The following is a 54,887-nucleotide window of genomic DNA, read 5'->3' on the forward strand; positions in this document are numbered from 1 at the left end:
GCCCGGCGCCGCGATCAAGCACCCGGCCGGGCGCCTCCACCACTACTCCAACCCCGGCTACGCGCTGCTCGGCGCGCTGGTCGAGCGGCTGCGCGGCGAGCCCTGGGGCGAGGTGCTGCGGCGCGAGGTGCTGGCACCGCTCGGCATGGACCGCACCACCCTGCTGCCCGAGCACCCGCACGCCGGGGGCTTCGCCGTCCACCCGTGGGCCGACGTCATGCTGCCGGAGCCGCTCACCGACACCGGGCTGATGGGCCCGGCCGGCCAACTCTGGTCCACCGTCGCCGACCTGGCCCGCTGGGCGGCCTTCCTCGCCGCCGGGGACGACAAGGTGCTGGCCGCCGACTCGCTCGCCGAGATGCGCCGGCCCGCCACCGGCCCCGACGACACGGCCTGGACCTCCGGATACGGCCTCGGCCTGCAACTGCGCCGCCACGAAGGCCGGGTGCTGTGCGGCCACACCGGCTCGATGCCCGGATTCACCGCCGCACTGTGGGTCAGCGATGAGGACGGCCTGGCCGCGATCGCCCTGTCCAACGCCACCACCGGCGCCGGCACCACCCTGGTGGCCACCCAGTTGATCACGCTGACCGCCGAGCACGAGCCCCGGCTGCCCGAGCCCTGGCGTCCGCTGCCCGAGGTCGACGAGGAGCTGCTGGCCCTCACCGGCCCCTGGTACTGGGGCACTTCGGCGCAGGCCCTGCGGCTGCGGGCCGACCGCGGCCTCGAACTGACCTCGCTCGCCGGCGGAGCCCGCAGCTCCCGCTTCCGCGCCGAGCCGGACGGCACCTGGACGGGGCTGGACAACTACTACACGGGCGAGACCCTGCGGGTGGTCCGGGCCGCCGACGGCACCGTCAGCCACCTGGACCTCGGCTCCTTCGTCCTCACCCGCGAACCCTACGGCCCCGCGCCCGTCATCCCGGGCGACGTCGACCCGCAGGGCTGGCAGGCCTTCTAGGTCCCGCCGGGGCGCGCGCTTCTCGGAGCACGCCGGTCGCGCGCAACATCACACCCGTCCACGGGAGTTCCGGGGGAATCCCGGGGGAGGGTGGCAGGCCCGGGCGCACAGGCGCCCGGGCTGTCCACCCCCGGCGGGCGAGCGCCCGGTGCCCGGCAGATGACCGGGAGGCGACGGGTGGTCCCATTCAGCAGTTGCACATCTGCGCTCCGCCGCACCGCAACATGGATGCCAACCGGCTCGGAGAGATATACGGGGACCGGTTCGCGTGCAGGCCCAACGCCTGCGGGCCGGGCCGGTGCCCTGGCGATCCAGGGCGCCGCCGATCGTGCTGCCCTGGAGGGTCCGCCATGACCACCGTCCCCACGTACGCTCCGACCGCAGTAGCCCCCACCCAGGACGCCCCCGCCGTCCCCGCCCCCCGCCGGCCGCAGGCCCCGGCCGCCTACACCGTCTCCCTCGCCCGCGACGCCGACGACGTGCGCGCCGCCCAGCGGCTGCGCCACCAGGTGTTCGCCGCCGAGCTCGGTGCCGTCCTGCACAGCCCGGTCGCCGGCCTCGACGTCGACCCCTTCGACGAGTTCTGCGACCACCTCCTGGTCCGCGAGGGCGAGCACGGCGCCGTCGTCGGCACCTACCGGCTGCTGCGCCCCGAGGCCGCCCGGCGGGCCGGACGGCTCTACTCCGACGGCGAGTTCGAGCTCTCCGCCCTGGCCCCGGTCCGCCCGGGCCTGGTGGAACTCGGCCGCTCCTGCATCCACCCCGACCACCGGGGCAACGGCGCCGTCATCAACCTGATGTGGGGCGGCATCGCCCGCTACCTCTCCGACACCGGCAACACCTGGGTCGGCGGCTGCTGCTCGATCCCGCTGGACGACGGCGGCGCCACCGCGGCCCGGGTCTGGGACACCGTCAGCGCCAAGTACCTGGCGCCCGAGCAGTACCGGGTCAGCCCGCGCCGCCGCTGGGACGCCACCGGCGTGCCGCGCGCCGAGCGCGGCGCGCTGCCCGCCCTGCTCCGCGGCTACCTGCGGCTCGGCGCCTGGGTCTGCGGCGAGCCCGCGTACGACCCGGACTTCGACTGCGTCGACCTGTACGTGCTGCTGTCGCTGGAGCGCACCGACCCGCGCTACCTGCGGCACTTCCTGTCCGGACTGCCCGCCCGGCCCCTCGGCGCCTCATCATGAGCGTCTGGCTGCCGACGGCCCCCTGCCGGCCCGAGACCTGCCTGGCCGAGACGGCGCCCGCCGTCTCGCACCCCCGGCGGGCGCTGCGGCTGGCGGCCTGCCTGGCGGCGGTGCTGGCGGGCGTGCTGCTCAGCTTGCCGCTGCGCCTCCTCCCGCACGGCACCCGGGAGCGGCTGATCCGGCTCTGGGCGCGCGTCCTGTTGCACACCCTCGGGGTCACCGTCCACCTCGGGACGCCGGGCGGCGCGCTCGGCGGCGGGACGCTCGTGGTGGCCAACCACGTGTCCTGGCTGGACATCCCGCTGATCGCGGCGGGCCGCCCGGGCCGTTCACTGGCCAAGACCGAGGTCCGCCGGTGGCCGGTGCTCGGGCCGCTGATCGCCTGGGGCGGCACCGTGTTCCTGGACCGCGACCGGCTGCGCGCGCTGCCCGACACCGTGGCGACGGTGGCCGAGGTGCTGCGCGCCGGCCAGCCGGTGATCGTCTTCCCGGAGGGGTCCACCTGGTGCGGGCGGGAGAGCGGCCGCTTCCGGCCCGCGCTGTTCCAGGCGGCGGTGGAGGCGGGCGCCTTCGTCCAGCCGGTGACGATCCGCTACCGGCTGGCGGACGGACGGCCGACCAGCGTGCCCGCCTTCATCGGCGACGACGGACTGCTCACCTCGCTCGCCCGGGTGGTCGCGGTGCGCGGTCTGGTCGCCGACGTGACGTTCCTGCCGCCGATTCCGCCGCCCGCGCCGCAGGCCACCCGGGCGGGGGCGCGCCGGGAACTGGCCCGCACGGCGCAGGCGGCGGTCGAGGGCATCCGCTGACGTGGCGTCGGCACGCGGATCGGTCAGACCGGTCAGGTCGGCCGGACCCGTCAGGTCGGTCGGACCGTCCGGGCCTCGGCCAGCGGCTCCGGACCGGAGTTCGGGCCGAGGTCGGACGGGCCGGGGCCGGGGTCCGACACGGAGTCGGGGGCTGATTCCGGGAGGCCGGTGCCGCTCTGGGCGAGCGGGCGGGCCCGGCCCAGCAGGACGGCGACCAGGACGGCGGTGACGACGAGCGCGGCCGCACCGCAGCGCGCCGCGAGGTGGAGGCCCTCGATGAAGGCGCCGTTCACCGCGTCCTGGACCGGGCCGGGCAGCACGGCGGCCGCGCCGCCACCGCCGTGCCCCGCCCCGGCGGGCGCGTCCGCGATCGGGCCGACGGCGTCCGGCGGCACGCCGAGCCGGTGCAGGGCCGCGGTCAGGCTGTCGGTCATCCGGTTGGTCAGCACGGCGCCGAGCACCGCGATCCCGAGGACGCCGCCCAGCTCGCGCAGGGTGTTGATGCTCGCCGAGGCCATCCCGGTCTGCGCCGGGGCGACCCGTTGGAGCACCGCGATCGACACCGGGGTGAAGGTCATCCCCATCCCGAGGCCCATCGCGAACAAGGTCCACAGGTACTCGACGTAGTGGGCGTGCTCGCCGTAGAGGGACAGCCCGCCGAGGCCCGCCGCACACAGCACGAGACCGAGCACCAACGGCAGCCGGGGCCCGTACCGTGAGGTCAGCCGGCCGGAGAGCGGGGCGGCGACGACGATCATCCCGGTCATCGGCAGCCCGGCGTAGCCGGCGTCGGACGGGGACCAGCCGAGCGGGCCCTGCATCAGCAGCGGCAGGAAGAAGAGCGCGCCGAAGATCCCGAAGCTGACCATGAAGCCGCTGAGCAGCGCGCCGCCGAGGGCGCCGTCGCGGAACAGCCGCAGCTCCAGCATCGGTTCGGCGAGCCGCAGTTCGAGCACCAGGAAGGCGGCCAGCAGCACGAGCGCCGCGGCGCCGCAGAGGAGCACCCGGGTGTCCGTCCAGCCACGGGTCGGCCCCTCGATCAGCGCGTAGACCAGCAGGCCGAGGCCCGCGGCGGAGAGGACGAGGCCGCCGAGGTCGATCCGCCGGGCACGCGGGGGGATGTCCGGGAGCACGCGGGCGGCGAGCACCAGTCCGGCCACGCCGATCGGCACGTTGATCCAGAAAACGCTGGCCCACCCGAGGTGCTCGACCATCGGCCCGCCGACCACCGGGCCGATCGACAGACCCAACGCGGAGACCCCGGACCAGAGGCCGATCGCCCTGGCGCGCTCGCGCTCGTCGGTGAAGACGTGGCGCAGCAGGGCGAGGCTGCCCGGGGTGAGCAGCGCGGCCCCGACGCCTTGCAGCATCCGGGCGCCGACCAGCAGGCCGATCGTTCCGGCGAGCGCGGCGAGCGCGGAGCCGACCGTGAACAGCGCGAGGCCGAACCGGAACATCCGGGTGCGGCCGTGCCGGTCGCCGAGCGCGCCGCCGGTCAGCACGAACCCTGCGTAGACGAGGCTGTATCCCTCGACGACCCATTGCAGGCCGCTGATCCCGGCCTCCAGGTCCTGGCCGATGCGGGGCAGGGCGTTGTTGACGATGACGTTGTCCAGCATGGACATGAACATGGTGACGCAGAGCGTCAGTAGCGCGAGCCGTTTGCGCCGGGCGCTCGACTCCTGCATGGGAACCCTCCCGATTCCTGGCCCCTAACAGCGTTAGGGAGTGGTGCGGCACGCACAGAGTGCCCCTAACGGTGTTAGATTGCAAGCGGGATCTCGCGACGGGCACTCGCCACGGACAGTCGCCACGAGACTCGCGACCGGATGAGACCGTTGGAGGCGTCCGCACAGCCATGCCGGAGAACGACGACACGACACCGCCGCTGACCAGGGACGCGCTGACCCAGGCCGCGCTGCGGGTACTGGAACGGGACGGCCTCGACGGGCTGTCGATGCGCAAGGTCGCCGCCGAGGTCGGCGTCAAGGCGGCCTCGCTGTACTGGCACGTCCGCAACAAGCAGGAACTGCTCGACCTGCTCACCGACGCGGTGATGGCCTCGGCCGAACCCCCGCCGCGCGAGGGCGGGTGGCGCGAGCAGTTCCACGCCTACTGCTGGCGCTACCGCCGACTGCTGCTCGACAAGCGCGACGCCGCCAAGGTCGTCTCGGGCCGCCTCTCCCCCGGTCCCCACCTGCTCGGCCTGATGGAGGACCAGCTCGACCGGCTCCGCGCGGCCGGTTTCTCCGACGCCGACGCCGCCATGGCCACCTACCTGCTGGGCGCCTTCGTCCAGGGGTTCGTCCTCCAGGAACAGTCCCCGATCTCGGCCGCCGAAGTCCTCGGCACCAGTCGCCGGGACATCGCCGACGCCACCGGAGACCGCTTCCGCGCCCTGCCCGCCGACACCTTCCCCAACCTCGTCGCCCTGGCCGACGACCTCACCGAACCCGACATGGACACCCGCTTCGAGTTCTGCGTGCAACGCGTCCTCGACGGGCTCGCGGCCCTGCTGCCCTCCGAACGGCGCTGACCCCACCACGGCGGGCCCGGCCGGCCGGGCCCCCGCCCCGGGCCCGCCGAAAATCCGCGGCCCGGCCTGCGAGCGCCCGCTAGGGTCTGTCCGGCCGCACGTCCACGGAGGAGTTCCGCGATGCCCGAGTTGCACCCCCACTACGAGCCCTACGCACACGGCCTGCTGGACGTCGGAGACGGTCAGCGGATGCACTGGAACGCCTCCGGCAACCCGGCTGGCAAACCCGCCGCGATCGTGCACGGCGGGCCCGGATCCGGCCACCGGCCGGGCACCCGACGGTACTTCGACCCCGAGCGGTACCACGTGGTCCAGTTCGACCAGCGCGGCTGCGGACAGAGCCTGCCGCACGCCGCCGACCCGATGACCGGGCTGGAGCACAACACCACCGAGCGGCTGATCGCGGACATGGAGCGGCTGCGCGAACACCTCGGCATCGAGAAGTGGCTGCTGTACGGCGGCTCCTGGGGCTCGACGCTGATCCTCGCCTATGCCCAGGCCCACCCCGAGCGGGTCTCCGAGATCGTGCTCTGCGGCGTCACCACGACCCGCCCCGAGGAGACCGACTGGCTCTACCGGGGCGTCGCCCGCTTCCTGCCCGGCCCGTGGGAGGAGTTCCGGAACTTCCTGCCGGCCGCCGACCGCGACGGTGACCTGGTGGCCGCCTACAGCCGGCTGCTCAACAGCCAGGACGAGACCGTCCGGCGGGCCGCCGCGAACGCCTGGGCCACCTGGGAGGACGCCGTCATCGCGCACGAGGCGCTGGGCAAGCCGAACGCCTACAGCGACCGCCCCACCGACGCGCTGATGGCGTTCACCCGGATCACCGCGCACTACTTCGCGCACCACGCGTTCCTGGCCGACGGCCAACTGCTGCGCGACGCCGGACGGCTGACCGGCATCCCGGGCGAACTGATCCACGGCCGCCTCGACCTCGGCTCGCCGCTCGACACCGCGTGGCGGCTGGTCCGGGCATGGCCGGAGGCCCGACTGACCGTCATCGACGAGTCCGGGCACACCGGGAGTCCGGCGATGACCGAGGCGGTCCTCACAGCGATCGAGCGGTTCGCCTGACCGGTCCGCCCGGCCAGTCCCGCCCGGCCGGTTCGGGCGGACGATTCGGGCAGACGGCCGGTTCGCGCTAACGGCCTCCGCCTACGATACGAAGCATGATCGCCTATGTCCCAGCCGCCCTGTTCTTCCTGTTGTTCGGAGTCGGGGTACTACGCGACCGCCGCCAGTTCAGCAATGCCGTCCTGCTCGGCATCGCCGTCTCCCTGCTCGCCCTCGCCCTGCTCGCCGAGCTGCGCAAGGCGCCCACGCTGGTGATGGGACTGGCAGCGGTGGCGATCATCCTGCTGCCGGCCCTCGGCACGGCGGCCCTGGTCTGGTTCCTGATCGCCAACGGCCTGACCATGATCCGCAAGGAGGGCAGACGGCCCGCCAACCTGCTGTCCCTCCTCGCCGGGCTGGGCATCCTCGCCGTCATCGCGCTGCTGCTCGCGGCCCTGGCCACCCGCTCGCACCAGCTGGGCGTCCTGGCGGGCACCGCCGTCCTGGTGGTCGGCTACATCTCCTTCCTGTTCGTCTGCTTCGTCGGCTACGCGTTCCTCTACGGCCGCCACCGGCCGCGCCGGAACGTGGACTTCGTGGTCGTCCTCGGCTCCGGCCTGATCGGCGGCGAGCGCGTCCCGCCGCTGCTGGCCAGCCGGCTCGACCGGGGCCGGGAGGTGTACGACAAGCAGGCCGCGCGCGGCAACCCGCCGGTGCTGATCACCTCCGGCGGCCAGGGCCCGGACGAGAAGCTGCCGGAGTCCCACGCGATGGCCGACTACCTGACCGGGCGCGGCTTCCCGGCCGAACACATCGAGCGCGAGGACCGCTCCCGCACCACCGAGGAGAACCTGCTCTTCAGCAAGGCCATCATGGAACAGGCCAAGCCCGACTACCGCTGTGTCGTGGTCACCAACAACTTCCACGCCTTCCGGGCGGCGCTCACCGCTCGCAAGACCGGCGTCAACGGGCAGGTGTTCGGCTCGCCGACCGCCGCGTACTACTGGCCGAGCGCGACGATCCGCGAGTTCGCCGCCGTGTTCCTCTCCCACAAGCTGGTCAACTTCGGGATCTGCGGCCTCCTCGCGCTCTGCGGGCTGCTCGCGGCCCTCTGAACCGCAGCCGACCCCGGGCCCCGGCCGCCGCAGCGACCGGGGCCCGGCCGCACCTTCAGCCGAACCTCAGCCCAGGCCTCCGATCAGGCCACCGGTCAGGCCATCAAGTCAGGCCACCGGGCGGGGCGCCAGGATCGCGCAGGTGGTGGTGGCGTGCGCGTAGAGCTTGCCGTTCTCCACCCCGACCACCCTGGCCTCGGCCGTCGCCATCGTCCGGCCCAGATGCAGCACCAGCCCCTCGCAGCGCAGCGGCCCCGAGTCGGCGAACAGCGGGCGCAGCATGTGGACGTTCAACTGCGTGGTGGTGTAACCGATCCCGGCGGGCAGCCGGCTCAGCACGGCGCAACCGAGCGCCGAGTCGAGCAGGGTGGCGAGGTAGCCGCCGTGCACGGTGTTCATCGGGTTGTAGAGGTGGTCGCCGAGTTCGCCCTCGAACACTGCCGTACCCGGCTTCACCTCGGTCAGGTGGAACCCCAGGGTGCTGCAGATCGCGGGCTCCTGAATCCGGCCCGCGAGGATCTCGTGCAGAATCTCCTCTCCGCTCAGGTGTGGGAAGGCGGAGATCGGCGGGCCTGCCGTCCAGGTGTGCGTCCGGGTCCGGGGCGCCTGGCCCTCCAGGGACTGCTGGCCTTCAAGGAGCTCCTGGCCCTCCGGGGACGTCGCGCCGCCGGGGTCTGCCTCGTTCGTCGTCATGGGATCAACCTGCCCTGTTCGCGCACGCCCCTCAAGTGCCTTCCGGGGTACGGCCGGCGCGCGTCCCCCTGGCATCGGACCATGGCGGTCCACGCCATGGCGGCGCGGTGGACCTCGGGTGGCCGTCACATGGCACCGGGGCGCGGGGCGCGCCACGCTGCACGGCATCCGCCCCCACTCCTCCCCCACCCAGGAGCCCTCATGTCTCTCCGTCCTGCCGCCGCCGCGTTGCTGACGGCCGCCGCACTCGCGATCGGCACCACCGCACCCGCCCCGGCTGCGGCCGACACCGTGAGCGGGACCTTCCAGCAGGTCACCGGATTCGGCGCCAATCCGGGAAACCTGGCGATGTACTCCTACACCCCCGCCGGACTGCCGAGTGGCGCGCCGCTGGTGGTCGCGCTGCACGGCTGCCTGCAGACCGCCAACGACTACTACCGCAACTCCGGTTGGACGACCTTCGCCGACCGGTACGGCTTCGCGGTCGTCTTCCCGCAGACCAGCAGTGCCAACAACAGCCTCTCCTGCTTCAGCTGGTTCGACGCGACCAAGGACGCCCGGGGCGCCGGCGAGGCCGAGTCGGTGATCGAGATGGTCGCCAAGGCCAAGGCCCTGTACGGCTCGGACGACCGGCGGGTGTTCGTCACCGGACTGTCGGCCGGCGGCGGGATGGCCTCCGACCTGCTGGCCGACTACCCGGACGTGTTCGCCGGCGGGGCGATCGACTCCGGCCTCCCGGCCCAGTGCGCGACCACCCAGGGCGCCGCCTCCGGCTGCCAGAACTCCGACCAGGGGCTCACCCCGGCCCAGTGGGGCGACAAGGTCCGGGCCGCGTACCCGGGCTACGCCGGGCCCTGGCCCCGGGTGGCGATCTGGCAGGGCGGCGCGGACACCGTGGTCAGGCCGGTGAACGCGACGGAACTGCGCGACCAGTGGACCAACGTCCAGGGTGTCGGCCAGAGCCCGACCAGCACCCGGAGCCTGCCGGGCGGCACCACCGAGGAGGTCTACGCCGACGCGGGCGGGCGGCCCGCCGTGGCGCTGTTCACCATCGCCGGGATGGGCCACGGGCTGGCCGTCAACCCCGGCTCCGCAGCCGACCAGTGCGGGGCCACCGGCAGCTACTTCCTCAACACGATCTGCTCCAGCTACTACACCGCGCAGTTCTGGGGCCTCGACGGCGGCACGGGGCCCACCAACCCCGGCCTGCCCGCCCCGACCGGGCTGACCGCCACCCCGGCGGGCCAGGGCTCGATCGCCCTCGCCTGGCAGGCCGTCAGCGGGGCCGCCTCCTACCAGGTCTACCGGGACGGCGCGATGGCGGGCAGTGCCACCGGCCCGTCCTTCACCGACACCGGGCTCGCCCCCGGCACGTCGTACGGCTACACCGTGGCGACGGTCGACCCGTCGGGGGCCGTGGGCACCCGATCGGCGGCGGTGACGGCGACCACCGGCGGCGGCGCCGAGCAGTGCTTCACCGACAGCAACTACAACCAGGTCCGGGCCGGGCGAGCCACCCAGAGCGGCGGCTTGACCTACGCACTCGGCTCGGGCCAGAGCATGGGCCTCTGGAACACCTTCGTGACGCACACCCTGAAGCAGACCGGCCCGGGCTACTTCGTGCTCGCCGACGGCCAGTGCTGACCGGGCGAAACCCGACCTCCGGCTCATCCGTCCCCCTCTCCTTGGCGCAGCCCCGCCCCTTCTGAGCGCAGCCCGGCGAACAGGTCGGTCTCGGGCCCCTCGCCCTCGCCCGGCACCAGGCTCCGGGCGAGGTGGTAGTCCTCCGTCGGCCAGACCTCGCGCTCGATGTCCCGCGGGTGGGCCATGAACGCGACCCCGGGCTCGATCTGGGTGGCGTGCGCCAGCAGTGCCGCGTCCCGTACGGCGAACTGCTCGGCGCACGCGATCCGGGTGGTGGTGGCGAGGGCGGGCGGGGTGTCCGGCCAGTCCGCGAGCAGTGCGCCCATGCCCGAGGGGACACCCCGCTCCGTCATCGCGTCGTGCAGGGTCTGGAACCAGGCTCTGGAGAGCGCCAGGTGGTAGTAGAGCTTCGCCGCCTGCCAGGGTTCCCCCGCCTCGGGGTGGCGGCCCGGGTCGGCGGCGGCCTCGAAGGCCTCGACCGTGACCTGGTGGGTCATCACGTGGTCGGGGTGCGGATACCCCCCGGTCTCGTCGTAGGTGACCACCACATGCGGACGGAACTCCCGGATCAGGGCGACCAGCGGCGCCGCGGCGCCCGCCACGGGCTGGTCGGCGAAGCAGCCCGCTGGCAGCGGTTCGCCCGGGCCCGGCATGCCCGAGTCCACGAAGCCGAGGAACTGCTGGCGCACGCCGAGGATGCCCCGGGCGACCGCCATCTCCTCGCTCCGGATCCGGGCGAGGTCCGCCCGGACCTCGGGGCGGTCCATAGCCGGGTTGAGCACCGAGCCGCGCTCACCGCCGGTACAGGTGGCGACCAGGACGTCCACTCCCTCGGCCGCGTACCGCGCGAGGGTGGCAGCGCCCTTGCTGGACTCGTCGTCGGGGTGGGCGTGGACGCTGAGCAGGCGGAGCCGCCCGGCGTGCTGGGTGAACATGGCGCCTCCGTACGTGGCCGATGTGGTCATGTGCCCTCCCCGGGTCGTCCGTCCGGCGGCCACTCCGACCGCCCGGAAGGAACTTAGGACGAACCCAGCAATTAGGTCAAGCCTAATTCCTGGGTCCGACCCAGCGAACTGCGCTACGCTGCCCCCATGACGGAACCAACGACGGAAACCACGACGGAAACCGTGACGGAACCCACGATGGGCACGACGGGGCCCACGACGGGGCCCGGGGCCACCCCGACCCTGCGCGAGCTCAACAAGCGCCGCACCCGCGAGGCGATCTCGCACGCCGCGACCAGGCTCTTCATCGACCAGGGCTTCGACCGCACCACCATCGCCGAGGTCGCGACGGCCGCCGGCGTCGCCAAGATGACCGTCACCAACCACTTCCCGCGCAAGGAGGACCTCCTCCTCGACCTGCACGAGGAGATCGTCGGCCGGCTCGCCCGGGCGGTCGCCGAGCGTGCGCCCGGCGAGTCCGCCCTCGCCGCGCTGCGCCGCGACTGCCTGGCCGGCCTCGACCGGCACGACCCGCGGCTCGGCTTCTCCGGCCCGGCGTTCGCCCGCACCGTTTCCGACAGCCCAGCCCTGGTCGCCCGGCTGCGCGAACTACACGAGCAGAGCGAGGCCGCCCTGGCCGAGGCCCTGGCCGGGGCCATCCGCCCCACGACGACAACCGGCACTCCGTCCGGCACTCCGTCCGGCACATCGCCCGACACACCGGTCAGCACACCGGCCGGCCCACCGGTCGACTTCGAGAGCCGGGTGGCCGCCGGGCTCCTCGCCGCCGTCGACCGCACGGTGTTCACCGAAGTGTTCCGCCGGCTGCTGGCCGGCGACGAGGCCGCCGCCATCACGGCGGCGGTGCGCCCCTCGGCCGTCCGGGCCTTCGACCGATTGGAGGGCGCCCTGGGCACCTTCGCCGTCCGGCCGGGCTCCTGACCTGCGGCGCGAGGCGCCCGCCCATGGACAGCCCTTGACGAAAGGTTGACCTGCTCACGGCAGAAGGTTGACGACCGCCGCCCCTATCGTCGGCCCATGCCCTCACAGCCCATCAGGCCCACCACCCTGCCGGTCCTGCCCTACCGCAAGCCCACCCGAGGCCGGGACTACTGGGTCCTGGACAACGTCCTCACCGACCCGGACGCCGTCCGCGAGCGCTGTCTGGCCCGTGGCGACTGGACCGAAGGCTACCCGTACCGCCCCGAGACCTGGCCCGGCCTGCGCACCATGCCCGGCCTGGAGCCCGACGAGCTGGCCCGGGTGGAGGCCCTGGTCCGCAAGGCCACCGGCGCTTCCCGGCTCTGGGTGCAGAGCACCCCGGGCGGCGGCACGCTCAACCACAACTGCGTCCAGGTCGTCGGCGCCGGGGAGTCGGAGTCCCGCCCGCACACCGACTCCCGCGCGCTCTGCCGCTACGCCGCCGTGCTCTACCTCAGCCCGGGCGCGCCGAAGGACGCCGGCACCAGCTTCTTCCGCCAGCAGTTCCCCGGCGGACGCCTCGGCGGGAACCTCGTCAACGCGCCGCACAACAATCTGGTCGAGGCGCTCGGCACCCGCCACGTGCCCGCCGACCACTTCACCGAGGACGTCCGCGTCCCCAACCGCTACAACCAACTGCTCCTCTACCACGCCAACCTCATGCACAGCGCGACCTCCTACTACGGCACCGAGCTGCCGGAGCGTCGGATGACGGCCGTCTTCTTCTGGATGGCCTGACGGGCCCGCAGCACGCCCTGCCGCCGACGCGGACGCCGAACGCGCTCGCCGGAACCTCCGAGGACTCACCGCCCCCTTGACCCGGCCCCGCCCGCACCCCTGAGAGTGGCATGGGCGGGCCGCGCCACGGCGGCCGCAGCGGAGAGGGGACCACCCGTGAACGCACCCTGCCTCATCCTCGACATCGGCGGCGTCCTGGAGTACACGCCGAGGACGGGCTGGCCGGAGCGCTGGGAGCGCCGGCTGGAGCTGCCGCCGCACGCGATCGACGAGCGGCTGCGGGACGTCTGGCGGGCCGGCGCGATCGGCGGCATCACCGAGCCGGAGGTGCGCGAGCAGGTGGCCGCCCGGTTGCACCTGGGCCCGGCCCAGGTCGAGGCCTTCATGGCCGACCTCTGGGAGGAGTACCTGGGCACGCCGAACGAGGAGCTCATCGCCCACGTGCGCGGACTGCGCGGGCGGGCCCGGCTCGGCATCCTCAGCAACAGTTTCGTCGGCGCCCGCGAACGCGAGGTCCCGCTCTACCGGTTCGACGAGCTGGTGGAGCACATCGTCTACTCGCACGAGATCGGGACCGGCAAGCCCGACCCGCGTGCCTACGAGATCACCTGCGCCGCCCTGGGCGTCAGCCCGGTCGACTGCCTCTTCGTCGACGACCACGCGCCCAACGTCGAAGCCGCCCGGGCGCTGGGCATGCAGGCCCATCTGTTCGAGGACAACGCACCCGCCATCGCCCGCATCGCCCGTCACCTCGGCGACGGCGACGCCCGTTGACGGGCTGGGCACTCCGCACGAGGAAGGCATCACGGGCACACCGGTCGCTCCCACCGCGCCTTTCCCGGCGTCCGCCATGGCGCCGCCACGACCGAGGACCCGGAGACCACCGCCACGCGCGGCCCCGCGCCGATTGGCGACCGCCATGTCCGGGGACGCTGGCCGCATGGACCAGGACGCCCTACCGCCGACCGAGACGATCCGCCCCGACTGGGCCGGGATCGACCAGCTGCCGACCACAGACCTGCTCCGCCTGATGAACGCCGAGGACCGCACCGTCCCCGCCGCGGTGGCCGGGGAGCTGGTCCGGATCGCCGCCGCGGTGGACGCCACGGCGGCACGGATGGCGGCCGGTGGGCGACTGGTCTACGCCGGGGCGGGGTCCGCCGGGCGGCTCGGAGTGCTGGACGCCGCCGAGTGCCCGCCGACGTTCGGCACCGGTCCGGGCCTGGTGGTGGGCCTGATCGCGGGGGGCGGGACTGCCGTGACCGGGGCCGTCGAGGGCGCCGAGGACCGCCCGGAGCTGGCGGCGGCCGAGCTGGCCGCGCTCCGGCTCACCCCGGCCGACACCGTGGTGGGCGTCTCCGCCTCCGGCCGCACGCCGTACACGGTGGCGGCCGTCCGGACCGCACGGGCGGCCGGGGCGCTGACGGTCGCACTGGCGTGCAACCGGGGCTCGGCACTGGTGGCGGCGGCCGAGCTGGGGATCGAGGTGGAGGTCGGCCCGGAGGTGCTGGCGGGCTCGACCAGACTGAAGGCGGGCACGGCACAGAAGCTGGTGCTCAACATGCTGTCGACGGCCGTCATGGTCCGGCTCGGCCGGACGTACGGCAATCTGATGGTCGACGTCCGGGCCACCAACGCCAAGCTCCGCGCACGGGCCCACCGGATCGTCACGGAGGCCACCGGCGCCGACGAGGCTGCGGTCCGCCACGCGCTCGCCGCCACCGGAGGCCGGGCCAAGGACGCGATCCTGGTCCTGCTCGCGGACGTGGACGCGCCGACCGCCGCCCGGCAGCTCGCCGCCTCCGGCGGGCGGCTGCGCGAGGCACTGCACCCCCACCGTTAGGCGCTGTCCGGCCGATCACGGCCGGTCACGCGGGGCCATCCGTCCCGAGCGCCTCGCGCGCGATCTCGGCCCGGAAGCCCTCGATCAGGACGCGCAGCCCGTACTCGAAGTCGGCGTCGTGGTCGGTCATGCGCAGCACGTCGGCCGCCTCGCGCAGCAGCGGGAGGTCGCGCAGGGCCTCGTCCGGGAAGGGCGGCCGGGCGCGGTCGGCGGCGTCCTGTCGCCAGGCCTGCTCCTCGGTGACCCAGCCCATGATGTAGCGGTCGATGGTGAGCAGCAGCCGCAGCGCGGTGCGGGGCCGCAGGCCGGCCTGCCGGAGAGCGTCCAACTGGGCTTCGACGGCGGGCAGTTCGTCTTCGGTGGGCAGCGTTCCGGCGTGCACCCGGGCGCCGTCGCGGTAGGCGAGCAGGGCGTGGCGCTTGGCGCGGGCGTCGGCGGCGAGCCAGTCCGGCCAGTGCCCCGGATCCGGGCTGCGGTCGGCCGGGAGGGCCTCGGCGAGCATCGCCTCGGCCATCAGGTCGAGCAGTTCCCGCTTGTTCTTGAAGTGCCAGTACAGCGCGGGTGACTGGACGCCGAGTTCGCGGGCGAGCCGCCGGGTGGTCAGGCCGTCGATGCCTTCCTCGTCGAGTACGCGCAGCGCGGTGCGCACCACCTCGTCGCGTTGCAGTGCCACCGCCGACCACCTCTCCGTTATCCGCTTGCCCACTCCACCTTATCGCCGATAAGTTCCGAGCTGGAATTTATCGGCGGTAAGGAGAGCCGTCGTGATCGACGGCCCGAAGGGACCACCACCCCATGACCCCAGGAACGGACCGTCCCAGGTCCCGACTGCTGCCGAACACCGCGCCCTGGCGGTCCTCCCGCGACTTCCGCCTCACCTGGACGGCCGGCACCGTCACCCTGCTCGGCTCCGTCCTCACCATGACGGCGATCCCGCTCCAGATCGCCGACCTCACCGGTTCACCACTGGCCGTGGGCGCGGTCGGCGCCGTCGAACTCCTGCCGACCATCGTGTTCGGCCTCTACGGCGGCGTCCTCGCCGACCGTGCCGACCGCCGCACCGTCGCCCTGGTCACCGAACTCGCCCTCGCCGCACTGAGCGCCCTGCTGCTCGCCAACGCGCTGCTCGGCACGCCCGCGCTCTGGCCGCTGTACGCAGCCGCCGGACTGGCAGCGGCACTGCAGGGCCTTCAGCAGCCCTCGGCGGAGGCGATGATCCCCCGGCTGGTGCCGCCCGACCAGCTGGTGGCGGCGGGCAACCTGCTCTCGCTGCGCTGGAGCATCGCCGGCCTGGCCGGCCCGGCCACCGCCGGGCTGCTGATCGCCGCGGCCGGCGTCCCGGCCGCCTACCTGGTCGACCTCGGCACCTTCCTGGTCTCGATCGCCCTGCTGGCCCGGGTCCGGCCCGTCCCCTCGCAGCGGGACGCCGAGGCACCGCGACTACGGGAGTTCGTCGACGGCGCCCGGTACGCGGCCCGCCGCCCCGACCTGCTGGGCACCTACCTCGCGGATCTCGCGGCCACCGTCTGCGCCCTGCCGACCGCACTGTTCCCCTTCCTCGCCCAGGAGTTGGACGCGGTGTGGGCGCTCGGCCTGCTCTACTCGGCCGCTGCGGCGGGCGGCCTGCTCGCGGCCGCCACCGGCGGCTGGACCGAGCGGGTGCACCGGCACGGCCGGCTGGTGCTGCTCTGCGCCGCCCTCGTCGGCGCGGCGACGGCCGCGGCCTCGATCGCCCCCGGCCTGTGGGCCGTCCTGCTCTGCCTGCTCGTCGCGGGCGGCGCCAACCAGATCGGCGACACGTTCCGCAGCGCGATCTGGAACCAGTCCATTCCGGACGAACTTCGGGGCCGCGCCGCCGGCCTGGAGATGCTGATCGGCTCCGCCGGGCCCGCCCTCGGGGACCTGCGGGCCGGCGGCCTCGCCGCCCGGCAGGGCATCCGCGTCGCGCTGCGCACCGGCGGCCTGCTCTGCATGGCCGGCACCGCCGCCCTGTCGGCCGCGCTGCCCGCGCTCTGGCGCTACGACCAGCGCGACCAGCGCGACCAGCGCGACCACCTCGACCAGCCCCACCAACCCGACCAACAACCCGCGCCATGACCGCCCATCTCGACAGCGGCGTACCGGGGCGCCGCCCCTCAGTCCCGGGCGGGCACCGTGGCGTGCCGGGCGATCAACGCGCCGAGCCGGCCCGGGTCGCCGGTGCCGCGCTTGGGCAGCAGGGTCAGCACGTGCGTCTGCTCGTCCCCGCCCAGCAGGACGAAGAGTCCGGGCGTCTCCAGGTAGTACGGAAGCTCCCGCCAGGCAAGTTCGGCGCTGGACACCGCGTTGGTGACGGTCACCCCGGCCTCGCCGAGGACGATCCGGAACTCACCCTTGTCCGCCGCCATCCGCCGCACCTGACGCAGTTGCAGCCAGGGCAGTCCGACCACCAGCAGCAGCGCGGCCGCGAGCATCACCAGCGCCGGTGGGCCCACCGTCCGGTCGGCGACCGAGAGCACCACCGCACCGGCCCCGGTGCAGGAGGCGGTCAGGTACCTCGACCGCCGGGACCGTCGACCCGCCGCCGTACCCCGGGCCCGGGCCGCGAAGGCCGCCCGGAAGTCCGCGGTCGTCGGCGTGTAGCGGACCTCGACCGACTCCTCCACCCGCTTGCCACCGTCCACCCGAACCCCCTCCGACGCATCTGCCGCCGGATGCTAGCAAAAGCCGTGTGCACCCGATCCATCACCCTCTCCGTCTCCTCCCGGTGACGCGATTCCGCCGCTCCCGGGCGGGCATCGTTGACCTCCCGCCGCACTCGGCGGTTGGCTCGCCACGAGCCGGCCGCCGGGGAATTCGACGCGGCCGGCCGCACCCAGGGGAGGAACCGGATGACTCGCACACGTTCCGCACCACACCTGCTGCGCGCGGCCGGCGCGCTGGCGGCGGCCGCGCTGGCCGCCGTCACGGTGGCGACGCCCGCCCAGGCGGACGCGCCGCGCGGCCGCACCGAACGGGTGTCCGTCGGGCTCGGCCAGAGGCAGCCCGACGGCGCCTCGGACGCCGCCGGTCTGAGCGCCGACGGCCGCTTCGCCGTCTTCACCTCGAAGGCCGCCAATCTGGTTCCCGGCGACACCAACGGCAAGTCGGACGTCTTCGTCCGGGATCTGTGGACCGGCCGGACCGAACGGGTCAGCACCGGCGCGAACGGCGCCCAGGCGGCCGACGACTCCTTCAACGCCACGATCAGCGGCGACGGCCGCTACGTGGCGTTCAGCTCCTACGCCACCAACCTCGCCCCCGGCGGGAACCTCGGCTTCGAGGACGTCTACGTCCACGACCGCTGGACGGGGACCACCGAGCTGGTGTCCACCGGACACGACCCGGCCAAGCCGCAGGCCGGCCGGCAGTCCAGCCACCCGTCGATCAGCTGGGACGGCCGGTACGTCGCCTACCAGTCCAACCGCTCCGACCTGGCCCCCGGCACGGTCACCTGGACGGGCGGCAACATCTACGTCACCGACCGCTCGACGGGCGGGACCCGCCCGGTCAGCGTCGGCGCGGACGGAACCGAGGCGAACGCCTCCTCCGCCGAGCCGGTGATCAGCGGGGACGGCGGCTCGGTCGGCTTCATCTCGAAGGCCACCAACATCATCGGCCAGGACAAGCCCGGCGCCCTCGCCGCGAAGGCCGCCGCCGAGCTCGACGGCGTCTCCGACGAGGAGTTCGTCCGCGACTCCTTCCGGCACGACGACCAGCCGACGATCCTCAAGCCCCGCTTCTACCCGCTCTACGTCCGCGACCTCCGCGACGAGCAGAGCGTCCTGGTGAGCACCGACGGGGCGGGCGGCTACCGCGGGGCGGCCTCCCCGGCGCTCAGCCGGGACGGCCGCTACGCCGTCTACTCGGCGCTGCTCCAGGACGGCAACGGCCCCCGGGGGCACCACTTCGAGGTGTACGTCCGCGACCTGGAGGAGGACACCGAGACCCTGGTCAGCGCCGGGCTCCCGGGGACGAAGACCTCCGGCGACTCCTACCACGCGCAGATCACCGCCGACGCCCGCTGGGTCTACTTCGACTCCGACGCGGCGAACCTGGTGCCAGGGGACACCAACAACGCCGGGGACGTCTTCCGGCGCGACCTGCGGACCGGCCGCACCGAGCGGGTCAGCGTGGCGACGGACGGCTCGCAGACCGCCGGCGCCTCGGAGCGGCCGTTCATCGACGCCCTCGGCACCACGGTGCTGTTCACCTCCGAGGACGGCACGCTCGTCCCGGGCGACACCAACCAGGCCCCTGACGTCTTCCTCCGCCGGCTGCCGCTGCTCTGACCCGAAACCGACCGGGCCCGGCCCCGCTCACCGCACCGGCAGCAGATACCCCACACCGCAATGGGTTGCGCGGAGGTGCGGCCGGGCCGCCGGGCCCGCCCGCACGCCCCTCAGAGCAATGAACGCCCGCACGCCCCTCAGCGCGTGTGCGCCCGCACGCCCCTCAGCGCGTGTGCGCCCGCACGCCCCTCAGCACGTGACCGCCCGCACGCCCCTCAGAGCGTGAGCGCCCGTGCCGACGCCCGGATCGGCGCCGGGAGTTCGGTGCCGCCGCGCAGATGGCGGTCCACCGCCGCGGCCACCGCCCGCCCCTCGGCGATCGCCCACACGATCAGTGACTGCCCGCGCCCGGCGTCCCCGGCGACGAAGACGCCCGGCGCGCCGGTGGCGAAGTCGTCGTCCCGGGCCAGGGCGCCGTCCGGGCCGGTGGTGAGGCCGAGTTGGGCGATCAGCCCCTGGTCCGGCTCCGGGCCGCTGAAGCCCAGTGCGAGCAGCACCAGCTCCGCCGGGATGCGCCGCTCGGTGCCGGTCCGGGGGCTGCGGTCGGCCGGTTCGGCCTCGGCGAAGCGGACGGCGGCCAGCCGGCCGTCCGGTCCGGCCTCGAAGCCGACCGTGGTCGCCGCGAACACCCGGGGACCGGCCGCCGCGGCCCCCGACTCCTCGTGCGAGGTGGTCTCCCGGTACACCTTCGGGTGGACGGGCCAGGGCTGCTCCGGCGCCCGGCACACCGGCGGACACGGGTTGATGTCGAGCTGGGTGACGGAGGCCGCGCCCTGGCGCAGCGCCGTCCCCAGGCAGTCGGCCGCGGTGTCCCCGCCGCCGACGATCACCACGTGCCGACCCTCGGCGGACACCGGCGGGGCCGCGCGGTCGCCCTCGTCGACCCGGTTCGCCCAGGTCAGGTAGTCGATCGCCTGGTGCACGCCGGGCAGGGCGCACCCCGGCACCGCCAGCTCCCGGCAGGCGGTCGCACCGACCGCCACCACCAGCGCGTCGCACCCGGCCCGCAGCTCCCCGGCCGCGAGGTCCCGGCCGACGAACACCCCGGTGCGGAAGTCCGTGCCCTCGGCCCGCATCTGGTCGAGCCGCCGGTCCAGCCGGTGCTTCTCCAGCCGGAACGGCGGGATCCCGTAGCGCAGCAGCCCGCCAGGACGGTCGGCCCGCTCGTACACCGTGGTGGCGTACCCGGCCCGGGTCAGCTGTTGCGCGGCGGCCAGGCCCGCCGGGCCCGAGCCGACCACGGCCACCCGCCACCCGGCGCCCCGATCGGGCGGCTGCGGCAGGTCCCAGCCCTCTTCCCAGGCCCGGTCGGTGATCGCCAGCTCGACGTTCTTGATCGCCACCGCCGCGCCGTCGATCGCCAGCACGCACGCGCTCTCGCAGGGTGCCGGGCAGAGCCTTCCGGTGAACTCGGGGAAGTTGTTGGTCGCCAGCAGCCGGGCGGCGGCGGCCCGCCAGTCCGCGTCCGCCACCAGCCGGTTCCACTCCGGCACCAGGTTTCCCAGCGGGCAGGCGTGGTGGCAGAACGGCAGCCCGCAGTCCATGCACCGGCCCGCCTGCCCGCCCACCACCGGCAGCGGCGTCCGCGGCCGGTACACCTCCCGGGAGTCCCCCAGTCGCTGCTGTGCGTCCCGCCGCTCGCGCTCGGCGCGCGGGGTGGTGAGGAAGGCCATCCGGTCTGCCATCGCGGCCTCCGGCGGGGTGTGCCGACAAGGACCCGGCGGCGCCCCCGGCGGACACGCCACCGTGTGGCCACCGTACGCCCCTCCCCGGCGCTGCGAAAGCCGCGGCCGGCACGGCCACCGGCCGGGCCCCGACCCGCCGGACGCCGCCCTCGCCCAGGCCCTTCCCCCAGACCCGTCACGCGCCGCCGCCCGGACCCGCCGGACGCCGCCGTGGGCGCGCCGGGGAGAATCGGGGCCATGACCCACACCGTGCTGATCGCCGAGGACGACCGGGCCATCCGCGACTCCCTCACCCGCGCCCTCCAGCTGGAGGGCTACCGGGTGAGCACCGCCGCGGACGGCGCGCAGACCCTGGCCGCCCTCACGGAGCAGCGCCCGGACCTGCTGGTGCTGGACGTGATGATGCCCGGCCCGGACGGCCTGGAGGTCTGCCGCCGCCTGCGCGCCGACGGCGACCGCACCCCGGTCCTGATGCTCACCGCCCGGGTCGAGGTCCCGGACCGGATCGCCGGGCTCGACGCCGGGGCCGACGACTACCTGGTCAAGCCCTTCGACGTGGACGAGCTGTTCGCCCGCCTGCGCGCCCTGCTGCGCCGCAACCCGCCCGAACCCGCCGGGGGCGTCCTCACGGTGGCCGACCTGCGGGTCGAGCCGCACGCCCGGCGCGCCTGGCGGGCCGGGCAGGAGCTGGAGCTCTCCCGGACCGAGTTCGACCTGCTGGAGCTGCTGACCCGGCACGCGGGTTCGGTGCTCGACCAGGCCACGGTGTACGAGCGGATCTGGGGCTACGACTTCGGCCCCGGCTCGAAGAACCTCGCGGTGTTCATCGGCTACCTGCGCCGCAAGCTGGACCGGCCCGGCCTGACACCGCTGATCCACACCGTCCGCGGCGTCGGCTACACGCTGCGCGAGTCGTGACCGGCCGGGGCCGGTCGCGGCCGCGGCCGCTGTGGCCGCGCCCGGGGCTGCGCACCACCGTCTCGCTCGCCTTCGCCGCGATGGCCGCCCTGGTCGCGGTGCTGATCGGCGCGCTCGGCTACCACTCCGCCGCCCGGCTGATCCGGGACGACGAGGGCGCCGACTTCACCGCGGCCGTCCAGGCGGTGCACCAGCAGGTCGGCCGGGAGATGCTGTTCCCCGGCGACTTCAACGGCACGGGCGGCCTGAGCGAGGATCTGCTGCGCCCGATCCGGGTCACCTCGCAATCCCTCGGCCCCGACGGGGAGGTGCTGCCCGGCACCGCCCGGATCGACCTCCGGCCGACCCCGGAGGACCGCTCCCTCGCCCGCTCCGACGACCCCGGCCAGACCTCGTCCGGGCTCCGGCGCGTGCACGGCGACACCTACCGGGTGGCCGTGGTCTCGCTCGGCGGCAGCCGCGGCGCGGTCCAGATCGCCCAGCAACTGGGCCCCACCGAGCACCTGCTGGCGACGCTGCGGATCCGTACCGGGGTGTCGGTGGCGGTGGTCGCGGTGCTCGCGGGCGGGGCCGGCTGGCTGCTCGCCCGGCGGATCACCGGCCGGCTGGTCCGGCTCACCGACGCGGCCGAACTGGTCGCCGCCAGCGGACGGTTGGACGTTCCGGTACCGGCCGCCGGAACGGACGAGGTCGGCCGGCTCGGCCGGGCCTTCGACCGGATGCTGGGCCGGCTCGCCACGGCCAAGGAGAACCAGCGCCGGCTCGTCCAGGACGCCGGGCACGAGCTGCGCACCCCGCTGACCAGCCTGCGCACCAACCTCTCGGTCCTGCCCGGCCTGGACCGCCTGCCGCCCGCCGAACAGGCCGCACTGATGGCCGATCTGGCCGAGGAGGCGAGGGAGTTGACGCTGCTGGTGGAGGAGCTGGTGGCGCTCGCCGCGGACCGGAAGGCCGACGAGGAGCCGACCGAGCTGGTGCTGGCCGAGCTGGTGCGCGAGGCCGCCGCACAGGCCCGGCGGCGCAGCGGCCGGGAGATCACCGTGGACGCCGACGACACGGTGGTCACGGCCCGCCCGGACGCGCTGGCCCGGGCGGTGGGCAACCTGCTGGACAACGCCGCCAAGTTCGACCCGGCCGGGACGGCCCCGATCGAGGTGGTGGTGCGCGGCCGCCGGGTCGAGGTGCGCGACGGCGGGCCGGGGATCGACGAGGCCGACCTCTCCCGGGTCTTCGACCGCTTCTACCGGGCCACCGCCGCGCGCAGCCTGCCCGGTTCGGGGCTGGGCCTGGCCATCGTGCACGAGGTGGCCGGCTCGCACGGCGGCGAGGCCTTCGCCGCCAACCGGGACGGCGGCGGCGCGGTGATCGGCTTCACCCTCGGCCCGTAGGGCGTGTCCTCGACCTCCCGTCCGCGTGGCGGCTCCGGGGCACGCGCAACGCCGCCGGGCCCCGGGCACGCGGCAGCGCCCGGGGCCCGGCGGCGTCACGTCGGCCGCCGTGGGACCGCCGTCAGACCGCCGCGAGCAGCCCGCGCCCGAGCCAGTCGGCGTTGTCCTTCACGCCCGGCAGGACGAAGAAGTACCCGCCGCCGGTCGGCGAGATGTAGTCGACCAGCGGCTCGTCGATGAGCCGGGTCTGGGTGGCCTCGAACTGCCGCACCACGTCCTGCTGGTAGCAGCAGAACACCAGGCCCATGTCCAGGTTGCCGGCCTGGTCGACGCCCCGGTCGTAGTTGAAGCCGCGGCGCAGGATGCGCGAGGTGTCGGTGTCGGCGGTGCGCGGGTTGGCGAGCCGGATGTGCGCCTTGAGCGGGATCGCCTTGCCCTCCGGGTCCTTGCCGTAGTCCGGCGCGTCGGTCTCCTGGCGGCCGTCCAGCGGCGCGCCGGTGTCGCGGCGGCGGCCGAACATCTTCTCCTGCTCGGCGAGGGTGACGCGGTCCCAGAACTCGATCAGCATCCGGATGATCCGGATCACCTGGTAGCTGCCGCCGGTCGCCCAGGCGGGCTCGCCCAGCCCGTCGGTGATCCAGATCAGCCGGTCCATCTCGCGGGCGGAGGTGGTGTCGGGGTTGACGATGCCGTCCTTGAAGCCGAGCAGGTTGCGCTGGGCGCCGTCCGGGCGGGACTCGCTCTGGAAGCCGTCGATCCGCCAGAGGATCTGCATCGCGCCGCGGGTGTGCCGGGTGATGTCGCGCAGCGCGTGCAGCACGGTGTCCTGGCGGTCGGCGCAGATCTGCAGCGAGAGGTCGCCGTGGAGTTCGGCGGCCTGCAGATTGTCGTTGGGGAAGGTCTTCATCGGGGCCAGCTTGGTCGGCTTGGCCTTGGCCAGCCCGTACCGGTCGTCGAACAGCGAGGCGCCGACGCCGACCGTGACGGTCAGGTTGTCGGTGGGCACGGTGGGGCCGAGGATGCCGCTGTCGGCGGGCGGCGCGCCGACGCCGAGGTCGGGCGGGGTGCCGCCGGCGGTGAGGAAGCGGATCCGCTCGGTCAGGGTCTTGAGGAGGTCCTCCAGGCCCTTGCGGTCCTGGGCTATCACCTGGCAGGACACGAAGGCGGCGTAGCCGGGGGCCGGGGTGGTGACGCCGGCCTGGTGGTCGCCGTGGAACGGGACGACTCCGCTCTTCGCCTGGCGGCTGTCCCCGGCGGAGGCCGGGCCGGCCGCCAGGGTGAACGCCCCGCCCGCCATGACGGCCGCTCCGGCGCCGGCGCCGAGGGCGGTCCGGACGAAGCTGCGGCGGGCCGGACCGGCCGGGCAGCCGCCCTCGGCGACGGCCGGGGCGGACGCGGCGGCGTGCGGGAACGGGCAGGAGCCTCCGGTGGCAGCGGTGTGGTCGGTCATCAGGCGGCCTTCCGGATCTCGAGCAGGGCGGGGATGGGGGCGAGGTCTTCGAGCAGTTGGCCGGTGGCGCCGTTGAGCTGGCGGCGGGCGTCGGCGGGGAGCTGCTCCAGTGCGGTCCAGCCCTCGGGCTTGTGGGCGGCGGCGACCAGATCGCCGACCCGCTTCATCCCGGCGTCGACGCGGGGGAGCAGCTGGGGGTCGCGCTCGTCGAGCAGCGGCTGCAGGACGGTCAGCAGTTCCCGGGTGCCGGCCAGGTTGGCCTGGGCGGTGGCCAGGTTGGTGCCGCTGCCCTGGTCGGTGTCGCCGGTGAGCTCGAACTGGAGGGTGTTCTCCAGGATCTCGTGGGCGCGCAGCGGGAGGTCTCCGGGGTCGAAGTCCTGGCCGGGGAAGTCCTGCCCGAGCTTGGCGACGTCGGCGGCCAGCTGGTCGGCGACGGGCGTCAGGTCGGCGGCGGACTGGCCGTGCCACAGGCCGTACTCCAGGCGTAGGAAACCGGTGAAGTCCTTGTCCTGGGCCTTGTCGGCGAGCCCGTCGGGCCGGCCGTCGATCTTGCCGTCGAGTTCGGCGAAGGTGCCGTAGGCGGCGCCGAGCGAGGCGTACTGGAGGTGGGCGGTGAGCCAGTCGGCCTTGGCGGTGGCGAGGTCGCCGCCGTGGACGTCGGCCTGGAGCTTCTGGGTCTGCGTCAGCAGGGTCGCGAGGCCCTTGCCGACGTAGTCCTTGTAGGCGTCGAGCGGGCCATTGAGGTCGTCCTCGGCGACCGGCTTGACGGCCTTGACCTGGCCGCCGCCGGTGACGTGCACGGCGGCCGAGGTGACGGACGTGCCGCCGGTGGGCACGCAGCGCCAGGCGTAGTCGCCGGAGCCGATGGTCGCGGTCAGCGCGCGGGTGGTGCCGGGGGCCAGGCCCTCGATCTCGCCGTAGACGGCGCCGCTGGCCGGGTTGACCAGGTAGACCTCGGAGACCTTGTCCCCGGTGTTGTGCATCTGGAAGACCTGCTGGCCGGGCAGCGGGGTGCTGAAGCCCTTGCCGCACTCCTGCTCGGAGACGGACACGGTGGCGGAGCTGCCCTGCTTGCCGTCGCTGACCGCGATCACGGCCCCGGCGACCACCACCGGCACCGCGACCAGCGCGGTCGGCACGGCCCAGCGCGGCCGTCCGGACCGCACCGGCCCGGCGGCCTCGGGCGCGGCCGCCCCGGCCTTCTCGCCCTGCGCCGCCTCGCCCTGCGCCGCCTTCCCGGCGGCCGGAGCGGTCTTGCCGCCGCGGACGCCCTCGACGAACAGCGTCATCACGATGCACAGGTAGGCGAGGTAGCCGACGACCTGGAGGACCGTCATGGTGACGGTCAGGTTGAGGGTGCCCTGCACCAGCGTGGCGTACCAGGACGAGGCGTCCAGTTGGCCGCTCAGGTCGAAGGCGTACGAGCTGCCGCCGCCGACCAGCCCGGACTCCTGCAAGTCGCGCAGGCCGTAGCCGAGCACGCCCGCCGCGACCACGATCAGGCCGGCGCCGGTGATGGTGAAGAACCGGGTGAGGTTCATCTTCAGCGCCCGCCGGTACAGGCCCCAGCAGAGGCCGGCCGAGAGCACCAGGCCGACGGCCGCGCCGAGCAGCGGCCCGGTGGACTCCCCGGCGGTGCGCACGTTGGTCCACAGGAAGAGCGAGGTCTCCAGGCCTTCGCGGCCGACGGCCAGGAAGCTGGTGAGCACCAGCGCGCCGGCGCCCATCGCCAGCGAGGCCTGCACCTTCTCCTTCAGCTCGGCGGAGAGGGTGCGCGCCGAGCGGCGCATCCAGAACACCATCGCGGTGACGAAGCCGACCGCGATCAGGCTCAGCACCCCGCCGAACGCCTCCTGGGCGTGGCCGGAGAGGTTGGCGGCGGTGAAGGTGAGCACCGCACCGAAGCTGAGGCTGAGCGCGATCGCCGCCGCGACGCCGGTCCACACCTGCGGCAACCGGGCCTTGTGCCCGAAGCGGACGAGCGTGGCGACCAGGATCGACACGATCAGTCCGGCTTCCAGACCCTCGCGCAGCCCGATCAGAAAGCTGGGAAACGCCTCATCCCACATGCAGCGGGCTCCTCCCCCGGTCACCCCGGGTCGTACCTGAACTCGGCGGCCCGCCGCGGGTGGCGGCGGCGCGGCACAGCCGAACGCCCCGGACACGAAGGTCCAGGGCGCTTCGACTTAGCTTAGGCAAACCTTAGAGCCGCCGTGGTCAACAGCACCCCCCGTTCAGGTAAGGGTTCGGTATGAGGGCTGCCGAGCCGGCCCGGCTCAGCCCCACCACTGCTCCGGCACCGTCTCCGGCTCCGCCGGCACCGCCACCGGTGCGGCGGCGGGCGTCACCAACAGCTCGCCGCCGGCCGTCTCGGCGACCAGGTAGCCGCACTCGCGCAGCACGACGGCGACCGCACCGCTGACCGCCTCGCGCGCCCCCCGGGAGGGCGGCCCGTCCGGCCCCTCCCCCGGCGACCAGCCGACCGCCACCCCCGGCGGCCGATGGCCGATCCGCAGCAGGGACGGGCCCGGCCCGGCGTCGATCCCGGCGCGGGCGAGGGCCGCGGTGACGTCCTCGAAGAGTTCAGGGTGATCCACCATTGGCGCAGCGTAGGCCCGGGATCGCGCGACCTCCGGACGCGGCGCGCGCCGAAACGGTTCAGCGGCACCCGGGCGCAGCACCGCCACCCGTCCGGCGGCCGATCGGACGTCAGGACCCCCCGTCCGGCCCGACACGAGCGGCCGTACGGACCGATGGACGTGCACAGTCGGCCCCCTGCCGACAGCATGACAGAGTAAGCGCTCCATCACCCTGAGCAACGGGCCAGTGGGTCACCCGCTCCGCGTGCCGGTTCAGCCGGCGGGCCCGTATCGAGAGGTCCCATGATCACAACACTTCGCCGGCCGGCGTCTTTGCCGGCGGGCCTCCAGCCCGGCACGCCGAGGACGCCGGGGAGTCCGTCGTGAGAACCGACCAGCAGTCGCAGCCGGGACCGGTGACCAGCACGCGCGCCAACCCCGCGAACAAGGCCGAGGCCCTGGCCGACTGGACCGACGGCCGGGTCGGCATCTACTCCCTGGCCAAGGCCAATCTGCGCAAGATCTTCCCGGACCACTGGTCCTTCATGCTGGGCGAGATCGCGCTCTACACCTTCGTCATCATCATCATCACCGGCGTCTGGCTGACCCTCTTCTTCAAGCCGAGCATGGGCGAGGTCATCTACGACGGCTCGTACGTCCCGCTCAAGGGCATCCAGATGTCGGAGGCCTACGCCTCGACCATCGACATCAGCTTCGAGGTCCGCGGCGGCCTGCTGATGCGCCAGGTCCACCACTGGGCGGCGATCGTGTTCGTCGCCTCGATGCTGACGCACATGATGCGCGTCTTCTTCACCGGCGCGTTCCGCAAGCCCCGCGAGATCAACTGGGTCTTCGGCGCACTGCTGCTCTTCCTCGGCATGTTCGACGGCTTCATGGGCTACTCGCTGCCGGACGACCTGCTCTCCGGCACCGGCATCCGGTTCATGGAGGGTGCCGTCCTGGCCGTGCCGATCGTCGGCTCGTACCTGCAGTTCTTCATGTTCGGCGGCGAGTTCCCCGGCCAGGACATCGTGCCGCGGCTGTTCACCGTGCACGTCCTGCTGATCCCGGGGGTCATGGTCGGCCTGCTCGCGGCACACCTGATCCTGGTCTTCTACCACAAGCACACCCAATTCGCCGGGCCCGGCCGGACCAACGACAACGTGGTCGGCATGCCGCTGATGCCGGTCTACATGGCCAAGGCCGGCGGCTTCTTCTTCCTGGTCTTCGGCGTGGTCGCGTTCATGTCGGCGATCGCCACCGTCAACCCGATCTGGGCCTACGGCCCCTACCGGCCCGACCAGGTGTCCACCGACGCCCAGCCGGACTGGTACATGGGCTTCTCCGAGGGCCTGGTGCGCGTGATGCCCGGCTGGGAGATCAGCGTCTGGGGCGGCCACACCCTGAACCTCGGGGTGTTCGTCCCGCTGATGGTCTTCCCGACCGTGCTGCTGATCATCTGGTGCTACCCGTTCCTGGAGGCCTGGGTCACCGGGGACCGCGGCGAGCACCACATCGCCGACCGGCCGCGCAACGCACCGGTGCGCACGGCCTTCGGCGCGGCCTGGATCGGCCTCTACCTGATCCTGCTGGCCGGCGGCGGCAACGACCTGCTCGCCACCCACTTCCACCTGTCGATCAACGCGATCACCTACGCGGTGCGCACCGGATTCTTCGTCGTGCCGGTGGTCGTCTTCGTGGTCACCAAGCGGTGGTGCCTGGGCCTGCAGCGGCGCGACAAGGAGAAGGTGCTGCACGGCCGGGAGACCGGCGTCATCAACCGGCTCCAGCACGGCGAGTTCGTCGAGGTGCACGCCCCGCTCCCGCTGGGCCGGATGTACACCCTCACCGCGCACGAGCAGCCGCAGCCGGAGGACCTGCCGCCGGAGGTGGACGAGAACGGGGTGGTCCGCAAGGCCGGGCTGTTCGCCCGGACGAGGGCCAAGCTGTCCCGCGGCTTCTACGGCGAGGGCAGCCAGATCGCCAAGCCCACCGCCGAGGAGCACCAGGAGATCAGCAGCGGCCACGGCCACCACTGATCCCCGCGCACGCCCGAGGGCCCGCTGCGCCGTCATCGGCGCGGCGGGCCCTCGGGCGTGCCGGCGGATCGGCCCGGCTCAGGCCCGCAGGGCCGCCGGGACGACGGCGAACAGCGCCGCCGCCAGGGTGACGGAGAGGCAGAGCGCGGCCCAGCGGGCGCAGATCCGGCGGCACTCGCTGCGGTAGCGGGCGGCCAGCCGGCGGCAGCGCTCGACGGCGCGGTCGACGACCTCCTCGGCGTAGCGCAGCCGGTCGGCGGCGTAGGCCTGCTCCAGGCTCTCCCGCTCCGCGGCGGGCAGCCACGGGAACTGCCCGGCGAAGGCCCGGGCGTCCCGTTCGGCCGCCGCCACCTCGGCCTCCCAGGCGAGATAACCCTCCAGCCGGGCGATCTCCGCCCGGGCGTTCACCCGGCCGCCCGCGACGGGCCTGCCCTGCCGAGGGGTCCGCGCTCCCGGCGGACGCTGTCTGCCACCCATGACCGCTCCTCATGTCCTGTCGAGGTGTGCTGTCGAACCGTCCCGCCGAACCGGCGCGGGAGACCGCTCCGCAACCAGGCCACTACTATCAGTGACCAACCGGGTGGGCAGGGCGACTCGCCGAGCCGCCGCGCGACTCCTCGCAACCCCGCCGGGGCGGATCCGCCCGGGGTGTCGGATCCGAAAAAGTTGCGTGCCACGCAGTCTTGCGCGGCGCGCAGACTTCCGGGGAGAGTGGTGGTCATGACGAAGAGTCAGATCGGTCTGCGGGAACGAAAGAAGGCCGCGACCCGGGAGGCGCTGAGCTGGGCCGCACTGCGCCTGGCGGTGGAACGGGGCCTGGAGAACGTCCGGGTCGAGGACATCGCGGCCGCGGCCGGGGTGTCGCCGCGCACCTACAACAACTACTTCTCCAGCAAGGCCGAGGCCATCGTCTCCCGGCACTGCGACCGCATCCGGCTCGTCGGCGAGGCACTGAGCGAGCGGCCCGCGGCCGAACCGCTCTGGGAGGCGCTCACCCGGGCCACCCTCGCGCCCTTCGACGGCGCGGCGGAGCAGCCGGACCCGCGGTGGACCGCCGCGGTGCGGCTACTGCTGCGCGAACCGGCCCTCCAGGCCGAGCTGGCCCGCGCCGGCGCGGACGCCGAGGCCGGGCTCACCGCGGCGGTGGCCGCCCGGACCGGGGCCGACCCCGGCGGCCTCCACCCCAGACTGGTCGCCGCCGGCGTCCTGGCCGCGCTCAAGGCGGCCAGCGACGTATGGCTGCGCGCCGACCCGCCGGTACCGCTCCAAACGCTCCTGGCGGAGGCACTGCGGCAGCTGGCGGCCGGCCTCCCCGAACCGTCGTCTTCGTGAACTCACCGTCGCACAGGGGGATTTACCATGACCCACGATGTCATCATCGCCGGCGCCGGCCCGAACGGGCTGATGCTGGCCTGCGAACTGGCGCTGGCCGGAATCCGGCCGGTGGTGCTGGACCGGCTGGCCGAACGTTCGTCGGAGCAGAAGGCGAACGGGCTGGTCGGCCAGGTGATCCGGCTGCTGGACCACCGCGGCCTGTACGAGCGGCTCGGCGGCCCGGGCGCCCCGGTCCCGGTGCCCCGCTTCGTGTTCGGCGCGTTCCCGCTGGACCTCCGGGAGCTCGACGGCAACCCGCTGTACGCCCTGCCGGTGCCGCAGCACCGGATCGAGCAGGCCCTGGCGGAGCGGGCCCGCGAACTCGGCGTGACCGTGCACCACGGCCGCGAGGTCACCGGCCTGAGCCAGGACGCGGCGGGGGTGACCGTCGAGGTCCTCGGACCGGACGGGCCGGAGCGGCTGCGCGCCCGCTACCTGGTCGGCGCCGACGGCGGCCGCAGCACCGTCCGCAAGCTGGCCGGGATCGGCTTCCCCGGGGTCACCTCGCCCGACCCCGTCGCGCGCATCGCCCACGTGCGCCCGCCCGAGGGGCTGCGGGTGCTCGACACCGGCGAGGTGCTGCTGCCCGGCTGCCCGACGCCGTTCCGCCCGTTCACCCACACCCGCACCGCGCACGGCGTGTTCGTGCTCGCCCCGATGGGCCCGGAACTCGCCATGATGGCCACCATGGAGTGGGCCGGCCCGCCCGTCGACGAGACCGTGCCGGCCACGCTGGACGAACTGCGCGCCAGCGTCCGCCGGGTGACCGGCGCCGACCTGCCGCTCGCCCCGGCCGACACGCCCGGCGCGCACACCCCGCGCCGCCAGGTCGGGCACAACACCCGGCTCGCCGAGCGCTACCGCGAGGGCCGGGTGCTGCTGGTCGGCGACGCCGCGCACGTGCACGCCGCCACCGGCGGTCCGGGCCTCAACCTCGGACTCCAGGACGCCGCGAACCTCGGCTGGAAGCTGGCCGCCGACCTCCAGGGCTGGGCCCCGCCCGGCCTGCTGGACAGCTACCACCGCGAGCGGTACCCCATCGGCGAACGGGTCTTCATGCACTCGCAGGCCCAGATGGCCCTGATGTCCCCGGGCCCGGCCGTCACCGCCCTGCGCGCCCTGTTCGGCGAGCTGCTCGCGTACCAGGACAACCTCGGGCGGATCGCCGCGCTCATGGCGGGCAGCGACGTCCGGTACGACACCGACTGCCCGCACCCGCTCGCCGGCGGCTTCGCGCCGGACCTCCCGCTGACCACCGCCGCCGGCCCCACCCGGCTCGCCGAACTGGCCCGCGGCGGCCGGGCCCTGCTGCTCGACCTCGCGGAGGGCCCGCCACGGCTCGCCGACCTCGCGGCCGGTTGGAAGGGCCGGGTGGACGTGCTCACGGCCGACTGCCCGCAACCGCCCGCCGGCGCGCTGCTGGTACGCCCGGACGGCTACGTCGCCTGGGCCGCCGCTCCCGGGGAGGAGGATCCGGACGGGCTGCTGCGCGCGCTGCACGCCTGGTTCGGCGAACCGGACTCCGCCCGCTGCTGAGCACCCGCACCCGGACGCCCCACCGGCCCCGGTCGGGGCGGCCGGGGCCGGAGGGAGAGAATGGACCGCATGTCCCGACGTCACCCCGCGCCCCGCGCCGCCGCCTCCGCGCCCCGGCTGCTGCCCTCCTCCCCCTGCCCCTGCGGCCTGCCCGCCGCCTACGGCGACTGCTGCGGGCGGCTGCACCGCGGCCAGACGGCGGCCACCACCGCCGAGTCCCTGATGCGCTCGCGGTACAGCGCCTTCGCCGCCCAGGACGAGGCCTACCTGCTGCGCACCTGGCACCCGGACACCCGGCCCGCCGAGGTGGACTTCGACCCGGCGCTGCGCTGGACCGGCCTGGAGGTGGTGGCCACCACCGAGGGCGGCGCCTTCCACGCGGAGGGCACGGTCGCCTTCCGGGCGCACTGGACCGAGGGCCGCGAGCAGGGCGTGCTCACCGAACACAGCCGGTTCGTCCGGCACGAGGGCGCCTGGGTGTACCTCGACGCCCTCTCGCTCGGCTGACCCCCGGGGGCCCCGACGGGCGAACTCCTACAGGTAGTCGTCCAGCCGGCCGAGGGCGAAGCCCTGCGCGGTGACGTCGTTGACGACCTTGCGGAGCAGGTCCGGCATCGAGGCCTTCCAGAGGTCGGTGCCCCGGAAGTGGGTGAGGATGATGTCGCCCGAGTGGAGCTTGCGGTCGTCGTAGCGCCACTCCATGTGGTCCGGGAAGGCCTCCTCGTTCCACAGCGGCACCGCCTGGACCCCGCAGGACGCCGCCGCGCGCAGCGTGTCGTCGTTGTACTCGCCGTACGGGGGCCGGAACAGCCGGGGGCGGACGCCGATCTGCTTCTCCAGCTGGTCCTGCTGACGGCAGATCTCGTCGCGCTGGGCCTCGTAGCCGAGGACCTTCAGGTTGCGGTGGTTGATGGTGTGGTTGTTGATCTCCACCCCCTGGGCGTGCAGGTCGCGGAAGTAGCCGTAGTTCTCGCGGGCCAGGTAGTCGGAAACGTAGGTGCTGAGCGGGATGCCGAGTTCGTCGGCCATCCGGGAGAACTCCGGGTCCTTCTCGGAACCGTCGTCGACGGTGAGGAAGACCACCTTCTCGTCGGTCGGCACCCGGTAGACCACCGGCGGCCGCCCCTCCTTGAGCTTCACGCCCTGCGACTGGGCCAGCACCGGCCTGGTCGCCGGGCGTGGCGGCGCCTTCAGCGGCGGGGCCTCCAGGCCCCAGCGGTGCGCGGTCTCCAGGGCCGCCCGGGTTTCCGACTCCCGGCGCGCGACCGCCTCGGTGCCGGCCTCCTCCTCCTTGCGGGCCAGGCCCGGCAGCACCGGCAGCGCCTCGGGCGGGCGGCCGACCCCGTGTTCGACGACGGGCACGGCACCCGGCGCGGGCGGGACGACGGCCGGCCGCGCGGGGTCGGCCGGCCCCGCGCAGCCGGCGGCGACGGCGGAGAGGCAGACGGTGGCCAGCAGACCGGTCCGCACACCCGCCCGAGCGCCGGCGCCGCGCCCCTGAATCCCTCTCAAACCCGCATTAATGCGATGATTTGATGATCTGTTCATAGACGCACTGCTCCCCCGCAGCGCACCCCCGCCAACCCCCTCATCACCCGTGCGGGGCAACGACGCGCCGGGCTCCTTGCCCTTCCTTTGCCGAACCGGCCGGGCACCCGAGCCGACCGGGCGGCCGTGCGAAACCCGATTGCGGACCGGGCCCGCGACCACCGATCATGCGCCCATGACCGACACCGCGCCCCGCACCGCCCGCCTCTGGTCCGTCGCCACGGCGGACGTCACCGCACCCGAGGCCCTGGCCCTGCTGCGCGAGTACTACTACGACGTGGCCAACCGCTACTACCGCCTGCACCTCGGCCGCGAAGGCACCCCCGAGGAACTGGAGTCGGGGCTGGCCGGATCCCCCAGCGACGACCTCGCCGCACCGGACGGCCTCTTCCTGCTCGGCCACTACGACGGCGCGGCCCAGTCCTGCGCCGGGCTGCGCCGACGCGACGCCGACACCGTCGAGCTGACCCGGGTGTTCGTCCGCCCCGGCCTGCGCGGCACCGGCGGCGGCGCCCGGCTGCTCGCCGCCGTCGACGAGGCCGCCCGCTCGCTCGGCGCCCGGCGGATCGTCCTCGACACCCGCCTCGACCTGGTCGAGGCCCGCTCGCTCTACACCCGCCACGGCTACCGCGAGATCCCCGCCTACAGCAGCGGCCCGTACGCCCAGATCTGGTACGGCAAGGAGCTGGCCGGCTAACCCGTCCGCGTCAGGGCGGCCGTCAGCTCCGCCGTCGAGGGCGGGTTGGCGCCGGGGCGGGAGACCGTCAGCGCGGCGGCCGTCACCGCCTGGGTGAGGCAGCCGGCGAGGTCGGCGCCGGCCGCGCGGGCGTGCAGGAAAGCCGCCGTGAAGGAGTCCCCGGCGCCGACGGTGTCGGCGACCGGCACCGGAACGGCTGCGGCCCGCGCGTGCCCGCCCCCGGCGGTGAGCGCGAACGCGCCGTCGGCGCCCAGGGTCACCGCGACCACGGCCGGGCCGAGGGCGAGCCAGCGGCGCGCGACCGCCTCCGCGTCCTCACCGGGGTAGAGCCAGGCCAGGTCCTCGTCGCTCGCCTTGACCACGTCGCTCAGTGCCACGCAGCGCTCGACCCGCCGCACGGCCCGCGCCCGCTCACCCATCAGCGCGGGGCGCACGTTCGGGTCGTAACTGATCTGCGCCCGGCCGCGCCACCGCTCGACCAGCGCCAGCACCGCCGCCGCGCCCGGGTCGGTGACCGCCCCGATCGAGCCGAGGTGGATCGCGCCCGGCGCTTCGGCGAGTTCGGTCGGCGGCAACGTCCAGCCGATGTCGAAGGTGTAGCGCGCCCGCCCCTGCCCGTCGAGACGCACCACGGCCGAGGGGGTCCGCGCCACCCCGGCGGCCCGGACCACCACCCCCACCGACTCCAGGTGCGCCCGGATCAGCCGGCCGTTGGCGTCCTCCCCGAGCTGGGTGAGCAGGGTGGCGGGCCGCCCCAACCGGGCCAGGCCGTAGGCGACGTTCGCGGGGCTGCCGCCGGGGTGGACGGTGTCCGGGGCGCCATCCGTGCGGACGATGTCGGCGACGCACTCGCCGATCACCAGAACGTGCGAATCGGGGCTGGTCACGGCGGCTCCTGGCATCCGGTACGCGGGCGTCGTCTCGGCCGCCAGCCTACGGGGTGCGCCCGGGCATGAAGGACGGCCGCCGGACCTGGCCAGGTTCTCCGACGGCCGTGGCCTCGTCCGTCAGGGGGCGAAGCACTTCGAACGTTAGCCAGCGCGCGGCGGCCCCGCCATCGCTGTAGGCCGTCCGGGGGATCCTCGTGTCGACAGCCGTCCGGGCGGCGGCGCCTGGCGGGCGCCCCGGTCCGCTAGGGTCCGTGCCCGGTGCGTCGCGCACATACCGCCGCCCGGCCCCGCTCCTCACCGGGGCTCCCGAAGCCAGGACTCCCGAAGCCACGAGTCCCCCAGCCAGGCCCCCGAGGCCACGACTCCCGAAGTGCGGTGATCGCCCTGTCCAGGCCCCGTGTCGGCCTCGTCCTCCCGCTCGTGCTCAGTGCGGTGCTGCTGTCCGCCGGCACCCCGGCCGCCACCGCCGCGGACGGCCTCGGCGACCCGGTCTTCCCCTCACTCGGCAACAGCGGGTACGACGCGCTCGCCTACGACCTGTCGTTCGACTACCGCGCCGATACCCGCACGGTCGACGCGACCGCGGTGATCACCGCCCGGCCGTCCCGCACCCTGGCACACCTGGAGCTGGACGCGCTGGGCCTGACCGTGCGCGCCGTCCGGGTCGACGGGCGCCCGGCGGGGTTCGCCGCCCACGACGAGAAGCTGACCATCACCCCGCCCCGGCCCCTGCACCGCGGCACCACCGCGCGGCTGACCGTCGAGTACACCGCCGACCCGCGCGCCAGGCTCCCGCACACCGGCTGGGTCCCGACCCCGGACGGCTTCGCGGTGGCCGGCCAGCCGGACAGCGCGCACACCGTCTTCCCGTGCAACGACCACCCCAGCGACAAGGCCCGGTTCACCATCGCCGTCACCGCGCCCGACGGCCTGCTGGGCGTCGCCAACGGGGAGTTGACGCAGACCGAACGGCTCGGCGACGGCCGGACCACCCGGCGCTACGCCTCCCGCGAGCCGATGGCCACCGAACTGGTACAGGTCTCCGTCGGGAACTACACCGTCCGCGAGCGCACCGGTCCGCACGGCCTGCCGCTGCGCGACGTCGTCCCGACCGCCCGGGCCGCCGACCTCGAACCCGCCCTGGCGCTCACCGCCGGCCAGCTGACCTGGGCCGAGCAGCACCTCGGGCCGTTCCCCTTCGAGACCTACGGCCTCCTGCCGGCCGACACCGACGACCCCGCCGCGTTCGGCTTCACCGGCCTGGAGACCCAGACCCTCACCCTCTACAAGCCGAACTTCCTGCGCCAGCCCGAGTCCGCGATCGGCTCGCACCAGATGCACGAGCTGGTGCACTCCTGGTTCGGCGACAGCGTCTCCCCCGCCAGTTGGGCGGACCTGTGGCTCAACGAGGGGCACGCCGACTACTACGCCCTGGTCTACCGCTACGAGCGCGGCTGGCCGGACGCCTGGGGCCACACCACCCTGGTCGACCGGATGCGGGCCCTCTACGGCCTCGGCGACCAGTGGCGGCACGACTCCGGACCGGTCGCCGCTCCCAGCGCCGCCAAGCTCTTCGACAGCCAGCGCTACACCGGCGGCGCGCTGGTGCTGTTCGCGCTGCGCGAGCGGGTCGGCGCCGAGACCTTCGACCGGATCGAGCGCACCTTCCTGCGCGAGCACCGGTACGGCACCGCCACCACCCGGGACTACCTGCGCACCGCCTCCGAGGTCTCCGGCCAGGACCTCTCCGGCTTCCTCACCGACTGGCTGTACGGGCTGCGCACCCCGCCGATGCCCGGCCACCCCGACTGGACGGTCACCCCGGTGACCTCGGACCCGGCGGCCGCCGCCCGCGGTGTCCCCACCGAGGCGCCGCACGGCTCCGGGACGCTCTGACCCACCGCCACCCGGTCGGCCCGGTCCGTGGGTCCGCCGCCCCCTGCGTCCCACCCGTACGCCCCTGGCGCGCCGCATCGTGCGCCCGGACGCCCCGTGAGCGCCTCTGGCCGGACGGGCCCGACGCGGCCATCGTGGTGCCCACGGCCCGCCCGCCGCCCGGCCGAGTCCCGGCCGGCTCGCGGGCCGTCCAACCTCCCCGCGCCGGCCGGCCGAAAATCCCCGTGCCCGGAAGACAACCCGAAACACCGTCCAGCACGTTCATCAGCTGTGAGTAGGACACCACGATCGCGGCCCAGCAGGCCGCCACGGCTGACAGGGACGACACGGACACCATGGCGGGGACGGCGGGATGAGGGATGGCACACCGGACTTCGAGGAGTTCGTCTCCGCCTGCGGCCCGAAGATGCTGCGGGTGGCCTGGCTGTTGACCGGCGACCCGCACCAGGCGGAGGATCTGCTGCAGACCGCGCTCGCCAAGATCTGGCCCAAATGGGACCGGATCTCCATCGACCGGCCCGAGGCCTACCTGCGCAAGGTGCTGGTCAACTGCAACGTCTCCTGGTGGCGCCGCCGCTGGACCGGCGAACTGCCGCACGGCGAACTGCCGGAGCCGCCGCCGGCGAGCGCGGACCCGTACGAAGGGGTGGTGCTCGGAGAGGTGGTCGCCCAGGCCGTCCGCGCCCTGCCGCCGCGCCAGCGGGCCGTGGTGGTGCTGCGCTTCTTCGAGGACCTCAGCGTCGAGGAGACCGCCGAGGTCCTGGGCTGCAGCACCGGCACGGTCAAGAGCCAGACGCACCGCGCGCTCGCCGCGCTGCGCGGCCGGCTGCCGGCCCGGGAACTGCTGCTGGCGGGGGGACCCCGTGATCGGTACTGACCTGCTGGACCCGGACGACCCGAGGCCGGACGGCGGTGAGGGCGAGGAGCTGCGGATCCTGCTCCACCAGGCCGTACCGGAGCTCGCCACGCCCGAGGACCGGATGGAACGGGTGCGCGCCCGCGCCATCGGCACCCGGCGCCGACGGCGGGCCGCCGGGCTCGGGGCCGGACTGACCGCCGGGCTGGTCGCCACGGCGCTGGCCGCCGCGCCCGCGATCGCGCCCACGCCGGAGCGCGGAGTGGGCGCGGGACTGGGGACGGCTGCGGGACCGGGGGTGACCGGACCGGCCGAAACGGTGCCGGGCGGGGTACCGCCCGCTCCGACGATCGGCCCCAGCGCGACACCGACCACGATGCCGACGCCCGGATCGCAGGTCCACTTCTCGTCGTACCCGAACCTGGCGCTCGACCTGCCGAGCGGCTGGTACAGCCAGAGCACCTTCAACGGCGACCCCCGGAACGGCATCGGCTACCTGGCCACCGGGCCGATCAGCCCCACGTCCCCCTGCCGGACGGCGGGCATCGCCTGCCCGTCCAACACGCTGCTGCCCGTCGGCGGCGCCCTCCTCTCCCTCCGGCTGGTGGACCAACCGGACCTGGTCGGGAAGTTCACCAGCTCATTGGCCGTCACCTCCGACATCACGCTCGACAAGGAATGCCTCACACGCGGCGGCACCCGAGAGCTCATCGGCCATCGGGCCGTCGCCCGGACCGGCACGCTGGTGCTGATCCAGCTGACGGCCTGCCTGCGGGAGCCGTCGCACGTGACGATCCAGCAGGTGCAGCAGGTGCTGGACTCGATCCGGACCTCCGAGGGGAACACTCCCTCCTCGACCACGACCCGCTGAGGACCGTCCGGGCCGACCTGGCCGACCTGGGCTCAGTGTCAGTGGCTCCTGCTAGCGTCCCGAGCACGATCAGAGAACGGGGGTCCTCTCATGGATGGCGAGCGGCGACGGGTAGCTGCCGGGGGCTGCGACCGGTGGACGGCGCGGTGGTACGGCGCGGGCGGCGGGGCGGCCCTGCGCGGTGCGGACGCCCGGCCGATCACCGGCGGGCTGATACCCGGGGTCGGGTCGGTCTCCTCGGGTGCCGCCGGGCGGGCGTTCCACCGGTCCTGACGCGGCCGTGACACGGCGGTGCGGGCCCGGTGCCGTGCCGGGCCCGCACCGGGCGGTTCAGTACCGGGCGGGTCAGTACCGCAGGACGGCCGCGATGTGGCCGCGGGCGTCGAGTTCGCCGGTGGGGACGAACTGCACCTTGGCGCCGGTGTCGAGGGCGCGCTCCACGATCTCGTCGACCATGTCCTCGCGGACGTCGGGCTCACCGGCCGCCGCCGGGACGAGGTGGTTGTCGGTCACCCGGACGGGCTGCCAGTAGTCCTCCTCCACCGCGACCAGCGCGGCGCGGCCCTCGGCGACGGTCTGCCAGACCTCGTCGATGCCGGCGGCCAGGCCCTTCACGCCCTGGGCCTGGTCGAGGCGCTCGTGCAACTCGGTGACGGCCTTGCTGCCCTGCTCGGCGACCGTGGACCGGACGGCCTCGGCCACCGCGGCGGCGGCGGCGTGGCCGAGGCCGCCGTGCGAGACCTGGGCGGTGGCGCGCTTGGCAGCGGTGCCGACCTCGTCGAGCAGGGAGATCGCGGCGGCCTCGCCGAGCACGTACAGCGGGCGGTTGTCGGCCTCCAGCACGGCGGCCAGCGCGGTGTCGGCCGAACGCAGGAAGCGGCGGGTCTCCTCGTCGCGGAAGGTGCTCGGTACGTCCCCGATCCGCTCCTGGCGCTCGACGTCCCAGTCCGGCCGGACCTGGTCGAGCGGGAAGGCGGCACCCGTGTGCTCGGCCAGGTGCGCCCCGCTGCCGCTGAACAGGGCGACCCGGTCGGCGGCGACGGTCAGCACCCAGTAGGGCGCACCGGCGGTGTAGGCGGAGACCAGGTTGCGGGTCAGGAAGGTTTCGGACAGCACGACCCGGGAGGGCACCGGGCGCGGCAGGGACCACACCTGGTGCTCACCGGGGGCGGCGTAGATCACCAGGCCGTCCTCGGCGTGTACGAGGTCGACCTCGGTGAGCGCGCGGTCCAGCTGCTCGACGACGTCCAGCCGGTCGGCCCGGCTGACCGCCTCGTCGGCGTGCAGCCGGTTCTTCGCCTCGGCGACGAGGTTGCGCAGGCGGACCGGGTCCTGGGTGTTGTCGGGCTCGCTGCGGTGGGTGGGCAGCAGAACGGAGACGGCCGGGTAGCGCCGGGGGCGGCGCAGCTCGGCGAGGACGGCTGGCGTGAGCTCGGCTGCGTGCATCGGGTGCCCTTCGTGTCGCGGTGGGGGGTCCTGGTCGATGAGACCGACGTCGATAAGACCGAAAGTGTGGTGATTCAACCGATTTGCCGGAATCATTCCCGACCCCTCCCCATCCCACCGCCCTCCCACGCCTCCCGCCACCGGAAAAGGCCCGGGGCCCGACAGCCCGTCCGGGGCCCGCGGCGCCACCGTTCGGCCGACCGGCCGTCACCGGGCTGCGGCTGTGCCGCGGCCCCGGCCGCACGGCCACGGACGAGGGAATCCGCCGCCGTCCTCGTAACCCGCCCGGCGGATCGTCGTTGGACCCGCCATGAAGAAGCGCAGCATGCTCGCCGTCGCCTCGCTCGCCGTGGGTTTCGTGGCCTCGCTCACCGCACCGAGTGCGCACGCCAGTGCCGTCGGGGGGCAGGACGGAACGTCCGGGTCGCTGACCAGCGCGCCGGACGCGTTGCCGGGGCAGGTCGGGGACGCGGGCGGTGTGGTCGGGGAGGCGACCGGGTACGTGACGGGCTCGGCCGACGGACTGGTCGGTGTCACCCCCGCCTAGCTCGCGGCAGCGCGACAACGCGGCGGTACGACGGTGCTGCGGTACGACGGTGCTGCGGTGCGGTGTCAGGACAGCGGGGCGCCGAGGTCCTGGGTCCAGTAGGCGCCGGCGGGGCCGGTGGCCAGACCGACGCCGACGTCCTTGAAGCCGCAGTCCAGCATGTTGGTCTGGTGGATGCCGCCGTCCATCCAGTGGGCGACCACCGTGGCGGGGGACGTCGGCCCCCGGTCGAGGTTCTCGCCCCACTGGGACCAGCGGTAGCCGACGGCCGTCAGCCGGGCGTCGGTACGGACGCCGTCCGGGTTGACGTGGTCGAAGAAGCCACGGGCGACCATGTCGTCGGCGTGCTTCTGGGCGGCCGCGTGCAGCCGCGGGTCGATCCGCAGGGGGGCGCAGCCCGCCTTGCCGCGTTCGACGTTGACGAGGTCGACGAGTTGGCGCTCCGGGCTGGGCGGCGGCGGGGCCACCGACCGGGTGGCGGTGGGTGACGGCATCGCCGTCGGTGTCTCGCTGGGGGTCGGCGTGGGCGTGGCCGACAGGGTGACCGGTGCGGCGGCCGGGGTCGCGGGGGGCACCGGGGCGGCGGGAGCGGCGGCCGGGGTGGTGGGTACGGGGGTCGCCTCCCTCGGGGTGTCGGCGGGGTGCGACCAGACCAGGGCGAGGGTGGTGACGGTCACCACCGCCACCGCACCGCTCGCCAGGACGGCCTTGCGCGCGGCGGTCCCGGCCCAGCCCGCATGGGTGCTCGCGGCGGTCGGGGCGGTGGTGGCGACGGTCGCCGCGGTGTGCTGGAAGTGCAGCAGCGCGGGCGATCCGAGCGGGATCGGCACCAGGGCGAGGCCGGCCAGCAGTCCTTCGGCGGGGAAGAGGTCACGGCCGAGGCGGTCGCAGGTGGCGCAGCCGCGGATGTGGCGGGCGATGCGCTTGCGCCACACGGAGTTGGGGGCGCCGTCGAAACCGGTGGTGACGTCGGCGAGTTCGGGGCAGCGCGGGTAGGCGCCGAGGGCGCGGACGACGATCCGGCCGGCTTCGAGCTGCTTCTTCATCCGCTGCACGCGGACGGCGGTGTGCTGCGGGGTCAGGTCGAGGGCTTCGGCCAGTTCGGCGCGGGTGAGTTCGCCGCTGGCCTCCAACCACCAGAGGGCGAGGAGTTCGCGGTCGTCGGGGTCGAGCCAGCGGGTGGCCTCGGCGACTTCCCGGCGCTGGCCGGAGAGGCCGAGGCGCAGGACGGTGAGGTCGGTGAAGTCGGCCCTGGGGTCGGCGAGTTCCCAGGTCTCGTCGAGGCCCCCGACGGTGGGCTGCTGCTGGCCGGCGGCGTGGCGACGACGGATCTGGTTCATCGTGATGGCGACCAGCCAGGAGCGGAAGGACTCCGGCTCGCGCAGCCCGTCCAGGCCGTCCAGGGCGCGGATCATGGTCTCCTGGGCGACGTCGTCGACGTCGGCGTGACCGTCCAGGGCGCGCCCGGCGACGTTGTAGACGAGCGGCAGCCAGGCGGCGACCAGCGCCTCCTGGGCCTGCCGGTCGCCCGCCTGGGCCGCGCGTACCAGGGTGGTCCCGGTCCTGTTCTGCACGTCAGCGTTCATGGTCCGCACTCCGTCTTGCCGTGTTCCGTTCGCCGCTGCCTCCTCGGAGACCTGTGGTGAGTGATCAGATAACAACAATTTGCGCGGAATCGGAAAACGGACCCTGCCGGAGGGCCGGTCAGGCCGGGGCGGCGAAGACCTGGGTCCACCAGGGGCCGCCGGAACCGGTCCGCACACCGACCCCGAGCTGCTTGAACGCGCAGTTCAGGATGTTCGCACGGTGACCGGGGCTGTTCATCCAGGAATCCATCACCGCGGCCGGGTCCTTCTGGCCGCGGGCGATGTTCTCGCCCCAGGTGCTCCAGCGGTAGCCGGTCACCTCGATGCGGTGGTCGGCGTGGTCGCCGTCGGGGCTGGCGTGGTCGAAGTAGTTGCGGTCCGCCATGTCGTCGCTGTGCGACTGGGCGGCGCCGGCCAGCCGGGGCTCGGCGCTGACCGGGCCGCAGCCGGCCTTGGCGCGTTCGACGTTGACCAGGTCGACGACCTGCTGGGCGGAGGAGGGCGCGGCGCCGCCGCCGACCGGGGTGGGCGCCGAGGCGCTCGTGGGGGCGGGGGCACCGGTGCGCTGCGCGGCGGCCGGGGTGCCGGTGGGCTTGGCGGCAGCGGGAGCGGTCACGGGCGTGCTCGGGCTCGGCCTCCCGGTGGCCGTCCGGGTCGGCGTCGCGGTCGCCGGGGCCGTCGGGGACGCCGGGGCGGCGGGGGTGGTCGTGACGGCACTGGTCGGGGCCGGTGCCGGGTCGGTGGCGGCCGGGGTGACCGGCGGCGCGGCGACGTCGGGGCCCGCTCCCCCGGCGCCGGGGACCTGGATGCCGTCGTGGGTGCCGGCCTCGGCTGCTATCAGGGCGGCGTCCGCCGCCAGCGCCTGGCCGGTGGCGTCCCGGTCGGCCTGCTTGCCACCGTAGGCCGCGTAGCCGGCGCCGACCAGGGCGGCGAGCAGTCCGGTGCCGGCCACGGCGGCGGCGACGGCGGCGACCGGGCCGACCGGACCGCGCCGTCCGGCCCGGCGGGCCCGGCCTCCGGGGCGTTCCGTGTGCCGCTGGGCGGCCCGGCGCGCGGCGCGGCCGCCGGGCCGGCCGGAGGCTCCGCTCCGTGCACCGCTCTCGGCACCGTTCGCCGGGAGGATGGTCGTCCTGTCGTCGCTGTTCACGTGCCCACGCTTTCTGTCCGGGTCGGCGGGTCGGGTGCCGACACCTGGGAGACCGCCCGGCGACGCCCCGATAACAGAAAGTCCGAACGAATGTCCGGCGGCAGGGCCGCGGGCCCGGCCGCGGCCGGGCCCGGGGCCCGTTCCCGAGGCACGCCCTCAGGCCGCCCGGCCGCGGGTCACGGGGCGTCCGGGGCCATGTCGTAGGTGACGAACATGGTCCGGGTGGCGACCTGGTCGTACTTGCTGCGGGCGCGGTGGTTGTCGTCGGCGGTGATCCAGCGGACGGTGTTCCAGCCGCGCTCGGCGGCGATCGCCCGCAGCCGGGCCAGCAGCTGGTCCACCGCACCGCCACCGCGCACCTCGGGCGCGACGAACAGGTCGTCGAGGAAGCCTCCGACCGCGCCGTGCAGGGGGCGGGCGAACGGGCGGTAGTGAGCGAGTCCGACCGGCGTGCCGTCGCCGTCGCGGACCAGCAGGCCCTCCAGTTCGTGGTCCGGGTCGTGGAGCCAGGACCAGACCAGTTCGGCCTTCTCCTCCGGCATCGGCAGCCGGTAGAACGCGCAGTAGCCGCGGAAGAGTTCGCGCCAGGCGGGGTAGTCGGCGCGCTCCGGCGCGCCGACGCTCCAGCGGGTCGTGGTGGTCAACTCGGTCTCCCTCGATCGGGCGGGCGGGCCCCGGGGTCGCCGGGCCGCGGTGTGGCGCCAGCATGACGGGCCGTCGGCTCCGCGCCGAGCTCCACCACGGCCAAGACCGGCCGCCCGCGCACTCCACTCCGGCGCGGTACGGGCGCACCGCCCGCCGTGCGGTGGCCGGTCGGGTGGCCGATCCTGGACGCCCGGCCACGCACCACCCGAGGAGCGCCATGCGGCTGCGGCACCTGGCCCAGACGTCCCGCGCCGTCGCCGCCGAGCCCGGACGGCGGGCCAAGACGGCGCTGCTCGCGGACTGCCTGCGCGCGCTGGGCCCGGCCGAGGCCCCGGCGGCCGTGGGCCTGCTGTCGGGCGAGTCGCGGCGGCTGCGCACCGGCGTCGGCCCGGCGGGCCTGCGCGACCTGCCGCCGCCCGCCGCCGAGGCCTCGCTCGACGTCCGGGAGACCGAACGGGAGCTGGAGCGGATCGCCGGGGTGCACGGGCCCGGCGCGCAGGCCGAGCGGCGGCGGCTGCTGGCCGGGCTGTTCGCCCGGGCGACCGAGGTCGAGCAGGCGTTCCTGCGCGCGGTGCTGGTCGGCGAGCTGCGCCAGGGCGCGCTGGACGCGCTGGTCGGCGACGCCGTCGCCCAGGCGGCCGGGGTGCCCGCGGCGGCGGTGCGCCGGGCGCTGATGTTCCGCGGCTCCGCCCGGGCGGTGGCGGAGGCGGCGCTGACCGGCGGGGCGCCCGCGCTGGCCGCGTTCCGGCTGGAGGTGGGCCGGGCGGTGCGGCCGATGCTGGCCGCCTCCGCGCCCGACGTGGCCTCGGCGCTGGAGCGCACCGGCCCGGCCGCCCTGGAGTGGAAGCTGGACGGCGTCCGGGTGCAGGTGCACCGGGACGGCGCGGAGGTCGCGGTGTTCACCCGCGGCCTGGACGACATCACCACGCGCGTCCCCGAGGTGGCCGAGGCGGCGCTCGCGCTGCCGCTGCGCTCGGCGGTGCTGGACGGCGAGGCGATCGTGCTCGGGCCCGACGGGCGGCCGCGCCCGTTCCAGGAGACCGCCGCGCGCACCGCCTCCCGGCGGGATCCGGAGCGGCTGCGCACCGAAGTCCCGCTCAGCGCCTTCTTCTTCGACCTGCTGCACCGGGACGGCGAGGACCTGGTGGACCGCCCCGGCCGGGAGCGGTGGGCGGCGCTGGACGAGGCGGTGCCGGAGGGCCTGCGGGTGCCCCGCACCGAGACCGGGGACGGCGAGCGGGCACTGGCGTTCTTCCGCGAGACCCTGGCCCGCGGTCACGAGGGCGTCCTGGTCAAGGACCCGGCGGCCGGGTACGCGGCCGGGCGGCGCGGCGCCGGCTGGATCAAGGTGAAGCCCCGGCACACCCTGGACCTGGTGGTGCTGGCCGCCGAGTGGGGCAGCGGCCGGCGGCGCGGCCTCCTCAGCAATCTGCACCTGGGCGCCCGGGCGGCGGGCGAGCCCGGGCTGGGCCCGTGGGTGATGCTCGGCAAGACCTTCAAGGGCCTCACCGACGAGACGCTCGCCTGGCAGACCGCCGAACTCCTCGCCCGCGAGAGCGGGCGGGACGACTGGACGGTGCGGGTCCGGCCGGAGCTGGTCGTCGAGATCGCCTTCGACGGTCTCCAGCGCAGCCCCCGCTACCCGGCGGGGCTGGCCCTGCGGTTCGCCCGGGTGGTGCGCTACCGGCCGGACAAGAGCGCCGCCGAGGCCGACACCGTCGCCACCGTCCGGGAGATTGCCGCCGCCGAGGGGCTGTGAGCCGTCCTTTGGCGGAGTAACGTCAATTTCAAACCCCCTTTGCGGCGACGCTGGACCGGCTCCGACCCGAATCGGCCATTCTGGACGATCCCCGCATCGCCCCTCCGTGGACGCAAGGGTGACGGTTAGGTTGGCAATGACAACGAGAGGCGGCCGCCGGACGCCCGGCGCCGCACTGGCGAGAGGTGCTCGACCATGAAGGTGAGCGTCGACCGGGACCGCTGCTGCAGCTCCGGGATGTGCGTCCTGAACGCTCCGGAGATCTTCGACCAGGACGAGCAGGACAGTCTGGTGGTCCTCCGTCAGACCGAGTTCAAGCCCCCGCAGTTCGCCGTGCTGAGGCTCGCCGCCGAGCTCTGCCCGGGCGGCGCGATCACCGTCACCGAGGAGGACTCCGCCGAGGACGCCGGCTGACGCTCCCGCCGGCTCCCGACGGTCCCCCGCCCGCGCCGACCCCGGCCACCGTGACGACCGCCGCTCCCGGCCGCCGTCGCGCGAACCGTCGGCCCCGGCGCCACCCCACCCACCCGAGGACATTGCGACGCAAGGAGACCCCACCTTGACGAGCACACCCACCGCCCGGACCTTCCCGATGCCCGCCCCGCGCGACGCCGGCTGTCCGTTCAGCCCGCCGCCCGCCTACACCGAGGCCGCCGCGACGGCGCCCATCACCCGCGCCGCCCTGCCCGACGGCGAGTCCTGCTGGCTGGCCACCGGCTACGCCGAGGTCCGCACCATCCTGTCCGACCGCCGGTTCAGCGCGGACGCCCGCCACCAGGGGTTCCCGATGCTGGTGCCCGGCCGCCGGGAAGCCCTCCTCGCCAACCCGAGCTTCCTGCGGCTCGACGACCCCGAGCACGCCCGGCAGCGCCGGATGGTCACCGGCGACTTCCTGGTCAAGCGGGTCGAGGCGATGCGCCCCGGCATCCAGCAGATCGTCGACGAGGCGCTCGACCGGATGACCGACGGCCGGACCGAGGCCGACCTGGTCGCCGACTTCGCGCTGCCCGTCCCCTCGCTGGTGATCTGCCTGCTGCTCGGCGTCCCGTACGAGGACCGGGACCGCTTCCAGGGCCTCAGCCGGACCCTGCTCAACAAGCACAGCTCGGCCGAGGAGGTCCAGGCCGCCTCGGACGAACTGCGCGAGTACCTCGGCGGCCTGGCCGCCCGCAAGCGGGAGGAGCCGGGCGATGACATCCTCAGCCGGCTCGCCGTCCGGGACGACCTCACGCCGGGCGAGGTCGCCACGACCGGCATCCTGCTGCTGATAGCCGGGCACGAGACGACCGCGAACATGATCTCGCTCTCCACCGCCCTGCTCCTCGACCAGCCCGAGCAGATCGCCAGGCTGGCCGACCCGGCCGCGCTGCCCGGCGCCGTCGAGGAACTGCTGCGCCACCTGACCATCGTGGACCACGGCCTGCCCCGGGTCGCGCTGGAGGACGTCGAGCTGGGCGGCACCGTGATCAGGGCCGGGGAGGGCGTGATCGCGCTGATCTCCACCGCCAACCAGGACGAGGAGATGTTCGGCGGCGCCGACCTGCGGCCGGCCGACCAGCTCGACCTCGACCGGGACGCCCGGCGGCACATGGCCTTCGGCTTCGGCGTGCACCAGTGCCTCGGGCAGCCGCTCGCCCGCGCCGAGCTCCAGATCGCCCTGGCCACCCTGTTCCGGCGGCTGCCCGGCCTGCGGCCGGCGGCCACCGGGGAGGGCCGGAAGTTCCGCTCGGAGGCGTTCATCTACGGAATGCGGTCGCTGCCCGTCACCTGGTGACGGCCGTCGGACGGAGGGCGGGGCCGGCCGGCGACCAGGGCGTCGTGTCTGGCAACGCGCGCCCGGCGGGAATTGTCAGACCCGCCCTAGCCCGTTCGGCTGGCCCCGGGGCCGGGGCGGGGGCAGGCTGGGGGGTGAGAGACAGACCCGGCCCTGCCGCACCCCGGCTCGGAGCGCGCCCGGACCGGCCGAGGAGACGGAGCCCGCCATGACCGACATGAGCGAACGGGCCGGGATGAGCACGGACCGTGACGAGGACGTCCGCGCCGCGGATCCCGAAGAGGGCATCACCTCGATGCAGAACCTGCACGCGCAGGACACCTCCCAGGCGGAGGGCGAGCCCACCCTGGAGGAGTCCGGTCCGGACCGCTGAACAGCTGTGAGCACCCGACCGCCCGGTGGGACCGGGCGGTCTTCGCGACCGCAGGTGTCGCTGCCCGGGCAGCGACTCACCGGCGGGGGAGGATAAGCGCATGACCGAACACGATCAAAACGGCAGGCAGGCCCGACCGCCCGTCGACCCGCGCACGTCGTGGGCGACCTGGACCACGCAGTCGATCATCAGCGGACCCGGCGGGGTCACCACCACCGAGATCGGCCCCATCTCCGGCGACCTCACCGTGCACACCACCTGGGTGGACGGCGAGGCCCGGCTCACCGTCCAGTACACCGGCGCCTTGGACTGGTACACGGTGACCGGCAGCCCCGTCCCGGCGGCGGACGAGACCACCGCGCGGGCGATACACCAGGCGATGGTGAACGGCGTCAAGGCCGGCCGGGGCGCGGCCGCCCCGGCCCCGCCGGACAGGCCCTAGCTGTTCAGTCCCCCGGGACGACCTCGCCCCGCACCGCCGGCGCCGCGGCGGCCCAGTAGGCGCGGTCGACCGGGGGACGCGCACGCAGGTCCGCGCGGACCTCGACGGCCAACCGACGGGTGTCGCGCCGGTTGACGGTGGCGCCGATGCCGGCGCCGACCAGCAGCGGGGTGAGCGACGGCAGGCGGCGCAGCGAGCTGCGGGTGAGCCGGCGGCTGACCTGCTGGCGCACCTCCGCCCCGAGCGCCAGGGCGGCGAACCCGGCCGGCCGGGACAGCAGCCTCGCGTCGATCCCCCGGCGGTTGGCCCAGGCGCCCAGGTAGGCCCCGGCCCGCTGGGTGACACCGCCCGGCGCCCGGGCGCCGTAGACCTCGTGCAGTTCGGCGATCAGCTTGATCTCCAAGGCCGCGACGGCGAGCGTCTCCGCCGCGATCTCCACCGGCATCGCGGGCGGCACCGGCAGCATCGCCGCCGCGCCCACGCCGGCGCCGAGCGCGCCGGAGGCCCGGGCCGCGCCGGTGACCAGCAGGTCGGCCAGCGCCTCCGGGTCGGCCGCTCCGGGGTGCTGGGCGCGCAGCGTGGCGAGGTCGCGCACCGGGATCCGCGGCGCGGCCCGCACCAGTTGCTCGGTGAGGGCGCGGCCGCCGAACACGGCACCCTTGGCGGCGACCCGGCCGCCCCGGCCGAGCAGGTGGGCCGCGTTCGCCACCAGGGCCCGGCCGCGGCCACGGCCAGCCCGGTACTCGGCGATCCGCCACTCGCCCTCGGGCTGCTCGGCCTGCTCGACCAGTTCGGCGAGCTCGCCGGCCAAGCCGGCGTCGGGCACGGCGGCGGGGGTGGGAGCGGGCTCGGGGTCAGGCCTGGAACGTCCGGGTTTACGGAAGACTGCCATAGATGTCCGGTACCCCCTCCGCTCCCGGGGTACGCCCTACCCGGTGATCTCGACCCCGCGCCAGAACGCCACCCGGCCGCGGATCTCCTCGGCCTCCGGCTTCGGGTCGGCGTAGTACCAGGCCGCGTCGGGGTTGGTCCACCCGTCCACTTCCAGCGTGTAGTAACCGGCGGTGCCCTTCCAGCCGCAGACGGTGGTGGTGTCGGACGGACGCAGGAATTCGGTCCGGACGGATTCGACCGGAAAGTAGTGGTTGCCCTCGACGACGACGGTCTCGTCGCTCTCGGCGACGACGGTGCCCTGCCAGCGCGCTGTGGTCATGCGGCCGATTCTGCCCCAGGGGCGGACGGCACCCGGGGGGTTCGCGGAAATCGTCGGCGGATGCCGGCCGGTCAGGGCAACAGCCGGGGCAGCGGTCAGGGCAGCGGCTCGGCGTGGACCGGCAGGTGCGGGGACTGGTGGCCGCCGCTGGCGAGCATCCGGACCTCGCCGGCGTCGCTGATCTCGGCACGGACGATGCCGCTGGCGTCCTCGTACACCGGGTGTCCGCCCGGGCCCGTCGCGCTGGTGCGGACGACCACGACGACGTCCTGCGGGGCCTGGGTGCCGGGGGTGCCGGGGAAGGTGAGCACGTAACGGTTCGCGGGGGTCATCTCCATCTCCTGTCCCGATTGTCCCGATCTCCTGGTCCCGATGCGTGGCCGCGGTCGGCGGACCCGCCGGACGGCGGTCGGCCTACGCGGTGGCCCCGGCGGCCCGGGCGGGCGCGCCGCGGACCTCCAGCTCGGTGAGCAGCCGGGCGGTGGCCTCGGCGACCGCGTCCACGGCCCGGTCGAAGGCCTCGCGGTTGTGCGCCGCCGGGGCGCGGAACCCGGACACCTTGCGGACGTACTGCAGCGCGGCGGCGCGGAAGTCGTCCTCGTCGGCGTCGAGCGTCACCGGCGGGCGCAACGTCTTGATGTTGCGGCACATGCACCCAGTCTCGCGCGTGGACGCCGTACTGGCGACCCCCTCCCGTCACACGCACCTCACGGCGGCGTCATCCGACCGGATTAGGATGCCGGACGAACGAATCCCCCCGTCCCGCCGCGCCAACCCGTCCGCGGGCGTCACCCCGGAGTCACCCCCTTGCCTCTCGCGCTGCTCGCGCTGGCCGTCACCGCGTTCGCCATCGGCACCACCGAATTCGCCGCCATGGGGCTGCTCCCCCAGGTCGCCGACGATCTGCACGTCTCCATCCCGCAGGCCGGCTGGCTGATCTCCGCGTACGCGCTGGGCGTGGTCATCGGCGCCCCGCTGCTCACGGCGCTCGCCTCCGGCCGGCCGCGCAAGGCGGTGCTGGTGGCGCTCGCCGGGCTGTTCGCCACCGGCAACCTGCTGTGCGCGCTGGCGCCGGACTTCTGGACGCTGGCCGCCGCCCGGCTGATCACCGGACTGCCGCACGGCGCGTTCTTCGGGGCCGGCGCGGTGGCCGCGGCCGAACTGGTGGCCCCGGACCGCCGGGCCCGGGCGGTGGCCGTGATGTTCTCCGGCCTGACCATCGCCAACATCGTCGGCGTGCCGGCCGCCACGCTGCTGGGCCAGCACCTGGGCTGGCGGGCGACCATGCTGGTGGTCGTCCTGATCGCCGCCGCCGGGACGCTCGCCATCGCCCGGCTGGTGCCGTCGCTGCCCTCCCCCGGGCAGGCCGGGCTGCGGCACGAGCTGCGGGCCTTCCGCGACGGGCAGCTGTGGCTGGCGCTGGCCACCGTGGTGTTCGGCTGCGGCGGCTTCTTCGCCTGCTACAGCTACATCGCGCCGCTGCTCACCGAGGTGTCCGGGTACGCCACCGGCTCGGTGACACTGGTGCTGGCGCTGTTCGGGGTGGGGATGACGATCGGCAACGTGATCGGCGGGTTCGCGGCCGACCGGGCACTTCGCCCGACGGTCTGTGCCGCCTTCGTGCTGCTGGCCGCCACCCTGGCGCTGTTCGCGGTGACCGCGCACGCCCGCTGGTCGGCCGCCGTCACGGTGGTGCTGATCGGGCTGTTCGGCTTCGCGATCGTGCCGGCGGTGCAGACGCTGGTCCTGCAGAAGGCGCGCAGCGCGCCGACGCTGGCCTCGGCGACGGTGCAGGGCGCGTTCAACCTGGCCAACGCGCAGGGCGCCTACTTCGGCGGGCTGGCCCTGGACGCCGGGTTCGGCTGGACGGCGCCGACCCTGGTGGGCGCAGGCCTGGCCGCTTCGGGCGCGCTGATCGCGGTGCTCGCCTGGGCGGCCGACCGGCGCCGGCCCGTGCCCGCCGCGACGGCTCCGGCCGCGACGGCTCCGGCCGCGGCGGCTCCGGTCGGCGTCCAGGGTTAGGGCTGGGGCTGGATCTTGGCCTGGGGCTGCGCCAGGGGTTCGAGCTCGCGGTGGGCGGCGGCCAGCAACAGGTAGCCCTCGCCGTTGGCCTTGATGCCGGCCTTCTCGTCCTCGGTCAGCTCGCGGCGGACCTTGGCCGGGACCCCGGCGACCAGCGAGCCGGGCGGCACCCGCATGCCCTGCGGCACCACCGCGCCCGCCGCGACCAGCGAACCGGCGCCGATCCGGGCGCCGTTGAGCACGGTGGCGTTCATCCCGACCAGGGCGTCGTCCTCGACCACGCAGCCGTGCAGCACCGCGTTGTGCCCGACCGAGATCCGCTCGCCGATCACCAGCGGGAAGCCGGGGTCGGCGTGCAGGGTGCAGTTGTCCTGGATGTTGCTGTCCCGGCCCACGGTGATGGACTCGGCGTCGCCGCGCAGCACCGCCCCGTACCAGACGCCCGCGCCGGGGCCGATCGTCACGTCCCCGACCACGACGGCGTTCGGTGCGAGGAAGGCGCCCGGGTCGACGGTGGGCACCTTGCCCCCGACTGCGGCGATCAGCGGCTCTGCCATGTCTCGTCCTCCTGGTGACGGTCGGCCGTTCCTGTCGCCGGACAGCGTAGGGGGCGGTCCGATCCGCAGCACCCGTCCTACCCCTGCCCGCCGCACACGCCGGCGTTCACCGCCCGCTGCCAGGCGGCGAGGGCCGCGGCCGGATCCGGGGCGTCGTAGAAGGTCGTGCTGTTGGCGAACTGGCGCTTCCCGTCGAGCGAGCCGAGCATCATCGTGCTGTAGCCGGGGATCCCGCCGGCGTGGCCCCAGAACGCACCGCACGGGGTGTCCACCCGCTGGAGGCCGAGCCCGTAGGCCTGGCCCCCGCCGTGGGCGGTGGTCTTCTGCATCTCGGCGAGTTCGGCGGGGCGCAGCAGCCGGCCGCCGAGCAGGGCGCGGATGAACGTCGTCAGGTCCGTGGTGGTGGAGATGCCCGCGCCGGAGGGGCCGGCCATGGAGGGGTCGAGCGAGGTGACGTCGGCCGGGCCGCTGTCGAGCTTGAGGTAGGCGTGGGCGTGCGGGCCGGGGATGACCGGGGAGTAGAGCGGCATCGAGGTGGCCGTCAGGCCGAGCGGGCGGATGATCCGGCGTTCCACCTCCTCGTTCCAGCCGTGGCCGGTGAGGCGTTCGATGATCAGCGCGACCAGGGCGTAGTTGGTGTTGGAGTACTGCCAGTCCTGGCCGGGGCGGAAGGCGGGCGGGTACTTGTCGGCGATGTCCACCTGGTCCTGCGGGCTGTACGACGTGTAGCGGCCGGTGTCGAGCCAGTTCTGGTCGTAGGAGTTGAAGGCCGGGTCCTGGGTGTAGTCGGCGACGCCGCTGGTGTGGTTGAGGAGTTCGCGGACGGTGATGTCCGCGCTGTTCGGCACCGCGCCGGGCAGCAGGCTCTCCAGGCGGTCGTCCAGTCCCAGCCGTCCCTCGCCGACGAGTTGGAGCAGCACGGTGGCCACGAAGGTCTTGGTGGTGCTGCCGATCCGGAAGCGGCCCGCGGGGTCGGCGGGGGTGTCGGCGCCGAGCCGGGCGACGCCGCCGGCGGCGCGGTGGACGAGCCGGCCGTTCTCCCGCACGGCGGCGAGGGAGGAGGTGGCGACGTTCTTCGCGGTCAGGTCGGCGAGGGCGGTGTCGAGGGCCGTCCAGTCGGCGCTGCGGTCGGTGGCACTCGCCGGACGGGCCGCGTCCTGGGCGGCGGCGGCCGGGGCGAGCGCGGCGATCAGGCCCGCGCCCGCGAGGGCCGCGACGGCGGCGCGCAGGGCCGGCCCGCGTCGGCGGCGCCGGGTGGTGGCGGCTGGGTCGGTGGTCATGGCGTCCTCCCTGGTCCGGCCGGCAGGGCTGTCAACCTCCGCCGCTGCCACGGTCTTTGACACCATGGCAGGGCGACTGCGGGGTGGTCGTCAGCCTCCGGGGCGGCGCGTCTGCTACCTGGGGAGGGGCGTGACCCTGACGGGTTCCCGGAGTCGCGCCCCCGAGACGGGTCGGGGGCGCGACGGGCCGGGGCGAGCGGGTCAGGAGGCCGGCGCCTTGGTGCGCAGGATCTCGATGAACGCGCGCAGCCACGCCGGGTGGTCGGGCCAGGCGCGGGCCGAGACGACCACGCCGTCCACCACCGCCTCGCCGTCGACGAATTCGGCGCCCGCCGCCTTCACGTCCGGCGCCAGCGCCGGGTAGGCGGAGCTGCGGCGGCCGGACAGCACCCCGGCGGCGGCGGTGATCAGCGGGCCGTGGCAGATCTGTGCGACCGGCTTGTCGCCGGCGAAGAAGTGCTGGACGATCCGCTGCACGTCCGGATCGTTGCGCAGGTACTCGGGGGCGCGGCCGCCGGGGATGACCAGCGCGACGTAGTCGGCCGGGTCGACGTCGGCGAAGGCGAGGTCGGCGGGCCAGGTGTAGCCGGGCTTCTCGGTGTAGGTGTCGTAGCCGTCGACGAAGTCGTGGACGACGAACTGGAGTCGCTTCCTGGTCGGGGCGGCGATGTCGACCTGGTAGCCCTCCTCGCGCAGCCGCTGGTACGGGTAGAACACCTCCAGCGACTCGGCGGCGTCCCCGGTGACGAGCAGGATCTTCGATGTCATCGCCGACATCCCTCCACATGGTCGAGCGTCCGACACGGCGTGGGCCCCGGCCGGTGGCCACCGGCCGCGGGCCCGGACCAACCTCCCGCACCGGCCGTGCCGTTGGCAACAGGGCGCACCGGGCGTACTGCGGCGCGTCACCGGGCGTACGCGCCTGCCGAGGGCCGTGCGCGCCGGGTCACCGCCCGGCTGCGGGCCGCGGCTGCCCGCATCCTAGACTCCTGCTGCCCGCCACGACCGCACACCGGAGGAGCCCATGCCGGACCGCACCACCCACCTCGTCCTGCCCGGCTACCAGAACTCGGGCCCGGAGCACTGGCAGACCCGCTGGGAGGCCACCGAACCGGACGCCTTCCGCCGGGTCCAGCAGGCGGACTGGGACCACCCCGACCAGAGCGACTGGATCGCCCGGGTGGACGCGGCGGTGGCCGAGGCCGCCGCCGACGGGCCGGTGGTGCTGGTCGCCCACAGCCTCGGCTGCGTCACGGTGGCCCGCTGGGTGGCCGCCGCGCCCGCCGGGCGGACCGCCGCGGTGCGCGGTGCGCTGCTGGTCGCCCCCGCGGACATCGACACCGCCGAAGTCCCGCAGCTGACCGGCTTCCGGCCGGTGGCCCTGGCGCCGTTCCCGTTCCCGGCCGTGGTCGTCGCCAGCACCGACGACCCGTGGGTCAGCCCCGAGCGGGCCCGGCTGTTCGCCGGCGCGTGGGGCGCCCGGTACGTCGAGCCGGGCGCGTACGGACACCTCAACTCGGACTCCGGGCTGGGCGACTGGCCGGAGGGCCGCAAG

The 54,887-nt window shown here is 74.6% G+C and carries 54 protein-coding genes (2 of these 54 cut by a window edge); 31 read left to right on the plus strand and 23 right to left on the minus strand.

The window, feature by feature from the left end:
* From ACIO9K_RS12725 to ACIO9K_RS12735, 3 genes are all read left to right on the plus strand, one after another.
* A protein-coding gene (locus ACIO9K_RS12725) for a serine hydrolase domain-containing protein (protein ID WP_400329164.1) crosses the window boundary here: on the plus strand, positions 1-961 show its 3' portion. Its footprint begins 419 nt before the window's first position; the window shows 961 of its 1,380 coding nt (coding positions 420-1,380); its start codon lies beyond the left edge, outside the window; the stop codon is at positions 959-961.
* Positions 962-1,311: 350 nt separating this feature from the next.
* A complete protein-coding gene (locus ACIO9K_RS12730) occupies positions 1,312-2,148 on the plus strand; it encodes a GNAT family N-acyltransferase (RefSeq protein WP_363621831.1) in 837 nt (278 codons plus the stop codon).
* Positions 2,145-2,957, plus strand: coding sequence for a lysophospholipid acyltransferase family protein (locus tag ACIO9K_RS12735; protein ID WP_363585585.1), 813 nt, complete (start codon positions 2,145-2,147; stop codon positions 2,955-2,957). Before ACIO9K_RS12730 ends, ACIO9K_RS12735 begins: the two co-directional genes overlap by 4 nt.
* A gap of 50 nt (positions 2,958-3,007) precedes the next feature.
* On the opposite strand, the gene ACIO9K_RS12740 is transcribed toward ACIO9K_RS12735, so the two are convergent.
* Positions 3,008-4,645 carry an MFS transporter gene (locus ACIO9K_RS12740; protein ID WP_400329169.1) on the minus strand — a complete coding sequence of 546 codons (1,638 nt, stop codon included), beginning with the start codon at positions 4,643-4,645 and terminating at the stop codon, positions 3,008-3,010.
* A 170-nt stretch (positions 4,646-4,815) separates the two neighbouring features.
* Between ACIO9K_RS12740 and ACIO9K_RS12745 the strand changes: the two genes are divergently transcribed.
* The 3 genes from ACIO9K_RS12745 (at position 4,816) to ACIO9K_RS12755 (ending at position 7,661) form a co-directional block, all read left to right on the plus strand.
* Entirely contained in the window at positions 4,816-5,493 is a 678-nt protein-coding gene (locus ACIO9K_RS12745) for a TetR/AcrR family transcriptional regulator C-terminal domain-containing protein (protein ID WP_400329172.1), read from the plus strand.
* Between the two features lie 120 nt (positions 5,494-5,613).
* Entirely contained in the window at positions 5,614-6,567 is a 954-nt protein-coding gene (pip, locus tag ACIO9K_RS12750) for a prolyl aminopeptidase (protein WP_400329175.1), read from the plus strand.
* 95 nt (positions 6,568-6,662) lie between these two features.
* Complete coding sequence (locus ACIO9K_RS12755) at positions 6,663-7,661, plus strand: YdcF family protein (protein ID WP_363585589.1); 999 nt, start codon at positions 6,663-6,665, stop codon at positions 7,659-7,661.
* 108 nt (positions 7,662-7,769) lie between these two features.
* Here the strand turns inward: ACIO9K_RS12755 and ACIO9K_RS12760 are convergent, their stop codons facing one another.
* Positions 7,770-8,354: a PaaI family thioesterase gene (locus ACIO9K_RS12760; RefSeq protein ID WP_400329178.1), complete on the minus strand. Its 585-nt coding sequence runs from the start codon at positions 8,352-8,354 to the stop codon at positions 7,770-7,772.
* A 201-nt stretch (positions 8,355-8,555) separates the two neighbouring features.
* Here ACIO9K_RS12760 and ACIO9K_RS12765 point away from each other — a divergent pair, with 201 nt between their 5' ends.
* On the plus strand, positions 8,556-9,998 hold the full coding sequence (locus ACIO9K_RS12765) for a PHB depolymerase family esterase (protein WP_400329181.1): 1,443 nt from the start codon (positions 8,556-8,558) through the stop codon (positions 9,996-9,998).
* 23 nt (positions 9,999-10,021) lie between these two features.
* Here ACIO9K_RS12765 and mca read toward each other — a convergent pair whose 3' ends face one another.
* Positions 10,022-10,963, minus strand: coding sequence for a mycothiol conjugate amidase Mca (mca, locus tag ACIO9K_RS12770; protein WP_363621843.1), 942 nt, complete (start codon positions 10,961-10,963; stop codon positions 10,022-10,024).
* Positions 10,964-11,125: 162 nt separating this feature from the next.
* Between mca and ACIO9K_RS12775 the strand changes: the two genes are divergently transcribed.
* From ACIO9K_RS12775 to murQ, 4 genes are all read left to right on the plus strand, one after another.
* Entirely contained in the window at positions 11,126-11,884 is a 759-nt protein-coding gene (locus tag ACIO9K_RS12775; protein ID WP_400329184.1) for a TetR/AcrR family transcriptional regulator, read from the plus strand.
* Positions 11,885-11,980: 96 nt separating this feature from the next.
* Positions 11,981-12,661 (plus strand): DUF6445 family protein, encoded by a 681-nt coding sequence (locus ACIO9K_RS12780; protein ID WP_363621847.1) that lies wholly within the window; start codon positions 11,981-11,983, stop codon positions 12,659-12,661.
* A 156-nt stretch (positions 12,662-12,817) separates the two neighbouring features.
* A complete protein-coding gene (locus tag ACIO9K_RS12785; RefSeq protein WP_400329188.1) occupies positions 12,818-13,435 on the plus strand; it encodes an HAD family hydrolase in 618 nt (205 codons plus the stop codon).
* A 166-nt stretch (positions 13,436-13,601) separates the two neighbouring features.
* Positions 13,602-14,504, plus strand: coding sequence for an N-acetylmuramic acid 6-phosphate etherase (murQ, locus tag ACIO9K_RS12790; RefSeq protein WP_363621851.1), 903 nt, complete (start codon positions 13,602-13,604; stop codon positions 14,502-14,504).
* Positions 14,505-14,529: 25 nt separating this feature from the next.
* Here murQ and ACIO9K_RS12795 read toward each other — a convergent pair whose 3' ends face one another.
* Complete coding sequence (locus ACIO9K_RS12795) at positions 14,530-15,177, minus strand: TetR/AcrR family transcriptional regulator C-terminal domain-containing protein (protein WP_400329191.1); 648 nt, start codon at positions 15,175-15,177, stop codon at positions 14,530-14,532.
* A gap of 122 nt (positions 15,178-15,299) precedes the next feature.
* On the opposite strand from ACIO9K_RS12795, the gene ACIO9K_RS12800 reads away from it, so the two are divergent.
* Positions 15,300-16,601 carry an MFS transporter gene (locus ACIO9K_RS12800; RefSeq protein WP_400329194.1) on the plus strand — a complete coding sequence of 434 codons (1,302 nt, stop codon included), beginning with the start codon at positions 15,300-15,302 and terminating at the stop codon, positions 16,599-16,601.
* A gap of 38 nt (positions 16,602-16,639) precedes the next feature.
* Here the strand turns inward: ACIO9K_RS12800 and ACIO9K_RS12805 are convergent, their stop codons facing one another.
* Positions 16,640-17,167 carry a YcxB family protein gene (locus tag ACIO9K_RS12805; RefSeq protein WP_400329196.1) on the minus strand — a complete coding sequence of 176 codons (528 nt, stop codon included), beginning with the start codon at positions 17,165-17,167 and terminating at the stop codon, positions 16,640-16,642.
* Between the two features lie 207 nt (positions 17,168-17,374).
* On the opposite strand from ACIO9K_RS12805, the gene ACIO9K_RS12810 reads away from it, so the two are divergent.
* The gene (locus tag ACIO9K_RS12810; RefSeq protein WP_400329199.1) at positions 17,375-18,814 is read left to right on the plus strand and encodes a hypothetical protein; all 1,440 of its coding nucleotides are present in this window, start codon (positions 17,375-17,377) and stop codon (positions 18,812-18,814) included.
* 215 nt (positions 18,815-19,029) lie between these two features.
* On the opposite strand, the gene ACIO9K_RS12815 is transcribed toward ACIO9K_RS12810, so the two are convergent.
* Complete coding sequence (locus ACIO9K_RS12815; protein WP_400329202.1) at positions 19,030-20,499, minus strand: glutamate synthase subunit beta; 1,470 nt, start codon at positions 20,497-20,499, stop codon at positions 19,030-19,032.
* Positions 20,500-20,736: 237 nt separating this feature from the next.
* Here ACIO9K_RS12815 and ACIO9K_RS12820 point away from each other — a divergent pair, with 237 nt between their 5' ends.
* Entirely contained in the window at positions 20,737-21,417 is a 681-nt protein-coding gene (locus tag ACIO9K_RS12820) for a response regulator transcription factor (protein ID WP_400329205.1), read from the plus strand.
* Positions 21,414-22,805 (plus strand): sensor histidine kinase, encoded by a 1,392-nt coding sequence (locus tag ACIO9K_RS12825; RefSeq protein ID WP_400329208.1) that lies wholly within the window; start codon positions 21,414-21,416, stop codon positions 22,803-22,805. Before ACIO9K_RS12820 ends, ACIO9K_RS12825 begins: the two co-directional genes overlap by 4 nt.
* Positions 22,806-22,926: 121 nt before the next feature.
* Here the strand turns inward: ACIO9K_RS12825 and efeB are convergent, their stop codons facing one another.
* From efeB to ACIO9K_RS12840, 3 genes are all read right to left on the minus strand, one after another.
* Complete coding sequence (gene efeB, locus ACIO9K_RS12830) at positions 22,927-24,255, minus strand: iron uptake transporter deferrochelatase/peroxidase subunit (protein WP_363621866.1); 1,329 nt, start codon at positions 24,253-24,255, stop codon at positions 22,927-22,929.
* Entirely contained in the window at positions 24,255-26,324 is a 2,070-nt protein-coding gene (gene efeU / locus ACIO9K_RS12835) for an iron uptake transporter permease EfeU (RefSeq protein WP_400329211.1), read from the minus strand. The genes efeB and efeU overlap by 1 nt, the downstream gene beginning before the upstream one ends.
* A 207-nt stretch (positions 26,325-26,531) precedes the next feature.
* Positions 26,532-26,855, minus strand: coding sequence for a hypothetical protein (locus ACIO9K_RS12840; protein WP_363585606.1), 324 nt, complete (start codon positions 26,853-26,855; stop codon positions 26,532-26,534).
* Positions 26,856-27,250: 395 nt separating this feature from the next.
* On the opposite strand from ACIO9K_RS12840, the gene ACIO9K_RS12845 reads away from it, so the two are divergent.
* Positions 27,251-28,873, plus strand: a complete 1,623-nt coding sequence (locus ACIO9K_RS12845) for a cytochrome bc complex cytochrome b subunit (RefSeq protein ID WP_400329598.1) — start codon at positions 27,251-27,253, stop codon at positions 28,871-28,873.
* A gap of 78 nt (positions 28,874-28,951) precedes the next feature.
* Here ACIO9K_RS12845 and ACIO9K_RS12850 read toward each other — a convergent pair whose 3' ends face one another.
* Positions 28,952-29,350 carry a cytochrome C oxidase subunit I gene (locus ACIO9K_RS12850; protein WP_350881931.1) on the minus strand — a complete coding sequence of 133 codons (399 nt, stop codon included), beginning with the start codon at positions 29,348-29,350 and terminating at the stop codon, positions 28,952-28,954.
* A gap of 243 nt (positions 29,351-29,593) precedes the next feature.
* Between ACIO9K_RS12850 and ACIO9K_RS12855 the strand changes: the two genes are divergently transcribed.
* From ACIO9K_RS12855 to ACIO9K_RS12865, 3 genes are all read left to right on the plus strand, one after another.
* Complete coding sequence (locus tag ACIO9K_RS12855; protein ID WP_363629662.1) at positions 29,594-30,205, plus strand: TetR family transcriptional regulator; 612 nt, start codon at positions 29,594-29,596, stop codon at positions 30,203-30,205.
* Positions 30,206-30,232: 27 nt separating this feature from the next.
* A complete protein-coding gene (locus ACIO9K_RS12860) occupies positions 30,233-31,783 on the plus strand; it encodes an FAD-dependent monooxygenase (RefSeq protein WP_400329216.1) in 1,551 nt (516 codons plus the stop codon).
* A 69-nt stretch (positions 31,784-31,852) separates the two neighbouring features.
* The gene (locus ACIO9K_RS12865; RefSeq protein WP_363585609.1) at positions 31,853-32,290 is read left to right on the plus strand and encodes a YchJ family metal-binding protein; all 438 of its coding nucleotides are present in this window, start codon (positions 31,853-31,855) and stop codon (positions 32,288-32,290) included.
* A gap of 27 nt (positions 32,291-32,317) precedes the next feature.
* Here ACIO9K_RS12865 and ACIO9K_RS12870 read toward each other — a convergent pair whose 3' ends face one another.
* Positions 32,318-33,295: a polysaccharide deacetylase family protein gene (locus ACIO9K_RS12870; RefSeq protein WP_400329219.1), complete on the minus strand. Its 978-nt coding sequence runs from the start codon at positions 33,293-33,295 to the stop codon at positions 32,318-32,320.
* A gap of 211 nt (positions 33,296-33,506) precedes the next feature.
* On the opposite strand from ACIO9K_RS12870, the gene ACIO9K_RS12875 reads away from it, so the two are divergent.
* Positions 33,507-34,028 carry a GNAT family N-acetyltransferase gene (locus ACIO9K_RS12875; protein WP_400329222.1) on the plus strand — a complete coding sequence of 174 codons (522 nt, stop codon included), beginning with the start codon at positions 33,507-33,509 and terminating at the stop codon, positions 34,026-34,028.
* Here the strand turns inward: ACIO9K_RS12875 and ACIO9K_RS12880 are convergent.
* Positions 34,025-34,915 (minus strand): carbohydrate kinase, encoded by an 891-nt coding sequence (locus tag ACIO9K_RS12880; protein WP_363621882.1) that lies wholly within the window; start codon positions 34,913-34,915, stop codon positions 34,025-34,027. The two genes, ACIO9K_RS12875 and ACIO9K_RS12880, sit on opposite strands and share 4 nt — an antisense overlap.
* A 378-nt stretch (positions 34,916-35,293) precedes the next feature.
* Here ACIO9K_RS12880 and ACIO9K_RS12885 point away from each other — a divergent pair, with 378 nt between their 5' ends.
* From ACIO9K_RS12885 to ACIO9K_RS12895, 3 genes are all read left to right on the plus strand, one after another.
* Positions 35,294-36,814, plus strand: a complete 1,521-nt coding sequence (locus tag ACIO9K_RS12885) for a M1 family metallopeptidase (protein WP_400329226.1) — start codon at positions 35,294-35,296, stop codon at positions 36,812-36,814.
* Positions 36,815-37,166: 352 nt separating this feature from the next.
* Positions 37,167-37,691 carry a SigE family RNA polymerase sigma factor gene (locus ACIO9K_RS12890; RefSeq protein WP_363585614.1) on the plus strand — a complete coding sequence of 175 codons (525 nt, stop codon included), beginning with the start codon at positions 37,167-37,169 and terminating at the stop codon, positions 37,689-37,691.
* Positions 37,678-38,541, plus strand: coding sequence for a hypothetical protein (locus tag ACIO9K_RS12895; protein ID WP_363621886.1), 864 nt, complete (start codon positions 37,678-37,680; stop codon positions 38,539-38,541). Before ACIO9K_RS12890 ends, ACIO9K_RS12895 begins: the two co-directional genes overlap by 14 nt.
* 345 nt (positions 38,542-38,886) lie before the next feature.
* On the opposite strand, the gene ACIO9K_RS12900 is transcribed toward ACIO9K_RS12895, so the two are convergent.
* Positions 38,887-39,987: a chemotaxis protein gene (locus tag ACIO9K_RS12900; protein ID WP_400329230.1), complete on the minus strand. Its 1,101-nt coding sequence runs from the start codon at positions 39,985-39,987 to the stop codon at positions 38,887-38,889.
* Between the two features lie 310 nt (positions 39,988-40,297).
* On the opposite strand from ACIO9K_RS12900, the gene ACIO9K_RS12905 reads away from it, so the two are divergent.
* Positions 40,298-40,534, plus strand: coding sequence for a hypothetical protein (locus ACIO9K_RS12905; RefSeq protein ID WP_400329232.1), 237 nt, complete (start codon positions 40,298-40,300; stop codon positions 40,532-40,534).
* 65 nt (positions 40,535-40,599) lie between these two features.
* On the opposite strand, the gene ACIO9K_RS12910 is transcribed toward ACIO9K_RS12905, so the two are convergent.
* The 3 genes from ACIO9K_RS12910 to ACIO9K_RS12920 form a co-directional block, all read right to left on the minus strand.
* The gene (locus tag ACIO9K_RS12910) at positions 40,600-42,120 is read right to left on the minus strand and encodes a sigma-70 family RNA polymerase sigma factor (protein WP_400329235.1); all 1,521 of its coding nucleotides are present in this window, start codon (positions 42,118-42,120) and stop codon (positions 40,600-40,602) included.
* A gap of 118 nt (positions 42,121-42,238) precedes the next feature.
* Complete coding sequence (locus tag ACIO9K_RS12915) at positions 42,239-43,267, minus strand: CAP domain-containing protein (RefSeq protein ID WP_400329238.1); 1,029 nt, start codon at positions 43,265-43,267, stop codon at positions 42,239-42,241.
* A 176-nt stretch (positions 43,268-43,443) separates the two neighbouring features.
* Complete coding sequence (locus tag ACIO9K_RS12920) at positions 43,444-43,911, minus strand: GNAT family N-acetyltransferase (RefSeq protein ID WP_400329241.1); 468 nt, start codon at positions 43,909-43,911, stop codon at positions 43,444-43,446.
* A 218-nt stretch (positions 43,912-44,129) separates the two neighbouring features.
* Here ACIO9K_RS12920 and ACIO9K_RS12925 point away from each other — a divergent pair, with 218 nt between their 5' ends.
* From ACIO9K_RS12925 to ACIO9K_RS12945, 5 genes are all read left to right on the plus strand, one after another.
* A complete protein-coding gene (locus ACIO9K_RS12925; RefSeq protein WP_400329244.1) occupies positions 44,130-45,671 on the plus strand; it encodes an ATP-dependent DNA ligase in 1,542 nt (513 codons plus the stop codon).
* 195 nt (positions 45,672-45,866) lie between these two features.
* Positions 45,867-46,085 (plus strand): ferredoxin, encoded by a 219-nt coding sequence (locus ACIO9K_RS12930; RefSeq protein WP_363587319.1) that lies wholly within the window; start codon positions 45,867-45,869, stop codon positions 46,083-46,085.
* A gap of 145 nt (positions 46,086-46,230) precedes the next feature.
* Entirely contained in the window at positions 46,231-47,445 is a 1,215-nt protein-coding gene (locus tag ACIO9K_RS12935) for a cytochrome P450 (RefSeq protein ID WP_400329247.1), read from the plus strand.
* Between the two features lie 208 nt (positions 47,446-47,653).
* Positions 47,654-47,818 (plus strand): hypothetical protein, encoded by a 165-nt coding sequence (locus tag ACIO9K_RS12940; protein WP_363621898.1) that lies wholly within the window; start codon positions 47,654-47,656, stop codon positions 47,816-47,818.
* Between the two features lie 100 nt (positions 47,819-47,918).
* Positions 47,919-48,260, plus strand: coding sequence for a hypothetical protein (locus ACIO9K_RS12945; protein ID WP_363587318.1), 342 nt, complete (start codon positions 47,919-47,921; stop codon positions 48,258-48,260).
* A gap of 4 nt (positions 48,261-48,264) precedes the next feature.
* Here ACIO9K_RS12945 and ACIO9K_RS12950 read toward each other — a convergent pair whose 3' ends face one another.
* The 4 genes from ACIO9K_RS12950 to ACIO9K_RS12965 form a co-directional block, all read right to left on the minus strand.
* Positions 48,265-49,086, minus strand: coding sequence for a hypothetical protein (locus tag ACIO9K_RS12950; protein WP_363621900.1), 822 nt, complete (start codon positions 49,084-49,086; stop codon positions 48,265-48,267).
* A gap of 102 nt (positions 49,087-49,188) precedes the next feature.
* The gene (locus ACIO9K_RS12955) at positions 49,189-49,473 is read right to left on the minus strand and encodes a DUF427 domain-containing protein (protein WP_400329252.1); all 285 of its coding nucleotides are present in this window, start codon (positions 49,471-49,473) and stop codon (positions 49,189-49,191) included.
* A gap of 95 nt (positions 49,474-49,568) precedes the next feature.
* Entirely contained in the window at positions 49,569-49,805 is a 237-nt protein-coding gene (locus ACIO9K_RS12960; protein WP_350886018.1) for a DUF6296 family protein, read from the minus strand.
* An 82-nt stretch (positions 49,806-49,887) separates the two neighbouring features.
* Entirely contained in the window at positions 49,888-50,124 is a 237-nt protein-coding gene (locus ACIO9K_RS12965) for a DUF2277 domain-containing protein (protein ID WP_063346075.1), read from the minus strand.
* Positions 50,125-50,280: 156 nt separating this feature from the next.
* On the opposite strand from ACIO9K_RS12965, the gene ACIO9K_RS12970 reads away from it, so the two are divergent.
* The gene (locus ACIO9K_RS12970) at positions 50,281-51,495 is read left to right on the plus strand and encodes an MFS transporter (protein WP_400329257.1); all 1,215 of its coding nucleotides are present in this window, start codon (positions 50,281-50,283) and stop codon (positions 51,493-51,495) included.
* On the opposite strand, the gene ACIO9K_RS12975 is transcribed toward ACIO9K_RS12970, so the two are convergent.
* The 3 genes from ACIO9K_RS12975 to ACIO9K_RS12985 form a co-directional block, all read right to left on the minus strand.
* A complete protein-coding gene (locus ACIO9K_RS12975) occupies positions 51,492-52,052 on the minus strand; it encodes a gamma carbonic anhydrase family protein (protein WP_363621903.1) in 561 nt (186 codons plus the stop codon). The genes ACIO9K_RS12970 and ACIO9K_RS12975 overlap by 4 nt on opposite strands.
* Positions 52,053-52,129: 77 nt before the next feature.
* Complete coding sequence (locus ACIO9K_RS12980) at positions 52,130-53,332, minus strand: serine hydrolase domain-containing protein (protein ID WP_400329260.1); 1,203 nt, start codon at positions 53,330-53,332, stop codon at positions 52,130-52,132.
* Positions 53,333-53,533: 201 nt separating this feature from the next.
* A complete protein-coding gene (locus tag ACIO9K_RS12985; protein WP_063346079.1) occupies positions 53,534-54,100 on the minus strand; it encodes a DJ-1/PfpI family protein in 567 nt (188 codons plus the stop codon).
* Between the two features lie 256 nt (positions 54,101-54,356).
* Here ACIO9K_RS12985 and ACIO9K_RS12990 point away from each other — a divergent pair, with 256 nt between their 5' ends.
* A protein-coding gene (locus tag ACIO9K_RS12990; protein WP_400329263.1) for an RBBP9/YdeN family alpha/beta hydrolase crosses the window boundary here: on the plus strand, positions 54,357-54,887 show its 5' portion. 18 nt of this gene lie beyond the right edge of the window; only the first 531 of its 549 coding nucleotides appear in the window; its start codon is at positions 54,357-54,359; its stop codon lies beyond the right edge, outside the window.

It is taken from the genome of Kitasatospora sp. NPDC087271 (assembly GCF_044744605.1).
Classification (GTDB): Bacteria; Actinomycetota; Actinomycetes; order Streptomycetales; family Streptomycetaceae; genus Kitasatospora.

Excerpts from the sequence above, each read along its gene's own strand:
- ACIO9K_RS12855 (WP_363629662.1), top strand. The coding sequence starts at position 29,594 with ATGACGAAGAGTCAGATCGGTCTGCGGGAACGAAAGAAGGCCGCGACC.
- ACIO9K_RS12900 (WP_400329230.1), bottom strand. The coding sequence starts at position 39,987 with ATGCACGCAGCCGAGCTCACGCCAGCCGTCCTCGCCGAGCTGCGCCGC.
- ACIO9K_RS12735 (WP_363585585.1), top strand. The coding sequence starts at position 2,145 with ATGAGCGTCTGGCTGCCGACGGCCCCCTGCCGGCCCGAGACCTGCCTG.
- pip (WP_400329175.1), top strand. The coding sequence starts at position 5,614 with ATGCCCGAGTTGCACCCCCACTACGAGCCCTACGCACACGGCCTGCTG.
- ACIO9K_RS12810 (WP_400329199.1), top strand. The coding sequence starts at position 17,375 with ATGACTCGCACACGTTCCGCACCACACCTGCTGCGCGCGGCCGGCGCG.
- ACIO9K_RS12765 (WP_400329181.1), top strand. The coding sequence starts at position 8,556 with ATGTCTCTCCGTCCTGCCGCCGCCGCGTTGCTGACGGCCGCCGCACTC.
- ACIO9K_RS12875 (WP_400329222.1), top strand. The coding sequence starts at position 33,507 with ATGACCGACACCGCGCCCCGCACCGCCCGCCTCTGGTCCGTCGCCACG.
- ACIO9K_RS12985 (WP_063346079.1), bottom strand. The coding sequence starts at position 54,100 with ATGACATCGAAGATCCTGCTCGTCACCGGGGACGCCGCCGAGTCGCTG.
- ACIO9K_RS12820 (WP_400329205.1), top strand. The coding sequence starts at position 20,737 with ATGACCCACACCGTGCTGATCGCCGAGGACGACCGGGCCATCCGCGAC.
- mca (WP_363621843.1), bottom strand. The coding sequence starts at position 10,963 with ATGACCACATCGGCCACGTACGGAGGCGCCATGTTCACCCAGCACGCC.
- ACIO9K_RS12815 (WP_400329202.1), bottom strand. The coding sequence starts at position 20,499 with ATGGCAGACCGGATGGCCTTCCTCACCACCCCGCGCGCCGAGCGCGAG.
- ACIO9K_RS12865 (WP_363585609.1), top strand. The coding sequence starts at position 31,853 with ATGTCCCGACGTCACCCCGCGCCCCGCGCCGCCGCCTCCGCGCCCCGG.
- ACIO9K_RS12755 (WP_363585589.1), top strand. The coding sequence starts at position 6,663 with ATGATCGCCTATGTCCCAGCCGCCCTGTTCTTCCTGTTGTTCGGAGTC.
- ACIO9K_RS12945 (WP_363587318.1), top strand. The coding sequence starts at position 47,919 with ATGACCGAACACGATCAAAACGGCAGGCAGGCCCGACCGCCCGTCGAC.
- efeU (WP_400329211.1), bottom strand. The coding sequence starts at position 26,324 with ATGTGGGATGAGGCGTTTCCCAGCTTTCTGATCGGGCTGCGCGAGGGT.
- ACIO9K_RS12980 (WP_400329260.1), bottom strand. The coding sequence starts at position 53,332 with ATGACCACCGACCCAGCCGCCACCACCCGGCGCCGCCGACGCGGGCCG.
- ACIO9K_RS12800 (WP_400329194.1), top strand. The coding sequence starts at position 15,300 with ATGACCCCAGGAACGGACCGTCCCAGGTCCCGACTGCTGCCGAACACC.
- ACIO9K_RS12850 (WP_350881931.1), bottom strand. The coding sequence starts at position 29,350 with ATGGGTGGCAGACAGCGTCCGCCGGGAGCGCGGACCCCTCGGCAGGGC.
- ACIO9K_RS12890 (WP_363585614.1), top strand. The coding sequence starts at position 37,167 with ATGAGGGATGGCACACCGGACTTCGAGGAGTTCGTCTCCGCCTGCGGC.
- ACIO9K_RS12780 (WP_363621847.1), top strand. The coding sequence starts at position 11,981 with ATGCCCTCACAGCCCATCAGGCCCACCACCCTGCCGGTCCTGCCCTAC.
- efeB (WP_363621866.1), bottom strand. The coding sequence starts at position 24,255 with ATGACCGACCACACCGCTGCCACCGGAGGCTCCTGCCCGTTCCCGCAC.
- ACIO9K_RS12965 (WP_063346075.1), bottom strand. The coding sequence starts at position 50,124 with ATGTGCCGCAACATCAAGACGTTGCGCCCGCCGGTGACGCTCGACGCC.
- ACIO9K_RS12730 (WP_363621831.1), top strand. The coding sequence starts at position 1,312 with ATGACCACCGTCCCCACGTACGCTCCGACCGCAGTAGCCCCCACCCAG.
- ACIO9K_RS12925 (WP_400329244.1), top strand. The coding sequence starts at position 44,130 with ATGCGGCTGCGGCACCTGGCCCAGACGTCCCGCGCCGTCGCCGCCGAG.
- ACIO9K_RS12905 (WP_400329232.1), top strand. The coding sequence starts at position 40,298 with ATGAAGAAGCGCAGCATGCTCGCCGTCGCCTCGCTCGCCGTGGGTTTC.
- ACIO9K_RS12860 (WP_400329216.1), top strand. The coding sequence starts at position 30,233 with ATGACCCACGATGTCATCATCGCCGGCGCCGGCCCGAACGGGCTGATG.
- ACIO9K_RS12975 (WP_363621903.1), bottom strand. The coding sequence starts at position 52,052 with ATGGCAGAGCCGCTGATCGCCGCAGTCGGGGGCAAGGTGCCCACCGTC.
- ACIO9K_RS12960 (WP_350886018.1), bottom strand. The coding sequence starts at position 49,805 with ATGACCCCCGCGAACCGTTACGTGCTCACCTTCCCCGGCACCCCCGGC.
- ACIO9K_RS12740 (WP_400329169.1), bottom strand. The coding sequence starts at position 4,645 with ATGCAGGAGTCGAGCGCCCGGCGCAAACGGCTCGCGCTACTGACGCTC.
- ACIO9K_RS12840 (WP_363585606.1), bottom strand. The coding sequence starts at position 26,855 with ATGGTGGATCACCCTGAACTCTTCGAGGACGTCACCGCGGCCCTCGCC.
- murQ (WP_363621851.1), top strand. The coding sequence starts at position 13,602 with ATGGACCAGGACGCCCTACCGCCGACCGAGACGATCCGCCCCGACTGG.
- ACIO9K_RS12745 (WP_400329172.1), top strand. The coding sequence starts at position 4,816 with ATGCCGGAGAACGACGACACGACACCGCCGCTGACCAGGGACGCGCTG.
- ACIO9K_RS12760 (WP_400329178.1), bottom strand. The coding sequence starts at position 8,354 with ATGACGACGAACGAGGCAGACCCCGGCGGCGCGACGTCCCCGGAGGGC.
- ACIO9K_RS12930 (WP_363587319.1), top strand. The coding sequence starts at position 45,867 with ATGAAGGTGAGCGTCGACCGGGACCGCTGCTGCAGCTCCGGGATGTGC.
- ACIO9K_RS12955 (WP_400329252.1), bottom strand. The coding sequence starts at position 49,473 with ATGACCACAGCGCGCTGGCAGGGCACCGTCGTCGCCGAGAGCGACGAG.
- ACIO9K_RS12940 (WP_363621898.1), top strand. The coding sequence starts at position 47,654 with ATGACCGACATGAGCGAACGGGCCGGGATGAGCACGGACCGTGACGAG.
- ACIO9K_RS12910 (WP_400329235.1), bottom strand. The coding sequence starts at position 42,120 with ATGAACGCTGACGTGCAGAACAGGACCGGGACCACCCTGGTACGCGCG.